A 40,551-nucleotide genomic window follows, 5' to 3' on the forward strand; every position below is an offset into this window, starting at 1 on the left:
ACAGCGACGGTCACGCCCGCGTCCAGCAGGCGGCGGGCGTCCGCCACGCGGCGCGGGTGGAGAACCCGGCGCCGGGCAGAGCGTGGCGACGGTGGAGGAGTGCGCGAGGGCGTCGACGTCCGCAACCGTGAGGTGGGTGCAGTGGTCGGCGCTGGCCGCGTCAGAGCTCCACGGCGAGCTGCACGCCGGGGCCGTACGAGAGCTGGTTGGCGTGGATGTGCGGAGCCCCCGGCCCGCCCCGCCGTGAGGATCGCGCGGGCCTGGTCGCCGTCGAAGGCGCCCTTCTCGCAGAAACACGTCGATCCAGCGGGCGTGGCCGGGCGCAGGCGTGTTCAGCATCTCCTGTCACCAGAGCGACGTAGGCGGCCGGGTCAGTCGGCGAGGCTCGTGAGACGATGTGCGCCGAGGTAGGTGGTCTCGTCGGTGGCGGGCCGCACGCAGCGCGTGGGCCCGTCCCCACGGTCAGGCCGTGTTTGACTTGGTCTCGAAGGTGGTGGTGCCTCTGGCGAGCCTCGCGGAGGTAGCGGGCGAGGTTGGCTTCCAGTTCCGCGTCGGTGGCGGCGCGGGTCAGTGGCGACGGTGGTGCGTGGATACCCTCGCCCCCGCCTGGTGGGCCGGCCGACATGTGGTTGAATCCCGGCGGTGGTCGCCCGCGAAGACGAGGTGGGAGTGGGAGTCGACGAAGCTGGGACGGCGGGCCCGTCCGGCGGCGTCGACCTGGTTGTCAGTGGCGGTGCTTTGTTGGTTTCACTGACCCAGGCGATGCGGTCGCCGTCGATGATCACGCGGCCGCGTCCCGATCAGGCCGAGGGGGATCCGTCACCGAGGGAGGGGCCGTCGACCAGACTGGCGATAGGGTGATGAGCGTGGGTCGTGCCGTGGGTTTCGGCGCGACGGTGCTGTTCGTCGCGTCGGGACCGGCGGTCGCCGGGGATGTCCATCGGCCTGTTGCCGCTGTTCATGGCGAGGGGGTCTCCTTCGGGCGGGTCGGCCGGGTGGGGCGGGGCGGCCGGGCGGTCCTGGGCGCCCACCAGGCGGGGCGGGCCGGTTCAGTCGTACAGGGCGGCGATGGACCCGCCAGCGCTCGCGCCACGTCCGCACCCGGCGTGGGCCCCGTCCGTACGACGTGGCGGCCCGCCACGACCGTGTGCCGCACTCTTGCCGCGGACGCGGCGAATACCTGTCTCGGCCGCCAGACGGGGTGGCGGCCCTGCCGTCCCGACGGTGTCCAGCGACCGTCGTGAAGTCGGCGAGCGCTGGCCCAGGCGGCCCGCATCGTGCCAAAGCCGAGGGCGGCCTGGCCGTCGGCGGTGGCGGCGCAGCAGCGCGGCGGCGGTCCAGTGGCCGCGGGTGCGGGTGCGGAGCCGTTCGTCTGCTCATCGCGCGCGCCTCCAGCAGGTCGATGACCGCGGGCTGTCGGAGCCGAGCGACAGGGGCCGCCCGCCCGCTGGAGCGCGGCGGCCGGGCCGATGCCGTCGGCGAGGTCCCGCTCGGTCGTCGGGCACATGCACGCGCCGGGCGCCCGCGGCGCCGAGGACGGCGATGTCCTCGTCCGTCAGGTGGGTGGCGTGAACGGCGTGGTGGTCGCCCGCCAGAAGTCAGGCGTCGTGGAGCAGCCGTGCCGCGCGGCTGCACGGCGCGGCACGCCCCTGCTCGGCGGGCTGCTCAGAGGTGGATGTGCACCGGAGGCCGTCGGTGCGGGTCCGCGAATGGCGTAGCCGTCCTCGTCGGAGAAGGCCCGCACGGAGTGGGAGGGCGGCCCCGACGCGTGCTCGCGCGGGCTTGAGCGGGCGGGACCACCGCTCGTACCACCTGCTGGCGGTGCTGTCGCCGAAGCGCAGCTGGGGGCCTTCCAGGGCGGTAGCCGTCTGCGGTGAGCCTGCCGTGGAGGTAGGCGTCGAGGAGGGTGATGCGGATGCCCGCCCGGCGGTGGCGATCAGCGCCTCGCCCATGGCGTTGGGGTCGGCGTAGGGCGTGCCGCCCGGGCGTGGTGCAGGTAGTGGAACCCACCGACGGAGGTGATGCCACAGGAGCTATCTCGGCGTGGCCACGGCGCGCGCAGGGCGTGGTACGTGTCGGGGTGAGCCGTGCCGCCGCCTGGCGCATGGTGTCGCGCCACGTCCAGAACGCGTGCCGGAGCCGACCTGGACGCGGCCGCGCAGGGCCCGGTGGCGTGGCTGTGGCTGTTGGCGAGTCGGAGGGTGAAGCCGCGCAGGACGGCGGCGCCGGGCGGCGGGCGGTGTCCCCTGCGGACCGCGGTGAGGCGCTCCGTCGGCGGTCTCCAGGACGACCCCGGGGGCGACGCGGCCGTCCGGCAGCCAGGCGTGCCCGGCCCAGTAGTGGCGGCGGTCATGGCATGCCAGGCTCCTCCAGGACGTCGGCGAGGGCGTGGACGCCCGCCACGCAGTCGTCCCCGGCGGCGGTCTCCGGCCGGGGAGTGCGAGACGCCCGTGCTGCGTGGACGAACGCAGCATCGCCGTGGAGGATCGTGCCGCGCCAGGACACCCGCGTCGTGGCCCGCGCCGCGTGCCGAGCACCGGCACGCGGCTCCTGGGACGCCGCCCAGGATCGCTGGCCAGCTCGTCGCGCAGGGCGTGCGTCGAACTCCACGACCGGCGTGAACGACTCTTGCGGACGAGCGACGAGGTCCACGCGCCGTGCGGCGGCGGCGTCCGCGCGGGCCGCCTTCGGGATGGCGGCCGTGACCGTGTCGTCAGGGCGCCTGTCCTGGTCGGCGGCCCGGGAGTCGAGCCAGCCGCGGACGAGGGAGGGGATGGCGTTGACGCCGTTCGGCTCCACCGCGATCCTTGCCGAACGTCGCTACGCGCGCGCGGCGAGTCGGCCTCGCGGCGGGCGGCCAGGACCGTCTCCGCGTAGCGAGCATCGGGTCCCTGCGGTCCACCAGGCGGGTGGTGCCCGCGTGGTTGGCCTCGCCGCGGAAGTCGAAGCGCCAGCGGCCGATGCGGCCAGATGCGGGCTGGCGATGCCGACCGCGTCACCCGACAGGTCGAGCGCGCGGCCCCTGCTCCACGTGGAGTTCGATGAACGCGCCGATGCGGGCGAGCCGGTCGTGGTCGGGGCCGATCGTCTCCGGGTCGTACCCGGCCCGCTCCATCGCCTGCGGAAGGCTCGCGTCCGTCGGCGTCCGTCAGTGCGTGCGCCTGCTCGGCGGTGAGGACGCCGGGACGTGAGGCGGGGAGCCCACGCAGAGCCAGGCCGAAGCGGGCGCCCTCCCTCGTCGCCGAAGTTGGTGATCGCGAGCGGTTTGGTGAACTCCACTCCCCTGTGGCGGAGTTCGTCCAGGGCGGCGAACGAGGAGACGACGCCGAGGGGGCCGTCGAAGGCGCCGCCGTCGGGGACGGAGTCCAGGTGGGGGAGCCGGTCACGACGGCGTCCCCCGGCGTCCGGGTCGCCGAGCCAGGCCCACTGGTTGCCGTTGCGGTCCGGTTCGTAGGTCAGGCCCGCGGGACTCGGCCTGGGCCTTGAACCAGGCGCGGCAGTCGGCGTCCGCCGCGGTCCAGGGCGTAGCGCCGGTAGCCGCCGCTGTGCCGGTTCCGGCCGATGGGGTGCAGTTCGCCCACATCTCCGTGAAACCGGGCGGCACCGGCACCGGCACCGGTGTTACGGGCGCGGGGCCCTGCCCCGGACTCGCCGCTCAATCGCCGGAGGGGCTTGATCGGCCGGAGCCGCTTGAGTGGCCAGGGTCGCTTGGTGGCCGGGCCGCTTGATCCGGTCACTCGCCCTCCCGCATCGGCACCCGCACGCCGCGCTCGGCCGCGACCTCGGCCGCGTGCTCGTAGCCCGCGTCGACGTGGCGGATGACGCCCATCGCCGGGTCGTTGGTGAGGAGGACGCGCTCGATCTTCTGGGCGGCGAGGTCGGTGCCGTCGGCGACGCGGACCTGGCCCGGCGTGGATGGGAGCGGCCCATGCCGACGCCGCCGCCGTGGTGGAGGGGAGACCCACGAGGCGCCCGAAGCCGTGTTGACCAGGGCGTTCAGGAGCGGCCAGTCGGCGATCGCGTCGGAGCCGTCGCTCATGGCCTCGGTCTCGCGGTACGGGAGGCCACCGAGCCCGAAGTCGAGGTGGTCGCGGCCACGATGGCGACCGGGGCGGACGGCTCGCCGCTGGCGACCATCTCGTTAAACTGCAGGCCCGCCAGGTGGCGTTCGCCGTAGCCGAGCCAGCAGATGCGCGCCGGGAGGCCCTCGAAGGAGATGCGCTCGGCGGCCATGTCGAGCCAGCGGTGCAGGGTGCTTGTTGTCCGGGAACAGCTCCTTGATCGCGGCGTCCGTCTTGCGGATGTCCTCCGGGTCGCCGGACAGGGCCGCCCAGCGGAACGGGCCGAGGCCCTCCTCGAAGAAGGGGACGGATGTGCGCCGGGACGAAGCCCGGGAAGTCGAAGCGCGCGCTCGCAGCCGGCCTTGCGGGCCTCGTCGCGGATCGAGTTGCCGTAGTCGAAGACCTCGGCGCCCTTGTCGAGGAAGCCGACCATCGCCTCGACGTGCAGGCGCATCGAGTGCCGGGCCTTGTCGGTGAAGCCGGCCGGGTCGGCCTCGCGCTCCTGTCCCAGTCCTCGACGGAGATGCCGACGGGAGGTAGCGCGAGCGGGTCGTGGGCCGAGGTCTGGTCCGTGACGATGTCGATCGGGGCGTCGCGGCGCAGCAGTTCGGGGAAGACCTCGGCCGCGTTGCCGACGACGCCGATGGACAGAGCCGCGGCGCTCGTCGCGGGCCTGGACCGCCAGCTCCAGGGCGTGGTCGAGGTTGTCGGCCTTGACGTCGAGGTAGCGGGTGCCGATGCGGCGGTCGATGCGGGTCTCGTCGACGTCGACGCAGATCGCGACGCCCTCGTTCATGGTGACCGCGAGGGGCTGGGCGCCATCCATGCCGCCGACGCCGGCGGTGAGGGTGATGGTGCCGGCCAGCGTGCCGTGTGAACTTCTTGCGGGCGACCGCGCCGAAGGTCTCGTAGGTGCCCTGGACGATGCCCTGCGAGCCGATGTAGATCCACGAACCGGCCGTCATCTGGCCGTACATGGTGAAGGCCCTCGGCCTCCAGCTTGCGGAACTCCTCCCAGTTGGCCCAGTCGCCGACCAGGTTGGAGTTGGCGAGGCAGCACGCGCGGCGCCCACTCGCTGGTGCGCAGCACGCCGACCGGCTTGCCCGGACGCTGGACGAGGAGGGTCTCGTCCGACTGAGCGTCTTCAGCGTGCGCACGATCGCGTCGAACGCCTCCCAGGACGCGGGCCGCCTTGCCGGTGCCGCCGTAGACGACGAGCTTGTCGGGTGCTCGGCGACCTCGGCGTCGAGGTTGTTCATGAGCATCCGCAGCGCACCCTGCTGCCACCCCAGGGTGTTGAGCTCGGTGCCGCGCGCGGGGCGCGTACTGGGGCGGGGTCCTGACATCGGCGGCCTCCTGGGTGCTCCATGTTGATGCGGATATTCACATCCCATGGCTGTCCTGAATAGTGCTAGTCATACAGTTCCCATGACAGCGGTTCGGGTGGTTGTCTCGGACGCACATGGCTGCCACCGGGACGCTTCCCCGCACCTCTCCACCCGCCGCGACCAGGCCGTACGGGCCGCCGTCGAGCACAGGACTGTCGGCCTCGGCCCTCCCGTGGCCGGGCTCCTCGACGTCACCGGCATCCGCGCCTCCGCGGCCGCCCTGCGCGCCGCCTTCGACGCGGTCGCCGCCCCCGGCACCCGGATCCTGCACGCTTCGCGGTGAAGGCGACGCCGCTCGTCCCGGTCCTGCGGCTGCTGCGCGAGGAGGGGCATCGGGGTGGAGGTGGCGAGCCCCGGCGAGCTGGCCCTGGCCCGCGCCGCGTGTGGTGCCGCCCACCCACACCGTCCTGGACTCCCCCGCCAAGACCACCGCCGAACTGCGCGAGGCCCTCGCCCTCGGCATCGCCGTGAACGCGGACAACGCGCAGGGAGCTGGCCCGCCTCGACGCCCTCTCGTGAGCTCCGCGCCCCACCCGCTCCCCCGCTCGGCGTCCGCGTGAACCCGCAGATCGGCGCCGGGTCGATCGGCGCCCTGTCGACCGCGACCGCCACCTCCAAGTTCGGCGTCGCCCTGCGCGACGAGGGGGCGCGGGCCTGGCTCGTGCGCGTACCTGGACCGGCCGTGGCTGACCCGGCTGCACGCACTCCGGGTCGCAGGGCGTGCCGCGCTGGAGCTGATGGCCGAGGGCGTGCGCGCACGACGTGCGAGCTCGCCGAGGAGATCAACGCGGCGGCCGGCCGGCAGCAGGTCGACACCCTCGACATCGGCGGCGGCCTGCCCGCGTCAACTTCGCCTCCGACGAGGAGACCACGCACGCGGCGTACGCGCAGGGCTGCTCGCCGCGACCGTGCCGGGCCTCTTCGACGGGCGGTACGGCATCGTCACCGAGTTCGGCCGGTCACTGCTCGCCAAGCACGGCACGCTGCTCGCCCTCGTCGAGTACGCGAAGGAGGCGGCGGCCGCCCGATCGCCGTCACCCACGCGGGCGTCCAGGTCGCCACCAGGACCGTGTACGCGCCCGCGTCGTGGCCGCTGCGGATCGCCGCGTACGACGCGAAGGGGCTGCCGAAGACCGGGCCCGCCGTCGCCCAGGACGTGGCGGGTCCGGCCTGCTTCTGCGCGGTGACCTGCTCGCCGAGAACCACGCGCTGCCGCTCCTGGAGGCGGGCGACTACGCCGCCGCGCTCGACACCGGCGCGTACTACTTCGCGCGCAGCACTACTCGTACAACTCGCTGGCCAGGCCGGGCGTCTACGGCTTCGCGGCGGACGCCGACGGCGAGGGTGCGGTTCGCGGCCGCGCGCGAGCCGCAGACGGTCGAGGAGATCGTCGCCGAGTCCGGCGGTGACCTGCGGCGGGGCCTGCGCGACCTCTGAGATTGCTCAACCCCCGCGCATCCGTGACGTGCGTCACGGGCATGACGTCCCCCTTCCAGGCACCCACCTCGGGGAGGCACCCGTGACGACGTCGTCCACGCCCACTTCCACCACACCGCCACCGTCCGGCGACGGCACCCTGCACCGCGCCATCGGCCCCAAGCTGCTGATCCTGTCTCGTGATCGAGCGACATCCTCGGCACCGGGATCTACGCGACCACCGGGAAGGTCGCGGGGAAGGTCGGCGGCGCGCTGTGGCTGCCGTTCGTGATCGGGTTCGTGGTGGCGATCCTGACCGCGGCCTCGTACGTCGAACTCGTCGGCAAGTACCCGAAGGCGGCGGGCGCCGCGCTGTACACGCAGAAGGCGTTCAAGGTCCCCTTCCTGACCTTCATCGTCGCGTTCATGGTGATGTGCTCGGGCCTGTCGTCGGCGAGCGCCGCCGCCCGCGCCTTCAGCGGCGACTACCTCCGGCGAGCTGACGAACGACGCGCTGCCGCCGACGCTGATCGTCATCCTGTTCGTCCTCGCGCTCGCCGCCCTCAACCTGCGGGCGTGAGCGAGTCCGTGAGCGAACGTCGTGCTGACGATGGTCGAGCTGACCGGACTGCTGATCATCCTCACCATCGGCGCGCACGCGAGTGCTGACCGGCGACGGAGAACCGTCGCGGCTCACCGAGTTCGAGGCGAGCGGGAGCGGATTCGCCCTGATGACCGGGGTGTTGGGGGCGACGGCGCTCGGGTTCTTCGCCTTCGTCGGCTTCGAGGACTCGGTCAACATGGCGGAGGACACCAGGATCCGACGCGACCTTCCCGCGCGCCATCTTCATCGGCGTCGCGGTGACCGGGACCATCTACGTCCTCGTCGCGATCGTGTCGTCGCTGCTCGTCGACCCACAAGACGCTGGAGTCGTCGAGCGGGCCGCTGCTGGAGGGTCGTGAAGGCGGGCGGGCTCGACTTCCCGCACAAGCTCTTCGCGCTCATCGCCCTGTTCGCGGTCACCAGCTCGGCGCTCATCAACATCATGATGGCCTCGCGGCTCTGCTACGGCATGGCCAACGAGCGGATCCCTGCCGCGCGCCATGGGCCAGGTGCTGCCCGCCCGCCGCACCCCCGTCGTCGGCATCGTCTTCGTGTCGCTGCTCGCGATCGGGCTGGTGTCGACCGGCGAGATCGAGGGCTCGGCGACACCACGGCCTTCCTGCTGCTGTGCGTCTTCGCCGTCGTCAACGTCGCGGTGCTCGTGCTGCGCAAGGACCGGGTGGAGCACCGGCACTTCCGTACGCCGACCGTGCTGCCGGTGCTCGGCGCCGTCACCGCGCTGATCCTGGCCAGCCCGCTCGCCGACCGGCCCGCCGAGGTCTACGTCAGGGCCGGGGTGCTCGTCGCCATCGGCATCGCCCTGTGGGCGGTCAACAAGCTGGTGATGAAGGCGCGCACGGAGGACTGAACACCCCGCACAGCACGCGTCGGCCGACCCGAACAGCCGTGACTTTCGGGCCGGTTGGCGGATTCTAGTCCCTCGGTACGCATGTTCCATCGGAAAATGCCAGAACCCTCACCAGGTCGCCGAACCGTGCGTAGCGTCGCGCTCACACACACCAGAAATACACCGACGTGGCGACGAAGTGGGGGGTTTCAGGCGTGCCCGGAATCGACGAGTGCCTGCTCGAGGTCATGCGGCTGCCGGGGGCCCGCGGTGCCGCCGTCGTCGACTGGACCAGTGGACTCGCCCTGGGCACCGTCGGCGAGTCGCCGAACAGGGGACCACGAGGCCACCGCCGCCGAGGCCGCGGAGCTCGCCCGGCTCGCCGCCGAGCACCGGGCCTTCGCGCCCGCCGACGGCAGCGACTGGACCGAGGGCTCCGCCGGCGACAAGGCGCCGCCCGTCGAGGACGTCATGGTGACGAACCGGGACGGCTACCACGTCCTGCGGTTCGTCCGGACCAGCTTCGACAGCAGCGTCTTCCTGTACCTGTGGCTGGACCGCGGGGGAGGGCAATCTCGCCCTCGCCCGGCTGCGGCTGTCCGATCTGGCGGACCGGCTGATCCTGGGATGACCTCCGCCCCCGCCCCGACGGGCGTCTCGCCGATGCTCAGCCGCCCGCGGCCGAGCAGTGCGACCGGCGCGCTGATCCGGGGAGAGCACGGCACCCTCTACCTGGAGGACGGCCATCGTGCACGCGGAGTCCCCCCGCGACGCCCGGCATCGACGTGCTGCTCACCGCGGGCGGCGCCGTCCAGGCCGAGGGCTGGTGGGAGGCGGTCGACCAGGCGGGGGCCAGGCAGCGCGTCGGGCGGACCTCGTCGAGCGCGGCCGGCTGACCGACGGGGCGCTCGAACTGTGCCATCTGGGCGCCCTGTTCGACGCGCCCGTACTTCACGCTCGCCCCGACCAGCGGTCTCGACCCGCTTCCGGTACGGTCTCGCACCGTTTCGGCACCGTGCGCCCGGTGCCGGTGGCCGCCGTCGAGCGGGAGACGCGAGCCGGCGCGAGCTGCTCCAGCGGATCTGGCCCGAGCCGGACACCGACACGGCGGCGCCTCACCCTGGGGCCCGACCCGGACCGGCCGGTGCCCGCGCGCCGGCGCCGCGTCCTCGACCTGGTCGACGGGTCCCGCACCGCGTCCCAGATCGCCCACCGCCCTGGGCAGGCCCGCCTTCCACACCCTGGTCGACCTGCGGCGGCTCGCCGCGGGCGGCCTGGTGGCCGCCGTCCCGCCACCCCCCCGGCGGCGACCACGCCCGTGCCCGAATGGGTCGCGCACAGCAGCGTCGAGGACCCCGACGTGGCTCTGCTGCGCCGGCTGCGCGCCGCGCTGGAGGCTCCCATGAAGCGCTCTCCGCCGCACCGGCCGAGCCGGCACCGAAGCTTCCGGAACTCCCGAAAGGAGATCGCCGATGGCCGACGAGGCCGAAGTCCTCGGCGAACTACAGAGGTTGAGAGTCCGGGTGCCCCAGGTCGCGGGGCACTCGCGGCCAGCGTCGACGGACTCGTGCTCGCCCAGGACACCCCCCGGCGTCGAACCGGAGGGCGTGGCGGCCCGACCCGCGGCGGCGCTCGGCGTCGCCCAGCGGCTCGCGGACGCCACCGCCCAGGGTGCCTTCCGGGAACTCCTGGTGCGCGGCACGGACGGCTACGTCGCGACGTACGCGGCCGGACACGGCCGTCCTCACGCTGCTCGCGGAGGACCGGGTCACCGTCGGCCGGCTCCATCTGGAGGGCGTGCCGGGCCGGCACCCGGATCGGCGAGCCCGTCGACGCGGCGCCCCCGAACCGCCCCGAGCCGGTCGTGCGCACCCGCGGCCGGGCCCTGCGCCCGCACGACCCCAGACCCGGAGGGCGAACTGCTCCGTCCGCACCCCGGTCCAAGCTCCCGGAGACCAACCTGCAGCCCCGAACGGCCCGTTGACCCGACGGAGCACCACGGAATCACGAACAGAAACAGCAGAAGAAACAGCAACAGCAGCAACTGGAAAGGAAGCCATCATGGCCAACACCGAGACCGCTCTCAAGGACGCCCCCTCGCCTCCATCGAAGGAGCCTCCGCCGCCGCCCTCGTCGACTACACGAGCGGGATGGCGCTCGGCACGATCGGCGGCTCCAAGAGCTTCGACCTGGAGGTCGCGGCCGCCGGCAACACCGATGTCGTCCGCTCCAAACTGCGCACCATGGAGCACCTCGGCCTGAAGGACGATCGAGGACATCCTGATCACGCTCGGCACGCAGTACCACCCTGATCCGGCTGCTCAAGGCCGGCGGCAACGGCCTCTTCCTCTACCTGGTGCTGGACAACCAACGCGCCAACCTGGCGATGGCGCGCCATCAGCTGAAGAAGATCGAGGCCGAACTGGAGGTCTGAGCAGACCGGCTGTCCGCGGGCTCAGCGGCGCCGCGCCCCCACCGCGCGCGGCGTCGCCCGCGAGGGTCCCGGTCCGCCGGCACGCCTTGACCTGCTTAAGCCGACGGGCGCGCCCGCGCGGGTGCCGAGCCAGTCGACGCGCAGCCACAGCAGTGCGTCGTCGTTCCGCCTCGCACCGCCTGAGCCACGCGGCCTTTCAGCCACAGTCCGGCACCCGCCCCCGGCGACCGCCATGCCGCCCGCGGCGGGCACCGCGAAGGCGCTGCCTGAGGGCCGCGCGAATGCGCGAGGGCCAGCCACCAGCGTGGTGGCCGCGTGCCGCCAGTTCCGTACGGTGACGGCCCGGTCCTTGGAGCACGTCGTGCTTCCCGGCGCGGGCCGCCGAGCCGGTGAGCGCGGTGTGCCGCCCGCGCCTGCCGTACGCCACCGCCGCCGCGACCACGAGGGACGGCACGGCGCCCGCCAGACACCGATCCGGCGTCCGGTGAGCCCGCCGGGCAGCAGCCCGATCGTGCCGCCGCGAGCACCGAGCCACCACAGTGCGGCTCCGGCGCGCACCACCACGGCGGTCACTGACCAGGGCCCTGCGCAGCGCGTCACCGTCGTCTCCCGCCGTAGGGCCGTGGTCGTAGACCGTCGACTCGGCCGCTTTCGGGCGGCGACTGAGGTGCGGGATTCTGAGGATCGAGAGGGTCTCGTGAGAGCCGGTCTCACTCGGCCGCGGGCACGGTCGCCGCCCAGGCGCTCCCGAGGAGCCGCGCAGCCGCTCCTCCGTCACGGACCCGCTCCTGGCGTGTAGACGACGAGGGTCTGGTCGGGTTCGCCGGAGACGGTCAACGTCTCGTACGGCATGGTGAGTTCACCGGCCACGGGTGCGTCATGCGCTTCGCGAACGTCTTCCTTTGACCTGGTGGTCCGCCCACAGCCGCCGGGAAGTCCTCGCTGGCCAGGGACAATCCTCGCCGACCAGTGCGGCTAGTTGGGGTTCCTTCTGGATGTAGGCCCGCATCGAGCCTGAGGTAGGCGACGGACCGGCGACCGCCGGCCACTCGGGGTAGAGGTCGCGGGCCGCGGGGTCGATGGAGACCTGGCGCGGCATGCTGTCCTGCTCCTGGGCGCCATCGTCCGAGAAGCCGAGGACGAGGGCGTCACCGAGCGCGTTCCAGGCGACGCGTCCATCCGGCGGCCGAGCATCACGAAACGCGCGGCGCCTTGTCGATGGTGTCAGCGAGCAGCCTGAGGCCGGGCCGCACCTGCTGTCTGCGGGCGGGCGGGCGCCTGCGCCGGGTCCGCGCTGGCCGGGCCACCGAGCAGCAGGTACGCGGCCTCAGAGTCGTCGAGGCGCAGGACGCGGGCGACCGCGTCGAGCACGGCGTCCGGAGACGGATCGCCGCGGCGTTCGAGCCGGATGTAGTAGTCGACGCTGACTCCCCGCGAGCGTGCGCTACCCTCCTCGCGGCGCAGGCCCGGCACGCGGCGCCGCCCGTGCCCCGGCAGCAGACCGACCTGCGTCCGTTGATCTGGGCAACCGCTCGCGACCTGAGGAAGTCGCCTGATGCACGCCGATGCGCCGCCGCCGTCCCCGCTGTCCCTGTGCTGCGTCCATAGTGAGCCGATCCCAGGGCACCCGCAAGTGGAGTCCATCCTGGTACTGCCAAAAACCCAGGAAAGCTCTGCTCCTGGGTGAGCGTGACCGCCGCAGGCTGGTGCCATGAATCGGACGACGTGGCCAGCACTCTCACCGGCCGCACCGCACTGATCACCGGCGCCGCCAGCGCGCACTTGTAGGCGAGGCCACCGCCCGGCTGCTCGCCGCGAACGGCGCCCGCGTCGCCCTGCTGGCCTCGCCGCGCCGACCGCCTCACGAGCTCGCGGCGAAGATCGGGGCCGATCGGCGGGCGAGGCGCCAGCGAAAGCCCACGGGACATCACCGACCAGAGACGTCGGTAGGACGCGGCGGCCGAGCGGCGTGCGCACCGCGTACGGCCGGGTCGACCTTGGTGGTGAACTTCGGCGGGCGTGATGCTCCCTGAACCTGGTCACCGACGGCCGGACGGACGAGTGGCAGCGGATGCTCGACACGAACGTCGCGGGCGCGCTGCGCGTCATCCGCGCCGTCACCCCCGACCTGATCGCGACGGCCGCCGGCGGCGGCACCGCGGACCATAGTCAACATCTCGTCGATCGGCGCGCACGTGCCGCTCCCGAACTACGCGGTGTACGAGCGCGACGAAGGCAGGCCCTGACGTACCTGTCGCAGTCGCTGCGCACGGAACTGGGCCCGCGCGACGTGCGCGTCACGAACATCGAGCCGGGCCTGACCGACACGAGCTGGGCCTCCCCACGTCGACAACGCGGAGCTCTCCGGGCCAGCTGGACGGCATGTTCGAGGCTCTCATCGGCCTCTCGTCGGACTGACGTCGCGGACCTCATCGCCTACACGACGAGCCGCCCCCGGCGTCGTGAACCTGCGCCAGGCGATCGTCCCTGCCGACCCGGCAGGCGTGACCACTCCTCCCAGGCGGACGACTCGGGGCGCCGGTCGCGCCGCCGCCGCCACAGGTGCCCGGCGTGCAGCGCGTTCACGCCCACGATGCCGCGGGCGATCAGCAGGCCCGGCAGGTGCGCGCGTTGACCACGGCGAGTCGCGGAGAGCGGGATCGCGAGGACGAGCGGGACGATGGCGAAGCCGAAGCGTTCGCAGTTGTCGCCGCCGCCGCGGGGTTCCGGCTGACCCGGGCCACGACCACCTGCTGCTCGGCCAGCTGCCGGCGCACGCGCCGGTCGACGGCGCCGAGTCGAGCCGCTTTGGTCGACCTTGTCGGGGAAGCGAGTCCACGAGCGCGGGACTCGGTACTCCTCACCGAGACTCCCTGCGGGCATGCGGTGGCGTCGAGTTCCTTCTTCCAGTTCGGCGTCACGTGCGCGTTCGCCTTGGGCTTCCATACTACTGGTCAACGGTACGGGATCGGGGCGCGGACAGTGGGGCTAACCCCCACGCCCGCGAGTGGGCCACGCCCCCGGACACGAGCGGCCTGCGGACTCCTCCGTACCCAGGATCGTGGCGTCCGGTATAGCAGCGAGGTGGTCCCCGGCGGGCGAGCAGCCAGTACAGGACGGTGCCGGGACGACCAGGCCCACGATCCACGACTTTACGTCCGCGCCGCCGAGCGGTTCGACGAGCGGCCTCCGATGTAGAAGTGCGCGGCCAGGAACGGGAGTTGGGCGACCAGGAGCCGATGCCGTAGACGGCGAGGGCGTCCCAGCGCCAGGCGCCGTGGCGGGCCGTGCGGGTCGGCGAGCGCCGGGATACGTCAGCGCTCGCGCGAGATCAGGTAGTAGTCGACGAAGGTTGATCGCCGACCACGGCGTGAAGAACGTCAGCAGGAAGAGCAGGAAGTCCCTTGAAGGAGGCCCGGGAAGGGAGTCACTTGCCCAGCAGGGCGACGCCGTGCCGGCGACCATGATGATCGCGATGTAGACGGCCCGGCCGCGCTGCGACAGGGGCGCGCTGGCCGCGGAAGCCGCTGATGCCGGTCACCATCGACATGAAGCCGCCGTACGTCTTGAGCACGTTGATGTGAGCTTGCCCAGCGCGATCACGAAGCAGAAGAAGGACGCGACGAGGCCCCGCGCCGCCGAGCGAGACGAGCGTACCCGACCTGGTTGTCGAGGAACGCGCCGCCGCTGGACGCCGCGACCAGCACGCCGAACGCGTCATCGACCACTGCGACCCGAGCGCCGACCCGGACAGCGTCCACCAGAACGTCGCCCTGGCGCTGGTGGACCGCGGCAGGTAGCGCGAGTAGTCGGCGACGTACGGCCCGAAGGCGAGCTGCCAGGAGGCGGAGAGCGAGACGGCGAGCAGGAACATCGGCAGCGAGAAGCGGGCGTCGCCCAGCAGGTCGCCGAGGTCGGCGCGGTCGAGCAGCCCGTACGCCCAGGTAGACGAAGGCCAGGGCGCAGATCACGCTCGCGACGCGGCCCAGCACGTGGATCACGCAGCAGCCGACCGCCGCGACCACGGCGGTGACGAGCGCGAAGACGACGATGCCGGTCGTGTCGTTCGTGTGGGTCAGCTCGGCCGTCGCCTCGCCCGGCGAGCACGCTGCCGCTGGCGAAGAACCCGACGTACATGAGGATGACGAGGGAGCAGCGGGACGACGGCGCCCCTTCACCCCGAACTGGGCCCGACTGGATCATCTGGGGCGAGTCCGAGCTTGGGGGCATGTGCGGAGTGCAGAGCCAGCGACGGCGCCGCCGAGCAGGTTGCCGGCCACGAGGCCGACGAGGGACCAGACCACGTCGCCGCCGAAGACGACGGCGAGCGCGCCGGTGACGACGGCCGTGATCTGAGGTTGGCGCCGAGCCAGAGGGTGAACTGGTTGAACGCGCGCCCGTGCCGTGCGCTGTCGGGGACGACGTCGATGGAGTGCTTCTCCACTACCGCTGCCATGGGACGGCCCTCTCTACTTCTTCTTGCTGAGCCCGTGCCGGCAGGGCGTAGTCGTTCGCGACGTCCCCGGGGTCCTTCTTGTCCTTTGTCGACGAGGCGGTTGAGCTCGGTGAGGTGCTCGGTCGTCAGGACGTTGCCGAGGCGGGCCAGCGCCTTGCGGACCGTGGAGTCGGCCTTGCGGTCGGCGATCAGCGGGACGACGTGCTGGCCGGGGACGAGGTTCTGGGGTCGGTGAGGACGACCCAGTGGTTGGCGACGATGTCCGTGTCGGTGGTGAACAGGTTCGCCACGTCGACGTCGCCCCCTTCTTCAGGGCGCCCTTCACCAACGGCCCCGAGGAGTCGAGCGACTTGAACTCCTTGAACTCGACGCCGTAGACGTCCTTCAGTCCGACCGCCCCGACCTGCCGCTTCTTCACTTCCGGCGCGGCGCCGATGACGAGCTTGCCGTTGTGCTTGGCGAGGTCCGCGAGGGACTTCAGCCCGTACTTCTCGGCGGTCTCGCGGGTGACGGCGAAGGCGTCGGAGTCCTCGGCCGTGCCGTAGGGCAGGATCTGCAGGCCCGCGGGGAGCGCCATGGCGAGGGCGTTCTGCATCTCGCCCTCCCCGGTGGCGGTCGACTTGGCGTCGAGGTAGTGAAGGAGCGCGCCCTGGTACTCGGGCAGCAGGTCGAGGTCGCCGCCCTTGAGCGCGGGGGATGAGGGATCTCGCGGGTGCCGAGGTTGGCCCGACGGTCGTTCTGGACGCCCCGCCGCCTCCAGGACGGCCGCGTACAGGTAGCCGAGGACCTGGTTCTCGGTGAAGTTGGCGGTGCCGATGGTGGAGGCCGCCCTTTGCGGAGCCGCCGCCGGAGCCGCCTGAGCCCCTGCCCGTCGAGCGAGGTGATGCCGCCGGAGCAGGCGGTGACTGCAGGTACGGCGGCCGCGGCGAAGAGGCCGCCGAGGAGGGTGCGTCGGTTCATCTGGGGTGCTCTAGGCGGACTTGAGGGTGCTGGGGCGGTGGCGGAAAGAGCAGGCGCTGCAGGCCGGACAAGGCCAGATCGAGGACGACGGCGACGGGCGACGAGGGACGGCGCCGCCGAGCACCTGCATGAGGTCGCGCTGGGCGAGCCCGTCGAAGACGTAGCGGCCGAGCCCGCCGGAAGGAGACGTGACGCGGCGATCGTGGCGGTCGCGACGACCTGATGAGGGCGAGCCGCAGTCCGGTCATGATCAGCGGCAGCGCCAGCGGCAGCTCGACCTGGAACAGCACCTGGTGGGCGCGCATCCCCGGCCGCGCGCCGCGTCCTTCACCTCCGGTCGACGGCGGTCATCCCGGCGTACGTGTTGGTGACGATGGACGGCACCGCGAGCGCGACGAGGGCGACGTAGACGGGCCACATCGACAACCCGCTGGCCAGGAAGACCAGGACGACGAGGCCGACGGTGGGCAGGGCCCGGCCGAAGGAGAGAGGTTGATGGCGAGGAACGCGCCACGGCCGTGTGTGCCCGATGAGCAGTCCCACGGGCAGCGCGATCGCGGCGGCGATGAGGGTGGCGAGCAGCGAGTACTGGAGGTGCTCGGCGAGCCGTCTGTGCGATGCCGTCGACGCCGCCCCACTGGTCGCCGCTGACCAGCCACGCGCCCAGGTCCTTGAAGAGTTCGTACATGGCGGTCAGGCCTTCCGGGTCCGTGCGCGCGCCCACGGCGTCCGCAGCCGCTGGACGCCGACGAGCAGCGCGTCGGCGACGAGCGCGAGCAGGGAGGGTGAGGACGACGCCGACGATGACCGGGGTCGGGAAGTTGCGCTGGAACCCGTCGGTGAACAGCTGCCCGAGCCGCCGTCGCCGATAGCGTGGCCACGGACACCAGGAGATCGACATGACGGTCGCGATCCGTACGCCGGCCATGATCACCGGCAGCGCGAGCGGCAGTTCGACGGTGAGCAGGGTGCGCGGCGGCCGCGTCCCCATCGCCTTGGCCTGCTTCTGTCTTCTGCGGCACGAGTCGAGCCCTTCGACGCGTGTTCCGCAGGAGGACGGCTGAGGAGTGTAGATCGTCACAGGGCCGATCACGGTGGTGGTGCAGGTGAGCCCGGGAGCCGGCGGCGGCAGCACGAACACGGCGATGGACGGGATGGTGAACAGGACGTTCGACAGCCCGAGGAGGAATCCGCGCAGCGGCACGCACGCGGTGCGCGAGGACGGCCAGCGGCAGGAGATCAGCAGCCCGGAGGACTGCCGTCAGGGCTGCCTGGAGGTGGGAGACGGTGGTGGCGAGGTCGTCCCGTGCGACCCGACCCATTCCCAGTCAAAACTCATGCGACGCCACGCCCACTCTTGCCGTCGGCGAGGTCGGCAGATCAAGCCTGCGGCGATTGAGCAGCGGGGTCAGGGCGGAGCTGGCGTTACCGCCGTGGGGGCAGGGGCTCTGTTGCCGGTGCGCCGCCGTCAGGGGCTAGTCGCGCCGTTTCCCGCGCCCTGAGGTGGGCGCTCTCGCCGGAATGGATGTCGGACCGGGACGACACCCCGGTCAAAGATACCTTCCGTGTCAACCGACAGGGACGCGTCATCGACTCGTTCAGGGCCGAAGCAGCGAGTCCGTATCGCGGAGGGGCACGCACGGGCACCTCCGCCCCACCGGCACCGCCCCGCTCCGCCACACGACCGATGCGGGCTGCGTCAGCACCAGCTCCAGCCCGCCGATCGGCGCTCCGCCTGCGGCGTCCGCCAGCCCGGTCGGCGGCGGCTGGCCCCCGCTCGGCGGAAGTCCGCGACGAGGTCGTCCCGCGGGCCGCGCGAGTTCCGCCAGGCGACGCGCCACTGCACGGGTGCCGCCGTACGGAACACGGCTATCCGGTCGCCCAGCCGCACCACGCTTCGTCGATGTCGTGCGTGACGGAGACGATGGTCTTGTTCAACTCCCGTTGCAGGCGCAGCAGTTCGTCCTGGGCTACGGTACGGACCACCGGGTCGGCCGCACCGAACGGCCTCGTCCCATGAGCGCACCGGCGGATCGGCGGCGAGCGCGCGGGCGACGCCACGCGCTGCACTGCTGCCCGCCGGAGAGCTGGTTGCGGGTGGCGCCTGCCCATCTCTCGGGCGCGGGCCGACGCGCTCCAGGAGGTCACCGGCGGCGGCCCGGGCCTATCTTGCGGCCCCAGCCGAGGAGCAGCGGCACGGTCGCGATGTTGTATCGGGACGGTGCGGTGCGGGAAGAGGCCGGCCTGCTGGATGACGTGGCCGATGGAGCGCCGCAGCTCGGCGGCGTCCTGCTCCAGAGACGTCCCGGCCGCCGGCCGGATGGTGCCGGAGGTCGGGTCGAGCCATACGGTTGATCATGCGGAGGCTGGTCGTCTTGCCGCAGCCGGACGGCCCGGCCGACGGTCACACCCCCTTCAGGCATGTCCGAGCGAGAGAGATCGTGGACCGCCGTCGTGCCGTTGGGGAATCGCTTGTGGACCGCTGAACTGCGAATCATGGAGCGCCTCTGAGTCCTCTTGCCCGTCCTGCATATCGTCATGCAGAGTTCTTGGTGCGTGAATAACTTGTCAATGCCCCCGCGTAAATCACCCGTAAATCCGCGCCTGGCGGACCGGACTGTGAGACGCGGTCGTCCTTTACACGCCTGGTTAGGAGGAACGGCGCCTGATGTCCACGACGCCCCGACGACTCCGGTCGTCGTCCCTCGACGGTCACGGCCTCCCCGTCTCCGACGTGGTCGCCTCGCCGACGCGACCGCCCGCCCGGTGCCGGGCACCGACGCCATGAAGCGGGTCGAGGTCCTGGAACGCGGCCCGCGAGATCGCCGCGTGGGGGCCGGGTCTACGGCCGCTCCGCCGGTGTCGGCGCCCAGCCACAGCGAGGACGTGCCCACGGAGGCCGCCGCCGACCACGGCCTGCGCCTGCTGCGCAGCCACGCGGGCGCGATCGGCGCCGAACTGCCCGAGCGCGAGGTGCGCGCGATGCTCGCAGTCCCGCGCGCGAACCAGCTGCTCGCGGGCGGCGCGGGCCTGCGCCACCGTCGTGACGGCCTCTGCAGGCGCTGGAGGAACGGCGCGCGACCCGGCGGTCAACGAGCACAGCTCGGTCGGCACCGGCGACATCGCCCCCGCTGGCCCAGATGGGCCTGGCGCTCGCGGGCGAACACCCCTGGCGCGGCAAGGGGCACCGCCCCCGAGCCGCAGCCCCTCGCAACAACGACGCGCTGGCCTGATCTCGTCGAACGCGCTCACCCTCGGCCAGTCGGCGCTCGCCCTGCACGAACTGCGCACGCTCTGACGGCCACTCAACTGGTCGCCGCACTCAGCCTGTTGGCGGTGGACGGCTCGTACGAGGCGTATGCGCTGCCGGTCCCACGAGGCCCGCCGCCACCGGGGCTCGTACGACGTGGCGCGAACATGCGCGCCACCCTCGGCGCCCCGGACCGCCACCCCCGCCGCTCGGCCGCATCCAGGGACCCGTACGGCTTCCGCTGCGTGCCGCAGATCCACGGACCGGCGCACGACGCGGCGGACGCCCTGGAGACGTGCTGACGGTCGAGATCAACGCGGCGGAGAACCGCTGATCACCCACGCGGACGGCGGCCTACCACCACGGCGGCTTCTACCTGGCCCAACTGGCCCTGGCCTGGATCACTTCCGCCTCTCGCTCACCCAGGTGGCCCGGCTCTCCACGTCCCGCCTGTCGACGCTGAACGAACCCGCGTACCTGGCTGCGCCCGTTCCTCGCGGACGGCGAACCGGCGTCGTCGGGCGTGATGATCCTGGAGTACGCGCGGCGCGCCCTCGGTGACCTCCGCGCCTTCTCCGCCCCCGCGTCCCTCAGCCGCAGTCCTCTCCCGCACGGCGTCGAGGAACGGAGCTTCCAGCTTCGCCTCGCTCGCAGCCCGCCAGACCTTTGCGCGTCTGCACCGCGGCCGCCGGCAGGTCGTGGGCTGCGAACTGGTGGCGGCCGTCCGGGCGTTGCGCCTGCGCGACCTGCACCCCGACCACTGCCTGCGTTGCCGGTGGGCCGGGCGTTCGCGCTGGCGGCCGCGGAACTCGATCCGGATCCCGGCCAGACCGTCCTGACGGTGGACGTGGCACGGGCAGCCGCGCTGCTCGACCGGCTGGCCGGGTGACGCGGCGGCACCGCCACGGCCTCTGGCTTGCCGAACGTGATCCCTTCCCCAGCCCACCCGGACTGCAGCACCGCGTCGCGCCACCGGCCGCCGCAGGTCCAGGCGTCGTAGCGGAACGTCTCCGTGGCCTGGAGACGGCCGCTGTCACCACTCGATGGTCCACTGGCGGGTCACAGTCCAGTCGGGGCCGCGCAGTACTCAAGTCGTCGACATCTGGAGCCGCGGCGGTTTGCCGACCCACTACGCTCCACTGCTCTCAGGGCCCGCACTTCGTGGTTCCCGGCGTGAGCCGCATCCGGATGCGGACGGCGTGGAGTGACCTGCGTGCAGGAGAAAGGAGAATCTGCCAGGCCGGCGCAGGCCACCACTGCCACCACGATCAGAAACTCGTGGCGCCGCCGTCACGGATGACGTAAGGGAACGTCGTCCGTGGTGAAAGAGTGAGCAGGGCGGCGCCACACCTCGTCGGGCGAGGGCCAGTTGCAGGCGCCAGTGCTCGAGGCAGCGGTGCGGTCGGCTTGTCGGGGGTCCCATGCAGGTCAGCCTATGCGGCGACGTGGTGTCGGCCCGGACGGTGCTCATGAACTCCTGGAAATCGCCCAACCCACCACCACGCAGGGAACGCTGGGCGGCGGTGGCCGTCAGCACGAGCCGGGTCACCGCCCGCTTCGACGCGTCGGCCTCGTCCAGCATCGCCAGGTACCTGCGACTGGACCAGCGCGCGACACGCCCCCAGCCAGCGCGGATCTCAGGGTCTGGGTAGGCCCAGGGAGCCGGGCGAGCCGACCTCCCTGGTCCACGACGTGGACGTCCGTGACGGCGCAGCCGCTCCGCTCCGACTCCTCGGCGATCTGCGCGAGCGTCGCCGTGTCAGGGCAGTACTCGCCGTCGATGGTGATGTTCGCCGACCCGCTGTCGGGGTTGCGGAACTGCGACGAACGCCGCGCCAGGGCGCCCGCCGCGTCGGTGCCGCGGCCTGCCATACCCTCCGGCAGCTTGAACGTGATCGGCACGGGAAGGGTCGGCGTGGACATCTCAGGTACTCTCCCTCACTGCGGTGCTGTGACGGCCCGGGTCATCCATCAGAACAGGCCGCCGATCGCATGCCAGCGAGCTCGCGCCGTGCCCGATGCCGCTCACGATGTCGCCCGTGGTGTCGGCGGTCTTCCCGGGTCCGACAGGTAGAACTCCGTGCCGAGACCCGCCGCCGACGATCGGCGGCACACCAGCCTTGGCCTGAAGTGCCAGGCCCCGTTCTGGTCCTTGCCGAAGTCAGGTTTGGCCTCGGCGCCGGGCCGCGTAGCCCTCGGCGGTGACACCGACGCCGATGCCGCCGGGTCGGCGCCGCCCGCGACCTCGCCCTTGGCACCGGCGAACGCGCCGGCCCCGGCGTGGAAGCCTTCCTGCCGACGTTGATCCCGGCCTCCGCCTCGGCGCCCACCTGCCCTCGGCCCGCCCGTAGACGCCGACCGGGCCGGCGTAGGCGCTGCCCTGGGCCGAGGCCGCGCCGCCGGCGAAGGCACCGGCCTCGGCGTTGAGCCCCTCGTTGGTGATGCCCGCGCCGATGTTGGCCTTGGCCCCGGCGAACGCCTCGGCCTCACCGGCCAGCTTGAACGCCGTTGGTGAGCGAGCCCTCCGCCGACGCCTTGCCGAGGTACGCGTGCGCCTCGGCCTCGCCGAGCTTTTGCCGCCGCCGACGTCCGAGGCCTTGGCCTCGGCTCCGGCCTCAGGACTGACGCCTCGGACTCGCCCTCGGAGACCCCAAACCGCCGTCACTTCTTCTCGGACTTGGGTTCCGGCTTGCCCGCCGTCTTCAGGTCGCCGTCGGCGTGCGCGTTGAACCCGCCGAAGCCGAGGCCGTCCGTGTTCACGTCGCTGGAGGCGGGACAGGGCGCGCTTCACGCTCTGGTCGCAGTCGTCGCACGGCCTGGACGGCCTTGGTGATGGCGTCGGACCAGTCCTGGCCTCTGGTTGGCGTCGGCGACCAGCTTCCGGATAGTCGGGGTCGTGGTGGAGCGCGAACTTCTCGTCCTGCGACATCTTGTCGAAGCCGACGTAGGTCGCCTTGCCGGACCAGAGTCGACCTTGTAGTCTCCCTTCTTCTCCGCGTCCTCGACGAGGTCCCTTGACCGCCTTCTGCAGCCGGACCAGATCGGTGTGCGCGTCGGTGAGCAGGCTCGCGACGGCGTGCGCCTCCGCCTTCGCCGCGCCGTACTCGAAGAGCGGTGGCGGAGGCGTTCTGCTGCTGGGCGCCGTAGGCGAGGCCCTGCCAGTTGCCGTTGCCGAGCACGCCCTGGACGTTCTTCTCGTAGTCCGTCTGCAGCTCGCCGAAGCGGTCGCCCATCTTCTTCCACGCCGTGGAGACGTCCACGAAGAAGGAGAGATCGGCCGTCATCACGTCCTGGTACGTCAGTGCCATGGCCGGGCCCCCGTCACATTCCGTCGAAGCTGCTGGGCGGACGGATGCCGTTGACCTGGCTCTGGACGCCGAGGTCGGTGCCCTGGAACAGGTTCTTCGTGCCGTGCAGCGCGTTCAGCTCCGTCTGCAGCCGGCCGAGGAGACGGTTCGCCGACCCCTGCCAGGCCACCAGCGCGTCCGACAGGCCCTGATCGCTGGCCCAGCCGGAGAGGCCATTGAGCCCAGTGTCCTGCTTCATCAGCGGACTGGCCCGGCCACGGGGCCGATGAAGGGCGGCTTGACGGCCCCGCCGCCCGCCGCCATGTTCCCGGCCGACTTCGTGTGCGGGAGGAGTTCTTCCTCCAGGTACTTGGCGGCCTTCTTCTTGTCGGCGGGCGAACTGGCCAGCGTCTGGCCGTCGCTCCCCGGTCCCCCGTTGCCCACGGGCGCTCCCCTTGCACATCCGTTGCCTGACGGAAAGGCACACTACCGTTACCCCCATCGCGGCGGAACCTGGCGCCAGTCCCCTGCTCTGGAATAAAGCTCATACACCTAGCAGCTGCACTGAATGGACCGCAGGGGAACGGGGAGAATGAACGACCACACGGACCGCGCCGCGCTCGGTCAGGGCCCCGCCGCCCGGCTCCAGCACCTCTTCGAGGGCCACCGGCTCACGCCCACCCAGCGCCGGATCGCGCACTGCATGGTGGCGCCGCGCGGCCGACGTGCCGTTCCTGTCCTCGGTGGAGCTGGCGGATCTGGCCCGAGTCAGCCAGCCGTCCGTGACCCGTTCGCGGTCGCCCTCGGCTCTGACGAGCTATCCGGCGCTGCGCAAGCACCTGCGCGAGGTCGCCCCCGCCAGCGGCGGACGGCGGCCACCGAGGCCAGCGAGTACCAGCAGGCCGTCGAGGCCGAGATCGCCAATCTGCGCCACCTGGCGGGAGCTGCTCGCCGACCCGTCGATCGGTCGAGCGGGCGGGCCGGCTGCTCGCCGCGTCCCGGCCGCTGCCGGTGCTCGGCCTGCGCGCCGCGGCCTCCCAGGCGTACGGGTTTCTCGTACTTCGCGGCGAAGGTCCACCCCGACGTCCGGCTCCTCGACGAGGCGGCACGATGCTCGCCGACCCGGATCGACGCGGCCGTGCGCGCCGGGCGCGGCGACGCTGCTCTGCTTCGCGCTCCCCCGCCATCCGCGGGAGGTCGTCGAGCGCCCTCGCGTACGCCAAGGAGGCCGGGCTGATGCCGTCGTCACCGTCGCCGACTCCGCCTTCGCGCCGGTCGCCCAAGCACTCCGACCTCCTGCTGCCGGCGGCCCTGTCGGCACAGGCCTCGCCTTCGAGCACGGCGTGCGCGCCGATGCTGCTGGGCCGGGTGCTCCTGGAGGCGATGTGCGACGGGCTGCCGCAGGCGGCAGGCGCGGCTGGAGGAGTTCGACGTGCGGGCGGCCGAGCGCGGCCTCTTCGTGGAGTAGGCCAGCGGAGCAGCCCTTGCCACGGGAAAGAGAGTTGCGCGGGGACCGCCCGCACTGTGACGGGGGCGGGACGACGGCGGTCCCCCGCGAGGACGCCCGCCCGGGTCAGGCGGGCGTCACGTCTGGGCGTCGGTGGAGGTCAGGGCCGCTCGGAGGTCCTTGACGCCGCTACGGTGCCGGCTGGGAGCGGGAGGCCGCTCCCACCCCCTCCGACACCCACCAATCTGCCGGACGCGTGTTAAGCCGGTGCTGCGCGCGTGTCGCGCTCAGTACCGTTTCGCGAACCGGTGAAGCGGTCATGCGAAACGGACCGGCGCCGGCTGCTTCGTGGCGCCCTTGGCCAGGAACGCCAGCAGGTCCGGCGGCTCACCACGCCGGTCGGCTTCGCCTCGACCAGCACGATCGCGGCGTCGGCCGCGCCCAGCACGCTCATCAGGTCCGCGCACCGGCTCACCGGATCCGACCTGCGGCAGCGGCGCCCGAGCATGTGCTTCTCCAACGGGTCGTGCAGCGACGCCCGCTGCGCGAACAGCGCATCGAGCAGCTCCCGCTCGACCGACCGAGCCGATGACCTCTGCGGCCATCACGTCAGGGTGTCGGCGCCCGGCTTCACGATCGGCATCTGCGGACACGCCGTACTCGCGCAGCACGTCGATGGCCTCGCCGACCGTCTCCTCGGGAGTGCATGTGGACGAGCTCGGGCAGCGCGCCGCCCGTCCTTGTCGCTTGAGCACGTCGCCGACGCGGGCGCTCGGCCCGGAGTCGTCAGGAACCCGTAGTCCGCCATCCACTCGTCGTTGAAGATCTTCGACAGATAGCCGCGGCCGCTGTCCGGCAGCAGCACGACCACCACGTCGTCCGGGCCGGAGCCCTCCGCGACGCCGCAGCGCGGCGACGACAGCCATCCCGCAGGAGCCGCCGACGAGCAGCCCCTCCCTCGCTTGGCGAGGCCGCCGCGTCATCTGGAAGGAGTCCTTGTCGGACACGGCGACGATGCCGTCGGCGACGCTCGCGGTCGTACGCCGTCGGCGAAGTCCTCACCGACGCCCTCGACGAGGTAGGGGCCGCCCGGAGCCGCCGGAGTAGACCGACCCCTCGGGGTCCGCGCCGATGATGACCTGGACCCGGCCCTCACTGGCGTCCTTCAGGTACCGCCCGGTCCCCGAGATCGTGCCGCCGGTCCCGACACCGGCGACGAAATGGGTGATCTTCCCTTCCGTCTGCTCCCACAGCTCGGGGCCGGTCGGTGGTAGTGGGACAGCGAGGTTGTTCGGGTTGCTGTACTGGTCCGGCTTCCACGCCCCCGGGCGTCTCGCGGACCAGCCGGTCGAGACGTTGTAGTACGAGTCCGGGTGCTCGGGATCCACGGCGGTCGGGCAGACCACGACCTCGGCACCAGCCACCTGCACGCGCTGATCTTGTCGGTGGAGACCTTGTCCGCAGACGAAGATGCGCTTGAGCCCTTCTGCTGGGCCATGATGGCGAGTCCCACGCCCGTGTTGTTGCCGCTGGTGGGCTCCACGATCGTGCCGCCCGGCTCAGCTCCCCGCTCGCTCGGCGGCCTCGATCATGCGCAGCGCGATGCGGTCCTTCACGGAACCGCCGGGGTTGAAGTACTCGACCTTGGCCCAGGACGGTCGCCTGCAGCCCTTCGGTCACCTTGTTGAGCCTCAGCAGCGGGGTGTTGCCGACGAGACTGATCATCGAGTCGTGGATCTGCACGTTGTCTCCGGGGTCTCCTGCGTAGGGGATGTGGTCAGCGTATTGCCGCGTGTACCAGGCCCTTCATCTCCCGTTACGGTGGCCGACGGGGATTGCAGGCAATGAGTTCATGCTGGCCGTAGAACGGCGTCTTCGTACGTCGCTGAACAGGAGGCAGGTGGCCGCGAACATGTCGAGCAGGGCGAGTGGCACGGCGGACGCCGCGGGGCGGCGGCAGGGGGCGGCGGGCATCGGGCTGCGCTGCGGCGTGGCCGCCGTCGGCGTGGTTCTGGCCGAGGTCCAGATGGCGCGCCGCCAGGTCGGCAACCACGGGACGGACCGGTGCTCCCGGTCGGCGGACGGCGCTGTCGCGGCGGGCGTACGCGCTGTCGGGGCGCAGCCTGCGCTCACCATGCTCGGCGACTCCACGGCCGCAGGGGCAGGGGCGTGCAGGCGCTGGGCACTGGCGCGCGCTGCTCGCGTCGGGACTCGCGGCGGTGGCCGAGCGCGCGTGGAGCTGCGCAACGCGGCTGCCGCGGCGCCCAGTCCGACGACCTGGACCGCCAGGTCGCGCTGAGCTCGCCGACCCGGCCTGGCAGCCGGACGTCTGCGTGATCATGATCGGCGCGAACGACGTCACGCACCGCATCCCCGCCGCGCGTCCGTACGCCACCTCTCCGCGGCCGTCCGCAGGCTGCGCGGCCGGTGCGGGAGGTGGTCGTGGGCACCTGCTCGACCTCGGCGGCCGTCGAGGCCGGTGCAACCAGCCGCCGCTGGCTGGCCCGGCGAGGCGTCGCGGCAGCCCGCCGCCGCGCAGGCAATCGGCACGGTGGAGCAGGCGGGCGCACGTCTCGCTGGGCGATCTGCTGGGCCCTGAGTTCTCGGCGGGCCCGCGCCGGAGATGTTCGGCCAGACAACTACCACCCCTCGGCGGAGGGTAGCGACGGCGGCGATGGCCGTCCTGCCGTCGTGCGCCTCCCTGGGCCTGTGGCCGGAGGAGAGCGCGGACGTCGCCCGCGCCGGGTTTCCTGCCGGTGGCCCGTGCGGCGGCCCAGGCGGTCAGGAGGGCGGCACGGGAGGTCACTGCCCGCGATGCCGACGGTCCGCCCGTGGGCATTGCAAGCGACGCCGCCGCCGACTCTCCGCAGGACGCTCGGCGTCCGGCCACTGCCCTCGACCGACCGCCGGCGAGGCTGGTCGCGCGGTTCCCCGCGCCCTGGGTCGCAGATCAAGCCCTCCGGCGGCGAGAGCAGGGTCCGGCGGAGCCCCGAGGCCATTGACCGGGTGAGCGCCGGTGGGGAGCTGGCGCAGCGACCCTGCCCTGGCGCCCAGATCGAGCCCCTCCGGCGATTGAGGCGGGACCAGGGCGAGCCGAGACCAATGCCCGACCGACCGCCGGTAGGGGCTGGTCGCGCAGTTCAGCGCCTAGGGGCGCCCAGATCAGCCCTCCGGCGGTTGAGGGCGCCGCGGGCCCCGGAGGCCGTTCGCCGGGTGGGGGCTGGGCGCGCAGCTCCCGCACCCCCGGGGGCTACCCGGATCACTCACCCGTTGGACGCAGAGCGAGCAAGCGCTTAGAAGATGCTGGCGGGGTCACACCCATGCCGGTGACCTGAGCAGTACGTACAGGGTAACTTCCCAGACGGTCCCGCCTGAAAAGGTCAACGAACCCTCTGGGAGCCGTGATGCCCGAAGCAGTGATCGTCTCAGCCGCCCGCTCCCCCATCGGCCGCGCCTTCAAGGGCTCCCCTGAAGGATCTGCGACCGGACGACCTGACCGCCACGATCATCCAGTCCGCCCTCGCCAAGGTCCCCGAGCTCGACCCGCACGACATCGACGACCTGATGCTCGGCTGCGGCCTCCCTGGCGGCGAGCAGGGCAACAACCTCGGCCGCATCGTGGCCGTGCAGATGGGCATGGACCACCTCCCCGGGCTGCACCATCACCCGCTACTGCTCCAGCTCCCTGCAGACCACGCGCATGGCGCTGCACGCCATCAAGGCGGGCGAGGGCGACGTGTTCATCTCGGCCGGCGTCGAGATGGTGTCGCGCTTCGCGAAGGGCAACTCGGACTCGCTGCCCGACACGCACAACCCGTTCTTCGCCGAGGCCGAGGCCCGCACCGCGGCCGTCGCCCAGCAGGAGAACACCACCTGGCACGACCCGCGCGAGGACGGCCTGGTCCCGGACGCGTACATCGCGATGGGCCAGACCGCCGAGAACCTGGCCCGCCTGAAGGGCATCACCCGCGAGGACATGGACGCCTTCGGCGTGCGCTCGCAGAACCGCGCCGAGGAAGCCATCAAGAACGGCTTCTGGGAGCGCGAGATCACCAGTGACCACCCCGGACGGCACGGTCGTGTCGAAGGACGACGGCCCGCGCGCCGGCGTCACGCTGGAGGGCGTCTCGGGCCTCAAGCCGCGTCTTCCGCCCCCGACGGCCTGGTCACCGCCGCCAACTGCTGCCCGCTGAACGACGGCGCCGCCGCCCTCGTGATCATGTCCGACACGAAGGCCCGCGAGCTGGGCCTGACCCCGCTCGCCCGCGTGGTCTCGACCGGCGTCTCGGCCTCTCCCCGAGATCATGGGCCTGGGCCCGGTGGAGGCGTCCAGCGCGCGCCTGAAGCTGGCCGGCCTGTCCGTCTCGGACATCGACCTGTTCGAGATCAACGAGGCGTTCGCCGCGCAGGTCATCCCGTCCGCCCGCGACCTCGGCATCGACGAGGACAAGCTGAACGTGAACGGTGGCGCCATCGCCGTCGGCCACCCCTTCGGCATGACCGGCGCCCGGATCACCGGCACGCTGATCAACTCGCTCCAGTTCCACGACAAGCAGTTCGGCCTGGAGACCATGTGCGTCGGCGGCGGTCAGGGCATGGCGATGGTCATCGAGCGCCTCAGCTGACCGGAACCGACCAGAGCTGAGCCGGAGCTGACCTCGAGATCCGTCTATGCAATCGTGATCCAATCTCCCCCAGGATGTGACATGCATCTCGGGGAGATGGACTTTCTCAGCGTCAGCCCGGTACCCAGAGCCATATCGGGGGCTAAACGCCCGGCCAAAAAGCCCTGTCCAATTCGTGACGTAATGCACTGACAGCTGGTTCGTCCAGGCTTCAAGCTGATGTAGGAAGTCGGGGGTCGACTTGAAACCGGGAGTACGTCAGTGAGCGCCATCCCCCTGCATTGCTGCTCGCCACGGCCGCTGCCACGCTCGTCGGCGCCACCCTGCACAACGTCCGGGGCCTGCGTCGGCAGATCGCGGACCTCGCAAAGAGCTGGCCCGTGATCGCGCGGATGCCGTGCGCCCGGGCATGCCGGCGGCTCGCACGACTCCCGACACGGACGCCATACGCGGCGCCGTCGCCGACGCACTCGCCGAGGAGCGGGAGCGCGAGCTGGCGGAGGCGCGGGCGTTCTGGGCGGCGCAGGAGGCGCGCGACACGTCCGACCTGCCGCCGTTCCTGACCGGTGGCGGTGCGCTCGGCGACGAGTTCTTCATGCCGCGCGCAGGCCGACTTCGCCGGCCTCGGAGCCGGCGTCGATCGGCCGGCCCTGGAGCCGGAGGACGAGTTCGCCGGGGAGTCCGCCGAGCTGGCGCGGCCCGCCGCCGCCACCTCTCGCCGGACTTCGTCCCGGTCCAGTCGCCCGTCTCCAGCGACCACGAGCGCACGGTGGCGTGTCTGGAGGAGCTGGCGCAGGCGCGCACGGCGCTGTCCGACGTCCGCCCCGGCCCGCTCGGCACGCTCGACGTCTACGTCTTCGCCGACGGCACCACGCTCTGCATGACCCCGGGTCACCGGAGACCGCGGAGCAGCTCGCCGCAGCCCTCCGTGACGGCGACACCCCGGTCCTCCTCGGCGGCTCCGGCGTCTCCGGCGCGTACGCTCCCGACCTTCGAGTGCGCCGGCGCCAGCGTCTGCATCCCTGGCGGACCGCGTCATAGCCTCCCCGCCTGACCCGTTCAGCCGACCGCGGCCCGGTGGGGGCCGGTCGCGCAGTTCGCGCGCCCCGAGACGCGCACTCCGTGCGCCATCTCAGCGGCGCGCTGCCATGACGGCGCGGTATCTCGGGCGAAGACGCGGCAAAGCCGCGGCGCTCAGGCCCGCGAGCAACTGCGCACGAAGCCCCACCGGCCCGCAGCCGAGATCGGGTTTCAAGGGGCGCGAGGAACTGCGCGAGAAGCCCCCACCGGCCCGCAGCCGAAATCGGCCTCCCAGGGGCGCGAGGAACTGCGCGAGAAGCCCCACCAGCCGACAGCCGAAGTCGGTTTCAAAGGGGCGCGGGGAACTGCGCGTAGCCCCACCAGCCGACAGCCGAGATCGGGTTTCAAGGGGCGCGGGGAACTGCGCGAGAAGCCCCACCAGCCGACAGCCGAGATCGGGTTTCAAGGGCCGCGAGGAACTGCGCGAGAAGCCCCACCGGCCCGCAGCCGAAATCGACCTTCCAGCGCGCGCGAACTGCGCGACCAGCCACGACGAGACCCGCACCCGGCAGCACCACACCAGGCGCCACGGCGAGCTCCCGGAACCGCTCTACACCCGGCCCGCTTCATCGCCGCCTCGACCAGCTCCACGGCCTCCGCCAGCTCCCCGGCCCCCGCAGGGACACCGCCAGGTCCCGCCCGGCCACCGTGATCTGATCGGCCGCCGCGAACATCCCCGCGTCCGGCATCTCCCGGACGGCCCCCTCGAGGGTCGTCCAACAGCTGGGCCCGCGCCGAGAGTTCCCGGCCCAGCGCCAGCGCCTCCGCGGCGGCCCCCCGCTGCAGCCGACTCTGCGGCGCGGCTCTGAGCCGGTCCCGCGAGGCTGATCCACCGCTGCGGTCAAAGGCGTCGTATCAAGCACCCGGCGAACTGTAGCTGTTTACAAGGCCCCCAACGCTCCAGGCACGGTGGCGTGAAGCGACCGGCCACATCGAAGCGTTCCGAGGCGCCGATGTCCCAAGTCTTCTCCGAGGAGACCCACCGCAATCTGCTGGCTCGAATCCCCACTGCACCGGTCGTGAAGTCTCCGACTGGCTGCGCACCGTCGAAATGATGGCCCCTGCTTCCTTCGCTTCGAAGAGAAGGTCAGCTGGTTGCGCGGGGAGCACGATCTCGCGTACGGCCATGCCAAAGCGATCATCCACGAGTACGACCTGAGGCGCGCCGCCCGCCGATTCGGCTGAGGCGGGCCGAGCAGCGCCGCCAACTCCCCATGAAGCCAGGGCCCGCGCGCGAAGGGTGCGCGGGCCCAGGCAGCTACCGGACGACCGGCTAGTCGTTGCCGCTGCAGGATCGCGATGAGCCGCAGGAACTCCATGTGAGATCCAGACCAGGGTCAGGGGTCAGACCGAAGGCGGCGAGCCACGCCTCTTCCTTCGGGGCGCCGTACGCGATGCCGTCCTCGACCTGCTTGAAGTCCAGGGCCAGGAAGCAGGCACCGAGCAGGATGCCGATGATGCCGAACAGGATGCCGAGGCCGCCGCTGCGGAAGCCGAGGCCGTCACTGCCGCCGAAGACGGCGAACAGCAGGTTCACCGCCACGAGCAGGATGAAGCCCATGGCCGCGGCCATCACGAAGCCGTAGAGAGCGACGGTTGACGCGGATCCAGCCCGCCTTGTACGCGACGAGGACCGCGACGAACACGGCCATCGTGCCGAGCACGGCCTGCACGGCCGCACCGCTCGCTGATGTAGTTGTCGACGATGCTGGAGAGCACGCCGAGGAAGACACCTTCGAGGGCGGCGTACGCCAGGATGATCGGCGGGGACGCCTTGCGCTTGAAGGCCTCGCACGAAGCCGAGCACCATCGCGACGAGGGCCGGCGCCGATCGCGATGCCGTACGACTTGTTGATGTTGGCCTCGTCGACCGGGAGCAGCGCCCAGGCGAGCGCGGCGGTCACGACGAGGAGACCGAGGGTGGTCGCCGTGCGCATGATGACGTCGTCCATCGTCATGCGGCCGGTGGTGGTGGGCGCCTGCGGAGCGCCGTACTGCAGATCCTGCTGCGCGTAGGGGTTCTGCGCGTACGGGTTGCCGGCGGGGGCCTGGCCGTACGGATTGGCCTGCGTCCCGACTGCGGGGCCCCCCGGCCTGCGGCTGCTGCGCGGTGTTGAACTGCGCGTAGCCGTTGTCGCGGCTGAACCCCCGTCGCGAGAAGACCGGGTTGCTGCTCCTCATTTCACTCCTCCATGGCCACCGTGTATGGCCTTGCCACAAGAGTAATAGCTTGGCAAAGATCCGGCCCTAGTGCTCAGGGAGGATCTTTCTCATCCTGTTACCCCTTTCTGCTTCTACGAACGTGGCAGCCCCGTGATGTTCCGCCCGGCGGCGATCACAGCGGGAAACCGGTGTACGCCTCCGCGAGATCGGCTTCCGCGGCCTTCGACGTGGTCAGGCGGTCGAGCCGGGCGAGCTGGATCTTGTCGTCGAACGCGGTGGCGTCGGGCGCGCGGTGCAGCATCGTCGTCATCGCGTAGGGAGAACCGCTCGGCCTGCCAGACGCGGCGCAGGCAGGTCTCCGAGATACGCGTCGAGGAGCGCGGTGTCGCCCTTCTCCGTGGCCGCGACGAGGGCGCGAACGGGCACGTGACGACGTCGCCGACGGCGAGGTTCAGCCCTTCTGCGCCGGTCGGCGGGACGATGTGCGCCGCGTCACCGGCCAGGAAGAGCCGGCCGTGCCGCATGGGCTCGTGGACGTAGGAGCGCATCGGGGTGACGGACTTCTGCGTGATCGGTCCGCGGGCCAGCCGCCAGGCCGGGTCGTCGACCGCCAGGCGGCGGTCGAGCTCGTCCCAGATCGCGTCGTCGGACCAGTCGGCGGCGTCCGTGCCCTCGGGGACCTGGAGGTAGGCGCGGGTGACCGAGGGCGAGCGCATGGACAGGAGCGCGAAGCCGCGGTCGGAGCGGGCGTAGACCAGCTCGTCGTGGGACGGGGCGACGTCGGCGAGGATGCCGAGCCAGCCGAAGGGGTACGTGCGCTCGTACGTCGCGGACTCCGGCGCCGGTATCGCGTTCCTGGCCACGCCCCAGAAGCCGTCGCAGCCGACCACGTAGGCGCAGTCGAGGACGTCCTCGCGGCCCTCGTGCCGGAACCGGACGCGCGGCGCGTCCGTGTCTCGCCCTCCACCGCCAGCGCCTCCGCCTCGAACAACAGGGGGCCCGCCGTCGGCCAGTTGGGCCGCGATGAGGTCCCTTGCAGACCTCGGTCTGGGCGTAGACCATGACCTGCTTCCCGCCGGTCAGGGCCGGGAAGTCGACGCGGTGGCGGCGGCGGTCGAAGCGCAGCTCGATGCCGTCGTGGGGCATTCCGTCGCGGTCCATGCGGGCGCCGACGCCGGCCTCGCGCAGCACGTCGACGGTGCCCTGCTCCAGGATCCCGGCGCGCTGGCGCTGTTCCACGCTACGCGCGGTCGCGGCTCTCCAGGACGACGGAGTCGATCCCCGCGTCGTGCAGGAGCCTGGCCAGGAGCAGTCCGGCCGGGCCCGCTCCGATGATGCCGACGGTGGTGCGCATACGGATCCTCTCGCGTCTGTGCGTTCGTTCCCTCGCGTTCGCCTGGTGAACTTTCGTTCATTGAGGCTCTGGCGGGATCCTCCGCCCCGGTCGCATCGGGTGTCAATGGTCCGGTGGCGGACGGGCGCGGGCGGCGGCGGCCGACGGGGTGCGTGCGCACGCCAAGACCCGCGCCCGGCAAGGGGAGTTGGCGATCTTCGGCCCCCTCGCGCACGGCGGATCCCGCGCCGGGCACACATACCTGTGGCAAGGCCCGCAAAGGCGACGGGGCGGGAAACGAGGGGGAAACGGGGAGGAGAGGGACGGAGGTGCCCGGAACCGGACTTGAACCGGTACGCCCGCGAAGGGCGGCGAGGTTTAAGCTCGCCGTGTCTGCATTCCACCATCCGGGCAGGCTGTGGGGCTCCGCGTCGACCATCCCGAGCCTATCCGGCGGCATCCCCCGATCAGCGGAACAACAGCCCGATGTTGTCTTATTTTATTGACGTCTGAGGGTGCATCAGCCCACTACAAGCTCCATCCGCACTTGCCGGAGGCCTTGTCACAGGCACGGGCGCGCTCCAGGGGGATTGACGGGATTTCACCTCCGCCGGCGGTGTCCCGGCGGGCGCCCGGTTCTCAGGGTCCCGTGTCATCCCCAGGTGTATGACACAGCCTCCCCCGGTCCGACCCGAGTCGCCCCCTCGGAACGGGAACTGCGACTGACTCCACGGCTCCGATCCGCCGGGACGATGGAACGGTCCCCGAACGCCGCACCGACAGGAGCACCCACCCGTGACCACCACCCCTCTCGCCGGCCGGACCACCACGGCGGCCGCCCGCGCCACGGATCTTGTCGAAGGTCTACGGACAGGGGTGAGACCCAGGTGGTCGCGCTCGACCGGGTCTCCGTCGAGTTCCGGCAGGCTGGATTTCTACCGCGATCATGGGCCCGTCGGGCTCCGGCAAGTCGACGCTGATGCACTGCGTCGCGGGCCTGGACACCTTCTCCTCCGGCTCGGTCAGGATCGGCGAGACCGAGCTGGGCTCCCTCAAGGACAAGCAGCTCACCAAGCTCCGCCGACAAGATCGGCTTCATCTTCCAGGCGTTCAACCTGCTGCCGACGCTGACCGCCCTGGAGAACATCACGCTCCCCATGGACATCGCGGGCCGCAAGGCCGACAAGCAGTGGCTGGAGAACGTGATCCAGATGGTGGGCCTCGCGGACCCAGCCTCGGCCACCGCCCTCGCAGCTCTCCGGCGGCCAGCAGCAGCGCGTCGCGGTCGCCCGCGCCCTGGCCTCCAAGCCCGACATCATCTTCGGCGACGAGCCCACCGGAAACCTGGACTCGCGCTCCGGCGCCGAGGTCCTCGGCTTCCTGCGCAACTCCGTGCGCGAGCTGGGCCAGACCGTGGTGATGGTCACCCACGACCCGGTCGCGGCGGCCTACGCGGACCGCGTGGTCTTCCTGGCGGACGGCCGGATCGTCGACGAGATGCACGCCCCGACGGCGGACACGGTCCTGGACCGCATGAAGCGCTTCGACGCGAAGGGCCGCACCAGCTGACGCAGGTGCGCCCCGGAAGGGCGCGGGGAACTGCGCGAGCAACCACGACGGCGCAGCACCCGCGAACGAATCATCGGCCCCCACGGCGCGTAGGTCACGGGGCTCCGCCTGGACCCCGCTCCTCAATCGCCGGAGGCAGTGATCCGCACCCGCAGCCCAACGGCCGCAGGGCTGATCTGCCCGGCCCAGACCTAGAAGAGACCCCCCATGTTCCGAACAGCCCTGCGCAATGTCTTCGCGCACAAGGCCCGCCCTGATGATGACCGTGCTCGCCGTCATGCCTCGGCGTCGCCTTCGTCACCGGCACCCTCGTCTTCACCAACATCATCTCCTCCGCCCTGGAGAAGTCGTCCTCAAGGGCTTCGACCACGTGGACGTCGCCGTCACCCCGGCTCCACCAAGTCCGAGGGCGACAGGGTCGGCCGGTCCACGAAGCTGACCGACGCCACCCTGAAGAAGGCGCGGAGCGTGCCGGGGCCGCCGCCGCGATCGGCGTGGTCAGCGGCTACGCGGCCGTCGCCGACCAGGACGGCAAGCTCGTCGGCAACGGCTTCTCGACCAAGGGCGGCAACTACTCGGGCACCGCCGGCAGGCCGACGACCGCTACCCGCTCACCGACGGCGCCGCCCCGCGCGCGAGCACCAGGTCGCCCTGGACGCGGAGACCGCGAAGCGGGCCGGGTACAAGGTCGGCGACCAGGTGCGGATGTCCATCGACGGACCGGTGCTCACGCCCACCGTCACCGGCATCTTCACCACGGACGACGGCAACGTCGCGGCCGGCGGCTCCCTGCCCCTGTTCGCACGGCGACCGCGCAGCAGCTCTTCCCACAAGCAGGGCGCGTACGACGAGATCGACGTGACCGCCGCGGCCGGGACGAGCCAGGACCAGCTCAAGCGGAACCTCGACGAGGCGCTGGGCACCTCCGCGGTCGACACCGACACCGGCAAAGCGGCTCGCCGACGACCAGGCCGAGATGATCTCGTCGTCGATGAGCTCCATGAAGACGATGCTGCTGGTCTTCGCGGGCATCGCCCTGTTCGTCGGCATCTTCATCATCGCCAACACCTTCACGATGCTGGTCGCCCAGCGCACCAAGGAGCTCGCGCTGCTGCGCGCCCGGTAGGCGCCTCGCGCCGCCAGGTCACCCGGTCCGTGCTGCTGGAGGCGTTCTTCGTGGGCGCCGTCGCCGCCGTCACCGGTCTGGGCGTCGGCATCGGCATCGGCGCGGGCATGCGGGCGCTGATGGACGGGACCGGCGCGATCATCCCGGACGGCCCGCTGGTCGTCTCCCCCGGCACGGTCGTCTCCGCGCTCGTCGTCGGCGTCCCTGATCACGATGCTGGCCGCCTGGCTGCCGGGCCGCCGCGCCGCGAGATCCCGCCGGTCGCCGCGATGAACGCGGTGCGCCGCCCCCACCGCCAAGTCCCTGGTGCTGCGCAACACGCTCGGCGCGCTCGTCTCGGCCGCCGGTGTCACGGCCGTGCTCGCCGCGACGACCATGAGCGGCGACTCCGGTCAGCTGCCGATGGGGCTCGGCGCCGGCCTGCTGGTGATCGGCGTCTTCATCCTCACGCCGCTGCTGTCCCGCCCGCTGATCGCGGCCGCCGCGCCGGTGCTGCGCGCCTTCGGCATCGCCGGCAAGCTGGCCCGCCTCAGCTCGGTCCGCAGCCCGCGCCGCACCGCCGCCACCGCCTCGGCCCTGATGATCGGCCTCACCCTCATCACCGGTCTGACGGTGATCGCGGGCAGCGATCCAGTCGGCGATCGACAAGATGGCGGCCGACTCCCTCAAGGCGGACTACGTCGTCTCCATGGCGAACGGGAACGCGCTCGCCCGACGTCCTCAAGACGCTCGACGGGACGCCCGGCGTCACCGCCACCAGCGGACTGTCGAACTCGCCCTCGCGCATCGACAACAGCACCGAGTACCTGACGGGTGTCAACGGGAAGACGATCAGCCGGCTCGCCGAACTCCCGGTGGACAGCGGCACGTTCACCGTGGGCGGCAGCGACGTCGTGGTCGACGATCGAGACCGCCGAGGACCACGACTGGAAGGCCGGCTCGGCCTTCACCGTCCACTACGAGGACGGCAAGGAGCAGCGGCTGACGGTCGCGGGCGTCTACGAGGGCAACGAGATGATCCGGGGATCATGCTCGACTCCTCGACCCTGAACCCGCACATCACCGACGGCGTCTCCGACATGCAGGTCATGCTGAAGACGTCCGGCGGCACCTCCGACGCCACCAAGGACAAGCTGACCAGGGCGCTCGGCGAGAACCCCGCGGTCAAGATCCAGGACCGCCAGGACATCTCCCAACGAGATCGCCCAGATGTTCACGCTGATGCTGAACATGCTCTACGGCCTGCTCGCCATGGCGGTCATCGTCGCCGTCCTCGGTGTCATCAACACCCTGGCCATGTCGGTCTTCGAGCGCCAGCAGGAGACCGGCATGCTCCGCGCGATCGGCATCGACCGCAAAGGGCATCAAGCGCATGGTCCGCCTGGAGTCCCTGGTGATCTCCCTGTTCGGCGGCGTGCTCGGCATCGGCCTGGGCGTGTTCTTCGGCTGGGCGGCCGGTCAGCTCATCGGCAACAGCATGTCGACGTACGCGCTGATCCTGCCCTGGGGCCGGATGGGGATCTTCCTCGCGCTCGCCGCGGTGGTCGGCATCCTGGCGGCCCTGTGGCTGCCGGCGCCGCGCGGCCCGGCTGAACATGCTGGCGGCGATCAAGTCCGAGTAGCCGTACGGCAGTCGTACGCGAAGGGGCCCGCCGGTGTGTCACCGGCGGGCCCCTTCACGCTACGGCGTGGTGCAGGACGCGGGTCAGACGTTCCAGGTACGGGCCCGCAGCGGCATCCCCGAGGCCCCCGCTCACCGGTGTCTTCTACCGCGAGGATCTGGTTCACGCCGATGCGGTTGCGCTCGAAGCTCAGGGCGGAGGCCGCCATGTAGAGCCGCCAGATCCGGGCCCGGCTGGGCTCACCAGCTTCGGGGCCTCCTTCCGGGGGCCTCCAGGTGCACCCAGTGCCGCAGCGTGAGCGCGTAGTGCGCGGATGGCCTCGACGTCGCGCACCTCGAACCCGGCCCACTCCAGCGGCCGTGGTGGTGCCGACGGGCGCCAGCTCGCCGTCCGGGAACACGTGGGCGTCGTGAACTCGTCGACCTCGTACGCCGACTCGTCCTCCTGGGGCCCGCGCGACGTCTGGTGGTTGAGCAGCCGCCCGCCGGGCTTGAGGAGGGCGTACAGGTCGGCGGCGTACTCCAGGCACCGCGCGGAGCCGGACGTGCTGCCGGCCAGCGCGATGGGAGATCGCGTCGCATGGACCGTCGCGCAGTCGGTAGTCCTGGACGCGGATCTCGACGCGGTCGGTGAGGCCCTCGTCGGCGACGCGCTTTCCCTGGCGAACGCGGCCTGTTCCTGCGAGAGGGTGACGCCGACGACGCTCACGCCGTGCTCACAGGCCGCGTGCACGGCCATCGAGCCCCAGCCGCAGCCGACGTCGAGGAGGCGCATCCCGACTTGAGGTCGAGCTTGCGGGAGATCAGCTCCAGCTTGTCGCGCTGGGCGGACTCCGGCGTCGACTCCGGCGACTCCCGGTAGGCGCACGAAGTAGACCATCGAAGGGCCGAGGACCAGCTCGTAGAAGTCGTTGCCGACGTCGTAGTGGTGGCTGATGGCCTGTTTGTCTGTCGCCCTTGGTGTGCAGGTGCAGGCGGCCTGCGACGCATCTCCTCGGCGGGCGGGGCCGGCGGCAGGAACGGTCCTGCGAGCTTGACCAGCTCGCGGGCCGCGCGCACCTGGGTCCCTGAGCGCCTCCACGAGGCTCCTGCGCTCCCTCTTCGGGGCGCTCCCAGATCGACCCGCCCAGTCGACCTCAGCGCGTCGCACAGATCGCCGTCCCACGTCCAGGTCGCCCGGCCACCCAGGCGCGGGCGAGCCCCAGCTCGCCCGGCTTCCAGAGCGAGTCGGCGCAGCGCGCGGCGGTTGCGCACGACGAGGGCCGGCGTGTCCGGGGCCCGGCCTCCGAGCTCTTCGATCCCAGGCGCGCAGCCACGCACCGGGAGCTCGGCGCCGGCAGCTTTGCGTCGGCGGGATTTCTTCAGCCGCTGTGCGCGTGGCGTCCTGCGCGGCGCACACCTCCCGTGACGAGGGAAATCCCGAACGGTCCCAGCGCCGTCGTAAGAAGCACCGAACAGGGCGGTTGCGCGGTCGTTATCGCGTCACGGAACGGCAAAATGCTTGGCCAGGGGCTTCACGTACTTTGGGCAGGAGAAAACCGACCACTCGCACCACGGATGGCAGAAAGCAGCCCCTTCAGCTGGCACTGAGGGCCGCAGGTCAGAGGCCTTAGCCTCGGCCTTCTTCTCCTCCACCACGGGCTTGGGCGCCGGCTTTGGCGGGCTCGCGACCTCCTCGCGCGGGACGCAGCGCACCGACGCGGTGATGTCGCGCTTCTGAGACATGTTGATCGTCCGCTCGGCGATCACCCGGACCTGCGGTTCCAGGTCGGTATGGCCAGACCGTGGTAATCACGGTGCATGTACCAGGCGAGACGGCCCTCGAGCTTGGATCTTCATCTTGCCCAGCTGACGATCATCGCGACGCCCTTGTGCAGGCCGAGACCCGCGACGGTTCGCCCTGTTGCTGTGGCTGTACCCTCTTCTCGCGGGAAGCCTCTGCATGCCGGAGACCACGTTGTCGCCGAGCGACCTTGGCCTGGCGCATGGCGTGCTGCGCGTTCGGCGGGCACCAGTGCGCTCTGTTGTTGCCCGCCTTGCGGCGCCGACGAGGTCCCGGCGTTCCGGGCGTCGCCGCCCGTGCGCTCCAGATGCAGTCGCTGCCGGCGACCCGGAGTGGCCTGCGACCCACGTGGCCGCGCGGGCCGAGCGCGGGAGACCGAAGCGCGAGAGGGCTGCCCGGGTTTCGACGCCGGCGGTCCACACGCACGGTGTTCGGAGCCTTCTGACCACCTCGAGCCCTGTTGGGAGGTTACACGACGACCAGGCCGACGCAGGACGGCATGGTGGTCTTCAGGTAGACCTCGATGCCGCGGGGACCTGGGGTGCTTGCGGGCCGTACTCGCCGAGCTCCGGGCCGACCTCGGGCAGCACCTGTCGGCGGCGTCGACGAGCACGAAGCGCATGTCCCTCGCGCTTTCACGTTTCCTTAGTAGAACTGGCCGCAAATGAATCGCCAGGTCCTCGACCTCACCGATGTGTCTCGGCGCCCGCGAAGCCACCGCGATCGACGATCAACGAGGTGAGCGCCTTGCGGCGATGATCTCCTCGTCGGTCGTCGATCTCGGCCTTGTCGCGAGAGGCCAGCTCGAGCATCGTGGCAGCGCAGGCCGATGGGCCTCCTCGACTGCACCTTCATCACCGATGCCGACCTCAGCGGCGAGGCCCGGCGTCGGGAAGGTGCGGAGTACCGCGCCGAGCGCGATCGCAGGTAGGCGAAGGACACCTGCTACGCCTCGCCGACGAGCAGGGCGACCGTGGCGGCCTGTGCAGGTCCTGGTCGATGGTGGTGACCGGTAGTGCACGAAAACGTGAAAGCGTTTCACGATAAATGCGAAAACGGTTAAACACCCAAATTCCACACAGCCGAACGAAGTGGCCATC

At 71.6% G+C, this 40,551-nt stretch carries 18 protein-coding genes, 1 tRNA gene and 25 pseudogenes; 15 read left to right on the forward strand and 29 right to left on the reverse strand.

From position 1 onward, the window contains the following. The 8 genes and pseudogenes from RBJ77_RS56775 to RBJ77_RS56810 all read right to left on the reverse strand — a co-directional run. Window positions 1-962, reverse strand: a pseudogene (locus RBJ77_RS56775) (imidazolonepropionase); the annotation flags it as partial. Between the two features lie 113 nt (window positions 963-1,075). Next, window positions 1,076-2,363 (reverse strand): annotated as a pseudogene (locus tag RBJ77_RS56780) (formimidoylglutamate deiminase); the annotation flags it as partial. Continuing rightward, window positions 2,350-3,581: pseudogene (locus RBJ77_RS56785) on the reverse strand (allantoate amidohydrolase). The pseudogenes RBJ77_RS56780 and RBJ77_RS56785, both read right to left, overlap by 14 nt. A 152-nt stretch (window positions 3,582-3,733) precedes the next feature. Then, window positions 3,734-4,233 (reverse strand): annotated as a pseudogene (locus tag RBJ77_RS56790) (hypothetical protein). Beyond that, window positions 4,142-4,417, reverse strand: a complete 276-nt coding sequence (locus tag RBJ77_RS56795) for a hypothetical protein (protein ID WP_372352180.1) — start codon at window positions 4,415-4,417, stop codon at window positions 4,142-4,144. The pseudogene RBJ77_RS56790 and the gene RBJ77_RS56795 overlap by 92 nt, the downstream one beginning before the upstream one ends. Window positions 4,418-4,449: 32 nt before the next feature. After that, window positions 4,450-4,712, reverse strand: a pseudogene (locus tag RBJ77_RS56800) (urocanate hydratase); the annotation flags it as partial. Between the two features lie 64 nt (window positions 4,713-4,776). Beyond that, a pseudogene (locus RBJ77_RS56805) lies at window positions 4,777-4,887 on the reverse strand (hypothetical protein); the annotation flags it as partial. After that, the gene (locus RBJ77_RS56810) at window positions 4,854-5,456 is read right to left on the reverse strand and encodes a hypothetical protein (RefSeq protein ID WP_372352169.1); all 603 of its coding nucleotides are present in this window, start codon (window positions 5,454-5,456) and stop codon (window positions 4,854-4,856) included. The pseudogene RBJ77_RS56805 and the gene RBJ77_RS56810, both read right to left, overlap by 34 nt. Before the next feature lie 34 nt (window positions 5,457-5,490). On the opposite strand from RBJ77_RS56810, the pseudogene RBJ77_RS56815 reads away from it, so the two are divergent. The 5 pseudogenes from RBJ77_RS56815 (at window position 5,491) to RBJ77_RS56835 (ending at window position 10,751) form a co-directional block, all read left to right on the forward strand. Continuing rightward, window positions 5,491-6,887, forward strand: a pseudogene (locus RBJ77_RS56815) (diaminopimelate decarboxylase). A gap of 82 nt (window positions 6,888-6,969) precedes the next feature. Further along, window positions 6,970-8,338 (forward strand): annotated as a pseudogene (locus RBJ77_RS56820) (APC family permease). Window positions 8,339-8,532: 194 nt separating this feature from the next. Next, window positions 8,533-8,948: pseudogene (locus tag RBJ77_RS56825) on the forward strand (hypothetical protein). An 841-nt stretch (window positions 8,949-9,789) separates the two neighbouring features. Then, window positions 9,790-10,301, forward strand: a pseudogene (locus tag RBJ77_RS56830) (roadblock/LC7 domain-containing protein). Window positions 10,302-10,378: 77 nt separating this feature from the next. Beyond that, window positions 10,379-10,751: pseudogene (locus RBJ77_RS56835) on the forward strand (hypothetical protein). Window positions 10,752-10,788: 37 nt separating this feature from the next. On the opposite strand, the pseudogene RBJ77_RS56840 reads toward RBJ77_RS56835, so the two are convergent. The 3 genes and pseudogenes from RBJ77_RS56840 to RBJ77_RS56850 form a co-directional block, all read right to left on the reverse strand. Beyond that, window positions 10,789-11,312, reverse strand: a pseudogene (locus tag RBJ77_RS56840) (hypothetical protein); the annotation flags it as partial. A gap of 316 nt (window positions 11,313-11,628) precedes the next feature. Then, window positions 11,629-11,979, reverse strand: coding sequence for a hypothetical protein (locus RBJ77_RS56845; RefSeq protein WP_372352181.1), 351 nt, complete (start codon window positions 11,977-11,979; stop codon window positions 11,629-11,631). Continuing rightward, the gene (locus RBJ77_RS56850) at window positions 11,976-12,224 is read right to left on the reverse strand and encodes a hypothetical protein (RefSeq protein ID WP_372352170.1); all 249 of its coding nucleotides are present in this window, start codon (window positions 12,222-12,224) and stop codon (window positions 11,976-11,978) included. Before RBJ77_RS56850 ends, RBJ77_RS56845 begins: the two co-directional genes overlap by 4 nt. A gap of 598 nt (window positions 12,225-12,822) precedes the next feature. Between RBJ77_RS56850 and RBJ77_RS56855 the strand changes: the two genes are divergently transcribed. Beyond that, window positions 12,823-13,386, forward strand: coding sequence for an SDR family oxidoreductase (locus tag RBJ77_RS56855; RefSeq protein ID WP_372352171.1), 564 nt, complete (start codon window positions 12,823-12,825; stop codon window positions 13,384-13,386). Window positions 13,387-14,178: 792 nt separating this feature from the next. Here the strand turns inward: RBJ77_RS56855 and RBJ77_RS56860 are convergent. From RBJ77_RS56860 to RBJ77_RS56875, 4 genes and pseudogenes are all read right to left on the reverse strand, one after another. Continuing rightward, window positions 14,179-14,625, reverse strand: coding sequence for a hypothetical protein (locus RBJ77_RS56860; RefSeq protein ID WP_372352172.1), 447 nt, complete (start codon window positions 14,623-14,625; stop codon window positions 14,179-14,181). A 595-nt stretch (window positions 14,626-15,220) separates the two neighbouring features. Further along, the gene (locus tag RBJ77_RS56865) at window positions 15,221-16,105 is read right to left on the reverse strand and encodes an ABC transporter substrate-binding protein (protein WP_372352182.1); all 885 of its coding nucleotides are present in this window, start codon (window positions 16,103-16,105) and stop codon (window positions 15,221-15,223) included. 58 nt (window positions 16,106-16,163) lie between these two features. Beyond that, window positions 16,164-16,855, reverse strand: a pseudogene (locus RBJ77_RS56870) (ABC transporter permease). Between the two features lie 162 nt (window positions 16,856-17,017). Further along, window positions 17,018-17,371, reverse strand: a pseudogene (locus RBJ77_RS56875) (ABC transporter permease subunit); the annotation flags it as partial. 1,562 nt (window positions 17,372-18,933) lie between these two features. On the opposite strand from RBJ77_RS56875, the gene RBJ77_RS56880 reads away from it, so the two are divergent. After that, entirely contained in the window at window positions 18,934-19,719 is a 786-nt protein-coding gene (locus tag RBJ77_RS56880; RefSeq protein ID WP_372352173.1) for an aromatic amino acid lyase, read from the forward strand. Between the two features lie 1,243 nt (window positions 19,720-20,962). Here RBJ77_RS56880 and RBJ77_RS56885 read toward each other — a convergent pair. The 3 genes from RBJ77_RS56885 to RBJ77_RS56895 all read right to left on the reverse strand — a co-directional run bounded on the left by RBJ77_RS56885 (window position 20,963) and on the right by RBJ77_RS56895 (window position 23,148). Further along, complete coding sequence (locus RBJ77_RS56885; RefSeq protein WP_372352174.1) at window positions 20,963-21,340, reverse strand: hypothetical protein; 378 nt, start codon at window positions 21,338-21,340, stop codon at window positions 20,963-20,965. Window positions 21,341-22,738: 1,398 nt separating this feature from the next. Then, window positions 22,739-22,963: a hypothetical protein gene (locus RBJ77_RS56890; RefSeq protein WP_372352175.1), complete on the reverse strand. Its 225-nt coding sequence runs from the start codon at window positions 22,961-22,963 to the stop codon at window positions 22,739-22,741. After that, window positions 22,963-23,148 carry a hypothetical protein gene (locus RBJ77_RS56895; RefSeq protein WP_372352176.1) on the reverse strand — a complete coding sequence of 62 codons (186 nt, stop codon included), beginning with the start codon at window positions 23,146-23,148 and terminating at the stop codon, window positions 22,963-22,965. Before RBJ77_RS56895 ends, RBJ77_RS56890 begins: the two co-directional genes overlap by 1 nt. A 148-nt stretch (window positions 23,149-23,296) precedes the next feature. On the opposite strand from RBJ77_RS56895, the pseudogene RBJ77_RS56900 reads away from it, so the two are divergent. Continuing rightward, a pseudogene (locus tag RBJ77_RS56900) lies at window positions 23,297-24,172 on the forward strand (MurR/RpiR family transcriptional regulator). Between the two features lie 583 nt (window positions 24,173-24,755). Here RBJ77_RS56900 and RBJ77_RS56905 read toward each other — a convergent pair. Together RBJ77_RS56905 and RBJ77_RS56910 are read right to left on the reverse strand one after the other, a co-directional pair. Further along, on the reverse strand, window positions 24,756-25,016 hold the full coding sequence (locus RBJ77_RS56905; RefSeq protein ID WP_372352177.1) for a hypothetical protein: 261 nt from the start codon (window positions 25,014-25,016) through the stop codon (window positions 24,756-24,758). Between the two features lie 193 nt (window positions 25,017-25,209). Further along, window positions 25,210-25,623, reverse strand: a complete 414-nt coding sequence (locus RBJ77_RS56910) for a pyridoxal-phosphate dependent enzyme (protein ID WP_372352183.1) — start codon at window positions 25,621-25,623, stop codon at window positions 25,210-25,212. A 440-nt stretch (window positions 25,624-26,063) separates the two neighbouring features. On the opposite strand from RBJ77_RS56910, the pseudogene RBJ77_RS56915 reads away from it, so the two are divergent. Next, window positions 26,064-27,011, forward strand: a pseudogene (locus RBJ77_RS56915) (GDSL-type esterase/lipase family protein); the annotation flags it as partial. Window positions 27,012-27,607: 596 nt separating this feature from the next. Here the strand turns inward: RBJ77_RS56915 and RBJ77_RS56920 are convergent. Next, a complete protein-coding gene (locus RBJ77_RS56920) occupies window positions 27,608-27,817 on the reverse strand; it encodes a hypothetical protein (protein WP_372352178.1) in 210 nt (69 codons plus the stop codon). Window positions 27,818-27,851: 34 nt separating this feature from the next. On the opposite strand from RBJ77_RS56920, the pseudogene RBJ77_RS56925 reads away from it, so the two are divergent. From RBJ77_RS56925 to RBJ77_RS56935, 3 genes and pseudogenes are all read left to right on the forward strand, one after another. Next, window positions 27,852-28,319 (forward strand): annotated as a pseudogene (locus tag RBJ77_RS56925) (hypothetical protein); the annotation flags it as partial. Between the two features lie 136 nt (window positions 28,320-28,455). Continuing rightward, on the forward strand, window positions 28,456-28,776 hold the full coding sequence (locus RBJ77_RS56930) for a hypothetical protein (protein ID WP_372343838.1): 321 nt from the start codon (window positions 28,456-28,458) through the stop codon (window positions 28,774-28,776). A 281-nt stretch (window positions 28,777-29,057) separates the two neighbouring features. Continuing rightward, window positions 29,058-29,822 (forward strand): annotated as a pseudogene (locus tag RBJ77_RS56935) (hypothetical protein); the annotation flags it as partial. A gap of 589 nt (window positions 29,823-30,411) precedes the next feature. Here RBJ77_RS56935 and RBJ77_RS56940 read toward each other — a convergent pair. Further along, window positions 30,412-30,719 (reverse strand): annotated as a pseudogene (locus RBJ77_RS56940) (hypothetical protein); the annotation flags it as partial. 90 nt (window positions 30,720-30,809) lie between these two features. On the opposite strand from RBJ77_RS56940, the pseudogene RBJ77_RS56945 reads away from it, so the two are divergent. Further along, window positions 30,810-31,041 (forward strand): annotated as a pseudogene (locus RBJ77_RS56945) (DUF4287 domain-containing protein). Window positions 31,042-31,136: 95 nt separating this feature from the next. Here RBJ77_RS56945 and RBJ77_RS56950 read toward each other — a convergent pair. From RBJ77_RS56950 to RBJ77_RS56970, 5 genes and pseudogenes are all read right to left on the reverse strand, one after another. Then, window positions 31,137-32,037, reverse strand: a pseudogene (locus tag RBJ77_RS56950) (Bax inhibitor-1/YccA family protein); the annotation flags it as partial. Window positions 32,038-32,150: 113 nt separating this feature from the next. Beyond that, window positions 32,151-33,044, reverse strand: a complete 894-nt coding sequence (locus tag RBJ77_RS56955) for an FAD-dependent monooxygenase (protein WP_372352184.1) — start codon at window positions 33,042-33,044, stop codon at window positions 32,151-32,153. Window positions 33,045-33,114: 70 nt separating this feature from the next. After that, a pseudogene (locus tag RBJ77_RS56960) lies at window positions 33,115-33,258 on the reverse strand (FAD-dependent monooxygenase); the annotation flags it as partial. A 1-nt stretch (window position 33,259) separates the two neighbouring features. Beyond that, on the reverse strand, window positions 33,260-33,373 hold the full coding sequence (locus tag RBJ77_RS56965) for an FAD-dependent monooxygenase (protein ID WP_372343837.1): 114 nt from the start codon (window positions 33,371-33,373) through the stop codon (window positions 33,260-33,262). A gap of 309 nt (window positions 33,374-33,682) precedes the next feature. Further along, window positions 33,683-33,765, reverse strand: a tRNA-Leu gene (locus RBJ77_RS56970). Between the two features lie 382 nt (window positions 33,766-34,147). On the opposite strand from RBJ77_RS56970, the pseudogene RBJ77_RS56975 reads away from it, so the two are divergent. Beyond that, window positions 34,148-34,921, forward strand: a pseudogene (locus RBJ77_RS56975) (ABC transporter ATP-binding protein). 207 nt (window positions 34,922-35,128) lie between these two features. Then, a pseudogene (locus tag RBJ77_RS56980) lies at window positions 35,129-37,669 on the forward strand (ABC transporter permease). Window positions 37,670-37,858: 189 nt separating this feature from the next. Here RBJ77_RS56980 and RBJ77_RS56985 read toward each other — a convergent pair. Beyond that, complete coding sequence (locus RBJ77_RS56985) at window positions 37,859-38,749, reverse strand: cyclopropane-fatty-acyl-phospholipid synthase family protein (RefSeq protein ID WP_372352179.1); 891 nt, start codon at window positions 38,747-38,749, stop codon at window positions 37,859-37,861. 521 nt (window positions 38,750-39,270) lie between these two features. Then, a pseudogene (locus tag RBJ77_RS56990) lies at window positions 39,271-40,461 on the reverse strand (NAD(P)/FAD-dependent oxidoreductase); the annotation flags it as partial. Window positions 40,462-40,551: the final 90 nt, after the last annotated feature.

This window comes from Streptomyces sp. KL116D, from assembly GCF_030766975.1.
Classification (GTDB): domain Bacteria; phylum Actinomycetota; class Actinomycetes; order Streptomycetales; family Streptomycetaceae; genus Streptomyces; species Streptomyces longispororuber_A.

Bases quoted from the DNA above. Each gene is read 5' to 3' on its own strand.
- RBJ77_RS56810 (WP_372352169.1), bottom strand. From the start codon at position 5,456: ATGGGATGTGAATATCCGCATCAACATGGAGCACCCAGGAGGCCGCCG.
- RBJ77_RS56855 (WP_372352171.1), top strand. From the start codon at position 12,823: ATGCTCGACACGAACGTCGCGGGCGCGCTGCGCGTCATCCGCGCCGTC.
- RBJ77_RS56860 (WP_372352172.1), bottom strand. From the start codon at position 14,625: ATGTTCCTGCTCGCCGTCTCGCTCTCCGCCTCCTGGCAGCTCGCCTTC.
- RBJ77_RS56885 (WP_372352174.1), bottom strand. From the start codon at position 21,340: ATGTCCACGCCGACCCTTCCCGTGCCGATCACGTTCAAGCTGCCGGAG.
- RBJ77_RS56890 (WP_372352175.1), bottom strand. From the start codon at position 22,963: ATGAAGCAGGACACTGGGCTCAATGGCCTCTCCGGCTGGGCCAGCGAT.
- RBJ77_RS56930 (WP_372343838.1), top strand. From the start codon at position 28,456: ATGGGCCTGGGCCCGGTGGAGGCGTCCAGCGCGCGCCTGAAGCTGGCC.
- RBJ77_RS56965 (WP_372343837.1), bottom strand. From the start codon at position 33,373: ATGCGCACCACCGTCGGCATCATCGGAGCGGGCCCGGCCGGACTGCTC.